This is a genomic window from Thermohalobaculum xanthum, from assembly GCF_016623495.1.
In the GTDB taxonomy this organism is placed as follows: Bacteria; Pseudomonadota; Alphaproteobacteria; order Rhodobacterales; family Rhodobacteraceae; genus Thermohalobaculum; species Thermohalobaculum xanthum.
Genome location: NZ_JAEHHL010000001.1, coordinates 111,108 through 167,581, shown reverse-complemented (window position 1 = coordinate 167,581; position 56,474 = coordinate 111,108). Strand labels below are relative to the sequence as shown.

The window sequence follows — 56,474 nt, the reverse complement described above, 5'->3', positions numbered from 1 at the left end:
CTGCCGGTCATCTTCGTCATCGAGAACAACCAGTACGCGATGGGCACCGCGCAGAAGCGCTCGACCTCGACGCCGGCGCTCTACACCCGCGGCGAGGCCTTCGGCATCCCGGGCGAAGAGGTCGACGGCATGGACGTGCTGGCCGTTCGCGAAGCCGGCGCGCGCGCGCTCGCGCATTGCCGCTCGGGCAAGGGGCCGTACATCCTCGAGATGAAGACCTATCGGTATCGGGGCCACTCGATGTCGGACCCGGCAAAGTACCGCACGCGCGAGGAAGTGTCGAAGATGCGCGAGACGCGCGACCCGATCGAGGGCCTTCGCAAGGTCCTGATCGAGCAAGGCGTCGCCGACGAGGACAAGCTCAAGGAAATCGACAAGGACGTGAAGGCCGAGGTGAACGAGTCCGCGAAGTTCGCGCAAGAGAGCCCCGAGCCCGCGCTCGACGAGCTCTGGACCGACATCTACGCCGAAGCCTGAGCGGGAGGGGACAAGAACATGACGATCCAGGTGCTGATGCCCGCGCTCTCGCCGACCATGGAAGAGGGCAAGCTGGCAAAATGGAACGTGAAGGAAGGCGACGCCATCACGTCCGGCGACATCATCGCCGAAATTGAGACCGACAAGGCGACCATGGAGGTCGAGGCGGTCGACGAGGGCGTCGTCGGAAAGCTGGTCATCGCCGAAGGGACCGAAGGCGTGAAGGTCAACGAGGTGATCGCGATCCTCCTCGAGGACGGCGAGGACGCCTCGGCGATCGACGCAGCCGCCGCCCCGAAGGGCAATGGCGGCGCGCCAGCGCAGGCGGAAAAGCCGTCGGACAGCGGATCGGACGTGCGGCACGACGCCCCCGTCCCGGCCCAGCCCGCCGCCACCCTGCCCGACCCCGAGCCCGAGCAGGCCGAGTGGCCCGAGGGCACCACGATGAAGACCCAGACGGTCCGTGAAGCCCTGCGCGACGCGATGGCCGAGGAGATGCGCCGCGACGACGCGGTGTTCGTGATGGGCGAAGAGGTCGCGGAATACCAGGGCGCCTACAAGATCACGCAAGGCCTGCTGGACGAGTTCAGCGACCGCCGGGTCATCGACACGCCGATCACCGAGCATGGTTTTGCCGGCATCGGCGTGGGCGCCGCATTCGGTGGCCTGCGCCCGATCGTCGAGTTCATGACCTTCAACTTCGCGATGCAGGCCATCGACCACATCATCAACTCGGCCGCGAAGACGCTCTACATGTCCGGCGGCCAGATGGGCTGTCCCATCGTGTTCCGCGGCCCCAATGGTGCCGCGGCGCGCGTGGCCGCGCAGCACAGCCAGGACTATGCCGCCTGGTACGCCCAGATCCCGGGGCTCAAGGTCTGCATGCCCTACTCGGCGGCGGACGCGAAGGGGCTGCTGAAGTCCGCGATCCGCGACCCGAACCCGGTGATCTTCCTCGAGAACGAGATCCTCTACGGCAAGTCATTCGACGTGCCGGATCTCGAAGACTTCACCGTGCCGATCGGCAAGGCCAAGGTCTGGCGGCAGGGCACCGATGTCACGCTCGTCAGCTTCGGCATCGGCATGACCTATACGCTCGAGGCCGCCGACCGTCTCGCCGAGGAAGGGATCTCGGCCGAGGTGATCGACCTGCGCTCGCTGCGGCCGCTCGATCGCGGCGCGGTTCTTCGCTCGGTGATGAAGACGAACCGCTGCGTCACCGTCGAGGAAGGCTGGCCGGTGTGCTCGATCGGAAACCACATCTCGTCGATCCTGATGCAGGAGGCCTTCGACTATCTCGACGCGCCGGTCATCAACCTCACCGGCAAGGACGTGCCGATGCCGTATGCCGCGAACCTCGAAAAACTGGCGCTCGTGACCACCGACGAGGTCGTCGAGGCCGCCAAGTCCGTCTGCTATCGCTGAGGGGGCGACCATGACCATCGATATCCTGATGCCCGCCCTCTCGCCGACGATGGAGGAGGGCAAGCTTGCCAAGTGGAACGTCAAGGAGGGTGACACGATCTCCTCGGGCGACGTGATCGCCGAGATCGAGACCGACAAAGCGACCATGGAAGTCGAGGCTGTCGACGAAGGCGTCGTCGGCAAGATCATGGTCGAGGAAGGCACCGAGGGCGTGAAAGTCAACGCGGTGATCGCCGTCCTTCTGGAGGAAGGCGAGGACGCGTCGAGCATCGGCTCGGGCGGCGGATCGGGAGGCGACGCTGCCGCACCCGCACCGAAGCCCGCCGAAGCGGCCTCGAACGGCGCCTCGGCGCCCTCGGGGTCACCCGCGCCCGCGGCACCTGCGCCGGCAGCGCCCAAGACGGCCGATGGCGGGCGGGTCTTTGCCTCGCCGCTCGCGCGTCGGATCGCCGCCGAGAAGGGGCTCGATCTGTCGGCGATCAAGGGATCGGGCCCGCATGGCCGGATCGTGAAGGCCGACGTCGAGAGCGCCAGCGCCGCGCCCAAGGCGGCAAGCGCCGCGGCCGACGCCCCGAAGGCGGCCCCTGCCCCGGCGGCCGCGATGCCGTCGGGTCCGGCGGCCGAGGCGGTCAAGAAGATGTACTCCGATCGCGATTACACCGAAGTCACGCTCGACGGCATGCGCAAGACCATCGCGGCGCGGCTGACCGAGGCCAAGCAGACGATCCCGCATTTCTACCTGCGCCGCGATATCGAGCTCGACGCCCTGCTGAAACTGCGCGGGCAGATGAACGCCAAGGGCGAGAAGCGGGGCATCAAGCTGTCGGTCAACGACTACGTGATCAAGGCCTGCGCGCTGGCGCTCCAGCAGGTGCCGGGCTGCAACGCGGCCTGGGCGGGAGACCGCGTGCTCGAGTTCAAGGCCTCGGACGTCGCGGTTGCCGTCGCCATCGAGGGGGGACTGTTCACGCCCATCATCCGGGACGCCGAGGCAAAGTCGCTCTCGACCATCTCGGCCGAGATGAAGGACCTCGCAGCCCGGGCGCGCGAACGCAAGCTTGCGCCGCAGGAGTACCAGGGAGGCGCTTTCGCGATCTCCAACCTCGGCATGTTCGGGATCGACAACTTCGATGCCGTGATCAACCCGCCGCACGCCTCGATCCTCGCCGTCGGCGCGGGAGTGCAAAAGCCGGTGGTGAAGGATGGCGCGGTCGCAGTTGCGACGGTGATGTCGGTCACCCTGTCGGTCGATCACCGGGTCATCGACGGCGCGCTGGGCGCGCAGTTCCTCGACGCCGTCAAGGGCTACATCGAGGACCCGATGTCGATGCTCATGTGAGATCCGCCATCAACTCGGCTCGGATCGAAGGGCGGCCTGCGGGCCGCCCTTTCCCGTTACGGACGCCCGAGCGCAGCCGCGGCAAAGCGAGCCAGGTAAAATGGCCCCGGAATGGGTCCGGGGCCACACGACACTTGCGACTGAAACGCGCCAGGCGTCAGGGTTTCTGCATTCCACCCTGACCGTCGCCCTTGCCGTGCTTGCCACCGCGGCGACCGACATCATCGAGGTTGAGCACGCCGTCATCATTGCGGTCGCGCATGATGACCATGTACTTGCTGCCCTCGCTGAACTCCGCGACGGTCACCGCGCCGTCGCCATCAGCATCATGGCGCTGGAAGCGGTCAACCATGCGCTCGCGCATTGCGTCGAGCCAGAGCGCCTCGTATTCGGCCAGCGAAAGGGTCCCGTCACCGTCCGCGTCGAACGTCTTGAGCCGGTCCGCACGGAAGGTATCGATCTCGACCTGCGACACCGAGCCGTCGCCGTCTGCGTCATAGGTCTCGATCATCTCGAGCATGCGCACCTTGCCGCCGTGCTTATGGCCATGCCCGCCGCGATCGCCGTGATGCCCACCGGCCATCATGCCGCCATGCCGGTCGCCGTGACCGCCGCGCTTGCCACCTTCGGCCATTGCGACCAACGGGACCGCGGCGACGATTGCAAGCACGCCGCCCACGGCAAGGAGGGTCCGTTTCATGATGATCTCTCCGTTAAAAGTCCTGAATGCCCGTCAAACGAAACGGGCCCCGCGTTCCGTCTCCGCGGGGCCCCAAAAAACCTTCGCAAGGGGAATGTCAGCCCGCGAGAACCCGCTCGGCCGCCTCGAGCGCGGCCTGCGCGCGCGCACCGTCAGGCCCGCCGCCCTGCGCCATGTCGGGCCGGCCGCCGCCACCCTTGCCGCCAACGGCTTCGACCGCCGCCCGAACGAGATCGACGGCCGAGACCCGGCCGGTGAGATCATCGGTCACGCCGGCGGCGACTGCCGCCTTGCCCTCGGTATCCGCGACGAGGACGACGACGCCGGACCCGAGCCGGTTCTTGTGCTCGTCGATCAGTCCGCGGAGATCCTTGGGGCTGATCCCGGAGAGGATCTGGCCGAGAAACTTCATGCCCGCGATCTCGCGCGCCTCGGCGCCCTGAGCGCCGCCACCGCCACCAAGGGCGATCTTCTTCTTGAGGGCCGCAATCTCGGCCTCGAGCGCGCGGCGCTCGTCGAGCAACGCCTTCACGCGATCTGCCAATTCCTCGGGGCGGACACGCAGGGCGAGCGCCGCCTCCGCCAGACGCTCTTCCTGAGAACTCAGGTGATCGAGCGCGGCGGCGCCCGTCAGCGCCTCGACCCGGCGCACGCCGGCAGCCGAGGCGCCCTCGCCCGTGATCACGAATAGGCCGATCTCGCCGGTGCGCCCGACATGGGTTCCGCCGCAGAGCTCGAGCGAGTAGGTGCGCCCGGCGGGCCCGCTCTCGCCCTCGGGGCGCATGCCCATCGAGACGACGCGAACCTCGTCGCCGTACTTCTCGCCAAATAGGGCGCGGGCGCCGTGCTCCACGGCCTCGTCCGGGGTCATGATGCGGGTCGTGACCTCGCCATTCTGGCGGATGTACGCGTTCACCTCGCGCTCGACGCGGCGAAGCTCCTCCGCCTCCATCCCCTTGGGGTGCGCGAAGTCGAACCGCAGACGATCGGGGGCGACGAGACTGCCACGCTGCGCCACGTGGTCACCAAGCGCCCCGCGAAGCGCCTCGTGCAGCAGGTGCGTGGCGGAATGGTTCGCCCGGATCGCCGCGCGGCGTGCGCTGTCGACGGCCAGCTCGGCCGCCTCGCCCTGCACGACCTCGCCTTCCTCGACGATGCCGGAATGAACGAACATGTCGCCAGCGCGCTTCTTCACGTCACGCACGAGGACGCGGCCGGTCACGGTCCGGATCTCGCCGCAGTCGCCGACCTGGCCTCCGGCCTCGGCATAGAACGGCGTCTGGTTGAGAATGATCTCGACCTCCTCGCCTGCCTTGGCCGACCCCTGCCGGACCCCCGAAGTCAGGATCGCGCGGACCACGCCCTCGGCCGTCTCGGTGTCGTAGCCCAGGAACTCCGTCGCGCCGAGCTCCTCGCGCAGGTCGAACCACAGACCGTGCTCCGCCGCCTCGCCCGAGCCCGACCAGGCCGCGCGCGCTTTCGCCTTCTGCTCGGCCATCGCGCTGTCGAAGCCGGCCGTGTCAACCGCGCGACCCTTCTCGCGCAACGCGTCCTGGGTAAGATCGAGCGGAAAGCCGTAGGTGTCGTAGAGCTTGAAGGCGGTCTCGCCCGGGAGCGGCGCACCCTCGGGCAGCCGCGCGAGCTCCTCCTCGAGCAGCCCCAGGCCGCGGTCGAGCGTGCGGCGGAACCGGTTCTCCTCGAGCTCGAGCGTCTCGGTGATCAGGGACTGGGCGCGGCCAAGCTCGGGGAAGGCCTGCCCCATCTGGCGCACGAGTTCGGGCACCAGCCGATACATGACCGGCCGGTCCGCGCCCAGCAGATGCGCGTGCCGCATGGCGCGGCGCATGATCCGGCGCAGCACGTAACCGCGCCCCTCGTTCGAAGGCAGAACACCATCGGCGATCAGGAACGAGGTCGAGCGCAGATGGTCAGCGATCACGCGGTGGTGCACGCGCGCGTCGGGACGGTCGGGATCGACGCCTGTTGCGTGCGCGGATGCCTCGATCAGCGCGCGCATGAGATCCGTGTCGTAGTTGTCATGCTTGCCCTGAAGCACGGCGCCGATGCGCTCGAGCCCCATGCCGGTGTCGATCGAGGGACGCGGCAGGCTCTCGCGCTGGCCGTCCTCGAACTGCTCGAACTGCATGAAGACGAGGTTCCAGATCTCGATGAAACGATCGCCGTCCTCGTCAGGGCTGCCCGGAGGGCCACCGGGGATGTCGGGACCGTGATCGTAAAATATCTCGGAGCACGGCCCGCAGGGGCCGGTCGCGCCCATCGACCAGAAGTTGTCCGACGTCGCGATGCGGATGATGCGGTCGTCGGAAAGGCCCGCATACTTCTTCCAGATATTCGCCGCCTCGTCGTCGTCATGGTAGATTGTGACGAGAAGCCGGTCCTTCGGCAGGCCGAACTCCTTCGTGATCAGGTCCCAAGCGAACGGGATGGCAAGCTCCTTGAAGTAGTCGCCGAAGGAGAAGTTCCCCAGCATCTCGAAGAAGGTGTGGTGCCGCGCGGTGTAGCCGACATTGTCGAGATCGTTGTGCTTGCCGCCGGCACGAACGCATTTCTGCGAGGTGACCGCGCGCACATAGTCGCGATGCTCGACGCCGGTGAAGACGTTCTTGAACTGGACCATCCCCGCATTGGTGAACATCAGCGTCGGGTCATTGCGCGGGACGAGCGGCGAAGAGGCGACGATCGCGTGCCCGTGCTTCGCGAAATAGTCGAGGAAGGTCGAGCGGATCTCGTTGAGCGACGCCATGGTTTCACCAGTCTGAGAGGGGTCTTGTCAGAGGCGTTTACTTATCCTGCGCCCGGTCAGGTGTCCATGCCACGAAGGGAATTGCACCGAACTCCGCCAGCCCCTCCGCTACGGTGTCAAATGCCCGGGCGATGTGCCGCCAAAGCGAGAGGGCGCCGCGCTCGGATCGAGCGCGGCGCCCTGACTTCACGCATTGCCCAAGCCCCGCGCCCCGATGGGCGCCGGCGGCTCAAGCCTCCATCACGTCGTCTTCGATGCTGTCTGCGGCGGACATGTCGAAATCGAGCCCATGTGCCGCGCGGATCTTGTCCTCGATCTCGTGCGCGATGTCGGGGTTGTCCTTGAGGAACTGGCGGACGTTCTCGCGCCCCTGTCCGATGCGCTGATCGCCGTAGGAGAACCACGAACCCGACTTCTCGACCACGCCCGCCTTGACGCCGAGATCGATCAGCTCGCCGGTCTTCGAGATCCCCTCGCCATACATGATGTCGAACTCGACCTGCCGGAACGGCGGGGCGACCTTGTTCTTGACCACCTTGACCCGGGTCTGGTTGCCGACGGTTTCGTCGCGATCCTTGATCGCGCCGATCCGGCGGATGTCGAGACGGACGCTGGCGTAGAACTTGAGCGCGTTGCCGCCCGTCGTGGTCTCCGGGCTGCCGAACATCACGCCGATCTTCATGCGGATCTGGTTGATGAAGATGACCATGCATTTCGAGCGGCTGATCGAGGCGGTGAGCTTGCGCATCGCCTGGCTCATGAGGCGCGCCTGGGCACCGACCTGTGCATCGCCCATGTCGCCTTCGAGTTCGGCCTTCGGCGTGAGCGCGGCCACCGAGTCGACCACGACGATCGAGACCGCACCCGAGCGAACCAGCGTATCCGTGATCTCGAGCGCCTGCTCGCCCGCATCCGGCTGCGAGATCAGCAGTTCGTCCACATTCACACCCAGCTTCCGCGCGTAGACGGGATCGAGCGCGTGCTCGGCATCGACGAAGGCGCAGATCCCCCCCTTCTTCTGCTCCTCGGCCACGGTGTGCAGCGCAAGGGTCGTCTTGCCCGAACTCTCGGGACCATAGATCTCGATGATCCGGCCCTTGGGCAGACCGCCGATCCCGAGGGCGATGTCGAGCCCGATCGACCCTGTCGACACGGCCTCGATATCCATCGCCGCGCCCTGCTGGCCGAGCTTCATGATCGAGCCCTTGCCAAAACTCCGCTCGATCTGCGCCAAGGCGGATTCGAGAGCTTTCTGCTTGTCCATGCCACGCCTTTCGTCCAGCTTGAGGATCGACTGGTCCATTCTGGTGCACCCCTTATTCCACATCGCTCCCGGGCGCGCAATTTGCCCGATGTTCTGTGGATGTTCACACAAAAACCGGGACAAAGAAAGAACAAAACTTTGCCCTGCCGGTCTCAGTTGAGGGGGCGAGTGGTTGACGAACTGTTAAGAGAGCCTTGTGAAACCGTCGTCACGCTGCTGCCGTCACCGGCCCCGGACAGGACCTCCTTCACCTTCGCGGTCAGCTCGGCGATGCTGAACGGCTTGGCAAGGAATGCATAATCTGGGTCGTCGAGCGATTTGCGGAAAGCTTCCTCGGCATAGCCCGAGATGAAAAGCACCTTCAGATCGGATCGAAGTTCGCGCGCCTTCGCGGCGAAGCTCGGGCCATCCATCCCCGGCATCATCACGTCAGAAACCACGAGGTCGATCTGGTGATCCGCCTGCTCGACAAGTGCGAGCGCGTCCCGCGCCGAATCGACTGCTGTCACCCGGTAGCCGCGCAGCGTCAGCGCGCGCGCGGCGACCGAGCGGACCGAGGCCTCGTCCTCGACCAACAGGATCGCGCCCTGCCCCGTGAGATCTGGCCGCGTCTCGGTCTCCGGCGGCGGCGGTGCCGTGACCACCGCGTCGGCCTTGGGAAGCAGTATCCGGAAGCAGGCACCACCCTCGGCACGGTTCTCGGCAAAGATGAAACCGCCCGACTGCTTGACGATGCCATAGACGGTTGAAAGCCCAAGCCCGGTCCCCTCGCCCTGCGGCTTCGTGGTGAAGAAGGGGTCAAAGACCTTGCCGATCGCGCTCTCCTCGATGCCGGAGCCTTCATCGGCGACGGCAAGCTCGACATACTCGCCGCGCGGGATCAGGGCTCCCTGCCGCGCCTCGTCCATCGTGAAGACGCGCGATCGCGTGGAGATGGTGACCGAGCCCCCCGATGGCATGGCGTCTCGCGCATTGACCACGAGGTTCATCAAGGCTTGCTCGATCTGCTGGCGATCGGCCCGGACATTGCCGGGGTCCCCGTCGCGCGCGTGATCGAGTGCTAGGTGGACGCGGTCGCCGATGAGCCGCACCAGGAGATAGAGCGTGTCGGAGACGACCTCCTTGAGCGAGATCAGCGCGGGATTGAGCGTCTGCTTCCGCGAGAACGCCAGCAACTGGCGCACCAGTGCCGCCGCGCGGTTGGAATTCTGCTTGATCTGCATGAGGTCGGCATAGTCGGGCTGGCTGGCATCGCGGCCCAGCAGGAGCAGGTCACAATGGCCATTGATCGCGGTAAGCAGGTTGTTGAAGTCATGCGCGACACCGCCCGCCAGCTTTCCGACCGCCTCCATCTTCTGGCTTTGGGCGAACTTGTCCTCGAGTTTCCGCAGCTCGCTGGCATCGGTGAGCACCGCAAGCAACATCTCGGCGCCATCGATATCGGCGCGGATCAGAGAGATCTGGGCGAAGGTCTCCGTCTCGGCTCCGCGCAGTGTCACGGTCTCGACGGTGCTGGGGCGCTCGCCAAGCATTGCCTCGTCGATCAGGCTCGAGAGCGGCCTGCCCCGAAGGGAAATCAGTGCGACGAGGTCCGCACCCGGCTCGACGTCGTTGCCGAGCATCCTGCGCGCGGCATCGTTCAGCCAGACGATACGCCCCTCGGGCGTGAGCTGCAGGACTGCCACAGGGATCCGCTCGAGACCGACACCGGGGCGGCGGTGCAGCGCCTCGTCTTCCCCAAGATCGAAGAGAAACAAGTCGGCGGGGGCATCGCCCGCATCGCCAGCCGCCGGAGCATCCGGCGCGACGACGAAAGAGCGCATCAAGGCGTAGCTTCCGTCCACTTTCGGCAACAGGATGCGCCCGGCGCGCGGCTCACCGTCGGGCACGAGCGCCGCGATCGCGCGCCGAGGATGGGGGCCGAAATAGGCACGGAATCTGAGGTTGGTCGAGATCAGTTCACCCCGCAGGATCACGGCGTGACAGAAGGGAGCGGCCTCGTAGCGGCCGGAGATCGATGCCGGCATCAGGTTCGCAAGGCGCTCGGGGGCGACGAGCGTCCACGAGATCGCATCGGGCCCCGCACGGCTCGCCACGAGGTAGCAAAGCGCGTCGCCGCGCCGGATGCGCACCTCCTCGAAGGCAAAACCGATGGACCCGGCGCCACGCGCCAAGCGATAGATCATCCGCGCGTCCGTCTCGACCGCCGCGCCCAGCAACGCCTCGACACGCCGCGCGCCGGACGACGAGATCCTGGCCATCGCGCGGTTCACCCCGATGACCTGCCCGCCGACCCGAGCCAGAGCTGCGGGCTCCTCGGTGTCGGGCAATCCATCGGGGAGCCCGGACGGGCGTGCTGCAAGGCCTGCGATCGCGAGGCCTGCGAGCGCGGTGATCAGTCCGATCCCTCCGGTCATGATCGCGAGACGCAAAATCGGCGGCTCGCCATGCGCGCTGTACATCCATCCGACGACCCAGAGCACCGCAATCAGCGCGACACCGAGCCCCGCGACACCGAGCTCGGGCTGGACACGAAGAATGCGAAACGGCTGCGGCATCACTCCCTCGCACACGGAAGCTCCGGCGCCTCCGAGACTTGTTCCCCGACGAGGGTTAATCAACCGTAAAGCTCGCCCGCCGAGCGACGCGATCAGAACGAGAAGAGCTTGACGTTGTTGCCCGAGATTTCGAGGTCGGACAGACGCCCGTTGCCATCCTCGTCATTGATCTTGAACTGCTCGCCACGGCGCATCTGCAATTCTTCCTGGCTGACATGACCGTCTTGATTGTAGTCGAAGATCTGGTGCAGCGATCCTGCCGCCCACTCGGATCTCGTGATCTGCGCGTCGCGGTCCTTGTCGAGCTCGTCGACATACATCTCCTTGCTTGTCAGCACGCCGTCGCCGTCGTGATCGAGCGCGTCAAAGGAAGTGCCAATCTCGACTTCGGTTACCACGCCGTCTGAATTGGTATCGAGCTTGGCGTGGGTAGCGTCCCCGCTTGCCTTCCATTCGGCACTGTCGATCGTGCCATCGCCGTTCGTGTCCGGGGTCCACACCGGGCCTTCGTTGGGCGGCGGCGGCGGCGGGATGTAAGCGGGCTCGGGCGCCGAGTTGCACGCAGATACGGCCAGGAGGCCGGCCACGCACAGGGCGGCCCGCGGTTTCAAGAAGAGCTTCATCGGAAATTCCCGTTCAGTGGCACTGATGGAACGTTATTCTACAAGAGGCCAAGCCCCAAGCCTTCCGTTGAAGCGCGGGATGCGAATTCCGCGCTTGAATGAGGCCGCTCTCGCTGTCCGGGTTCGATCCGCGCGGCCTTCAGGCGTATCCACCGCACATGCGATGTCCTCGCGGGCCACAAGGGCAAGTCGCTCAGTCTCGTATCGCACGCGACATGACGGCCGCGAAGAAGCCGTCGCCCGCATCCGGTCCGGGCATCAGAGAGATGGGATCGCCTTCCAGCCGGAACGCAGGGTTGCGATCGAGGAACGCCCGGACTCGATCGCCGTTCTCGTCGCTCAGGATCGAGCATGTCGCATAGACCAGCCGCGCTCCGGGGCGCACCGCTTGCGACGCGGCATCGAGCACCGTGTCCTGGGTTGCCACGAGTTCCCCGAGACGCTGCGGCGTTAGGCGCCATTTCGCATCCGGGTTTCGCCGCCAGGCGCCGCTGCCCGAACAGGGCGCGTCGACAAAAACAAGGTCGCAGACGCCCGCAAGACTCGCGGTCTCGCAGGGGCCGAGGCACTCGACCGTCAGCCCTGCCCGCTCGGCGCGCGGAGCGAGATCCCGCAGACGAAGGGCCGAGATGTCGTGGGCGATCAGCCGGCCGCGCCCCTGCATCGCGGCCCCGAGCGCGAGCGTCTTGCCCCCGCCACCGGCGCAGAAATCGAGCACCGTCTCGCCGGGCTGCGGCGGCGAGGCGAGAGCGGCGGCCTGGCTCGCGGCATCCTGGATCTCGACCAGACCCTCGGCATACGCCCGGCTGCGCGCAACCTTGCGGGCGCCGGCCGTGACGCGTAGGCAGCTGGGCGCAAGCGGTCCCGGCACGGTCTCGATGCCCTCCTCCGCAAGCAACTGCCGTGCCCGGGCGACATCCGACCGAAGGGCGTTGACCCTGAGGTCCAGCGGAGCGCGAACCCTTAGCGCGCTCAACGCCTCGCGCGACGCGTTCGCGAGATGCTCCATCAACCAGTCGGGCAGATCGAGCCGGATCGCCTCGGTCGCGTCGCTCAATTCGCGCGGGCCTTCGCTTGGATCGGGCGGAGCCGGAGCATGCCCTTCGCCCGTGAAGAAAGCCGATGGATCCTCACCGTCGAGCCGCAGCGATCCGATCAGTGCGGCGCGCGCGCCGGGCGCATCGGCACCCGCCACCCAGCATGCCGAGCGCAGTCGACGCACGGCATCATAGACCAGATCCGCAATCGCATGACGGTCGCCGGAACCCGCGAAGCGGTTCGCCCTGCCCCACGCAGTCAGAACGCGGTCGAGCCCATCGCTCCCCGACAGCCAGAGATCAATGACCGTGATCGCGGCCGCGACCCGCGCACCCGGCGTCATCGGATGCGTACCTCAGGAGTTGCGATAGTTCGGGCTCTCGCGCGTGATCATCACGTCGTGGACATGGCTCTCACGCAGGCCCGCGTTGGTGATCTTGACGAAGCGGCACTTGCCACGCATCGCGTCGATCGTCCGATGCCCGGTATAACCCATGGCTGCCCGCAGCCCGCCCACGAGCTGATGCAGGACGGAACCCACGGCCCCCTTGTAAGGCACTTGGCCCTCGACGCCCTCGGGCACGAGCTTTTCGTTCGCCACTTCCTTCTGAAAGTAACGATCCGCCGAGCCGCGCGCCATCGCGCCCACAGATCCCATGCCGCGGTACGATTTGAAGCTGCGGCCCTGGTAGAGGAAAATCTCGCCCGGCGCCTCGTCGGTGCCGGCCAGGATCGAGCCCACCATCGCGCAGTGCGCACCGGCCGCGATTGCCTTGGCGAGATCCCCCGAGAACTTGATGCCGCCGTCCGCGATCACGGGCTGGCCCGTGCGTGCGGCTTCGTTGGCGCAATCCATCACCGCCGTCATCTGCGGCACGCCCACACCGGCGACGATGCGCGTGGTGCAGATCGAGCCCGGACCGATGCCGACCTTGATCGCGTCGGCGCCAGCGTCGATCAGTGCACGCGTGGCCTCGGCGGTGGCGACGTTTCCGGCAACCACCTGAACCGAATTCGACCGGGCCTTGATCCGTTCGACTGCACGGCCGACCGACCCGGAATGGCCATGAGCCGTATCGATCACGATGAGATCGACACCCGCATCGATCAGCGCCATCGATCGCTCGAAACCGGCATCGCCAACGGTCGACGCGGCCGCGACGCGCAAGCGCCCCATCGCATCCTTGCACGCGATCGGGTTCAGAACCGCTTTCTGGATATCCTTCACCGTAAGAAGACCGGTGCATTCGCCGCGATCGTTGACGACCAGCAGCTTCTCGATGCGCCGAGCCTGAAGCATGCGCTTCGCTTCGTCGAGATCGACGGGCTCGCGCACGACCGCGAGGTTTTCGGCGGTCATCAAGGCCGAGACCGGCGTTTTCACGTCCTCGGAAAAGCGCATGTCGCGGTTGGTAAGGATCCCGGCGAGGCGCCCTTCGCCGTCAACCACGGGGAAGCCCGTGATCGAGTACTGCTTTTGCAGCGCCTGGGCATCGGCCAGCGTCTGGTCCGGCCGAAGCGTGATCGGGTTGTAGACGATCCCGGACTCGAAGCGCTTGACCTGCCGAACTGCCGATGCCTGCGCCTCGATATCCAGGTTGCGGTGAATGACACCCATCCCTCCGGCCTGAGCCATCGCGATTGCCATCGGGGCCTCGGTCACCGTGTCCATGGCGGACGACAGCAAGGGGATGTTCAACTCGATCGCTGCGGTGATGCGGGTGCGAGTATCAGCTTCGGCGGGCATGACCTCGGACGCGCCGGGGACCAGAAGCACATCGTCGAAGGTCAGCGCCTCACGAATCTCCATCCGGATTCTCCTCGGGGATGTCGGTGTTGGCGGGTCCCTATCTCACGTTGGCACCGGATTGGGAAGACGTTTCCGCTCACATCTGACATCTAGATGCGCGGCGTGCGACAACCCGTGGTGTGGCAGCGCCAACTCGTCCACGCTATGAGCGGCAAGGCAGAGCTTGGGGCGATCCGAAATGACGCGCGTGGCCATCGGTGTTCCGGTCTTCAACGGCGGCGACGCGCTCGTCGACGCGCTCGAGTCGCTGCGGACGCAAAGCTTCAGCGACTTCAGCGTCGTCATCTCGGACAATGGCTCGACCGACCAAACGCCCGACATCGCGGCGGATTTTGCCGCGCGTGACCCGCGTTTCGTGCATCTGCGCCACCCGGAAACGATCCCGGTGATGCAGAATTTCCGATTGCTGGTCGAGCGGGCAGAGTCACCGCTTTTCATGTGGCGTGCGCATGATGACACGTCGGCGCCGGACTACCTCGAGGCACTTGTTCGGATCTTCGAAAGCGATCCCGCGACGCGGCTTGCCGTCTCGAGGGTGGAAAGTCGAACGGCGGCGGGCGGACAGCGAAAGGTCTGGCGCTATCGCCGCCGGTCGTCGGGGATCGCCGGCACCTTGCGGGAGCTCTTCACCTGCCATCCGAGCTGGGTTTACGGGCTTTGGGACAGGAAATGCCTGCTCGAGCGGCTCGATGCGGTGGAACGCGGGTATCGCCATGTCTGGGCCTGGGACCACGCCGCCCTGTTCCCTCTGATCCTCGACAACGTCGTTCGTGGCGACGACGCGACGGTGTTTCATCAGACGATCCGGCCGCGTGCGGTCAGCCGCGCCGCACGCAAGCGGGTCTCCAACGCCGAGGAGTTGACGCAGATCCGGCATGATTTCGCGGCAAGCTGCAAGGCCGAGATCGACGCCCGCGACTGGACCCTGGTCGAGCGCAGCCTGCTCGGCCTGGCCCTTCCCTTCTACGTGGGGAAACGGGCCTATCCATTGCGCAAGCTCTGGCGGCGCCGGCTGGCGGAGAGGCGCGCGCGCGTTTAAGACTGCTCTGCACACCTCGCGTGGCGCGGACCCTGCGGGCCGCATTGAAACAACCTGCCCCGGCGGAGAGAGGTAGAGCGACATGCCCCGCGCGAAATCGCGAGTGCGACGCCTGTTCAACACGCGATTCATCCGGTGGTGGGCGCTCCGTCAGATCATCGCGATCGCGCCGGGCATCGGCGACCGACTGGGGATGTTTCCGGATTCGATCGGAATGCTCGAGGGGGCGGACCAAGTCCTTGTCAACGAGGTCTCGAAGGTTCCCGAGGCCGAGATCGTCGCCGATCTCGACTTCCTGTCGCGGTGCCTCGCCAGTGACGCCACCGACGCCCAGATCACGCTCCCGGGAGGAGTGCGCGCCGGCGCGCGGATCGCAGTCTACGACCAGCCGTGGATCGACATGGTTACCGGCACGGTCCTGCTGCCACGCCTGCGGCGCACCGTGCTGCTGCGTGGCGCATTTGCGAACTGGAACGCGACGAGCGCGCGGCTGGGGCGGCCACGGATTCCAATCGAGGGCCGGGTGACGTCCATGATCAACACGGACAACTACTTCCACCAGCTGATCGAGAACGGCATCCGGCTGCTCGACATGCTTTCGCGTCCCGAAATCGGTGATGCCCCGATCACATTGGTCCACCGCCCTCCGGTCAGAAAGGTCGAGCGCGCCGTGCTCGCCGTCATCGCCCGCGCGGACACGCGCATCATCCTGCGCGAAGTGCCTGCTGATAGCCTGGTGCTCCCGGAACAGGCGATCATCTCGTTCCCCGGCAACAACCACTGGGAGTGGCCGGAACTGCCAAAGCCAGCGGTCCAGCGAATGGACGAGCTTTTTGCTGCATATTACGGCCCGCCGGACACGCAGGGCGGCGAGAAGCTATTCTTGTCACGGCGAGGCGCAAAGCTGCGCGGCCTGCGGAACGAGGCTGAGCTGGAAGCAATGCTCACGCGCCGCGGGTTCGAGAGCTTCGTCGCCACGGACGACAATCACGCCGAGCAGATCGCCCGCTTCCGCGCCGCGCGCGAGATCGTTTCGGTGCATGGTGCCGGACTGACCAACCTCCTGTTCAGTGCGCCGGGCGCACGACTGGTCGAAATATTCCCCTCGACCAAGGTAAAGAGCCCATACTGGTGGGTCTGCCGCCGCATGGGCCATCACTACGCCCCGGTGATCGGCGGCCCCGGCGATCGAAATGAAGGCTTCGAACTCGATCGCGCGTACGTAGAAAAGGCGCTCGCATCCTGACTGTCGCGTCGCGCATCGCTCTTGCGTGCCGCCCTCGTCCCCCTGAAGGTGAGGCCGGTTCCGAGCGATGGCGGGAGGCGCGGGATGAGCAGACACGGATACGAGGCAGGCAGGCTGAACCTTCCCTTCGTGGGCATTCCGACCTTTGGCAAGCGGCCTTACGTGGCCGACTGGGACGCGATCGACGCGGACGTCACGGTCTTGGGAGCGCCTTTCGACTTTGGCACGCAGTTTCGTGCCGGGGCCCGCTTCGGCCCACGCGCGGTGCGCGAGGCATCGACGCTGTTCAGCTTCGGCCACGCTGGCGCATACGATCACGAGGACGACGCCGTCTATCTTGGCCCCGAGGTTCGGATCGTTGACCTCGGCGACGCGGATATCGTTCACACCGACACCGAGAGGAGCCACGCCAATATCGAGCTCGGTGTTCGCAAGGCGCTCGACGCAGGCGCTTTGCCGGTGGTGATCGGAGGCGATCACTCGGTGAACATTCCCTGCATCCGCGCGTTCGAGGGCCGTGGTCCGATCCACATTCTGCAGATCGATGCGCATCTCGATTTTGTCGATGTCCGCCACGGTGTTCGGCACGGCCACGGCAACCCGATGCGCCGTGCGGCCGAACGCGACTACGTGACGGGTCTTACCCAGCTTGGCATCCGGAATGTGAGTTCGACCGCAAGGGAAGGCTACGAGGATGCGCGCGCCATGGGTGCCGACATCCTTTCCGTCCGCCAGGTCCGACGCCTTGGCACCGAAGGCGTGTTGGCGCGCATCCCCAAGGGCGCGCGCCTATATGTCACCATCGATATCGACGGCTTCTGTCCGTCGATCGCACCGGGCACGGGCACGCCGAGCCATGGCGGATTTCTTTACTACGAAGTGCTCGAGGTCCTGCAGGCTGCTGCCAGGTCGCACGACATCGTCGGGATCGACCTTGTCGAGGTTGCGCCCGATTATGATCCGTCGGGCTCGACGCAGATCCTTGCCGCGCAGGTGCTCCTGAACTTTCTCGGCTTCATCTTCCACGCGCGCGCGGGCGGCTGAGCGCCATAGGCGGGAGCGGCGCGAACTGCGCCGACCGGGATGGCCGCTCGAAGAGCCCGACGAAGCCTTCGACCCATCGGGACCCGTCCCGTCGCATCGCCAGCGGCCGCAGTGCGCGCCGGGCCAATCCGACTGTGCTCGCCACGGCGTCAAGGTATTCGGGCGAATGCGCATACCGCAGGCTAGGTCGCAGACGCCACCCCGGCGACGGGGCGGCATCCGGGCCGGATTCGACACTCAGAAGGAACAATCCGCCCTCGCAGAGCCGCTTGGCAGCCGCGTCAAAGAGTGCGTCCAGAGGCCCAAGGTAAGGCGCCATGTCGCCAGCGACGATGAGATCATATGGCTCGGCCTCGTTCTGCAGGAAACGCACGGCCTCGCTTTCCGTCAGCGTGTCGAAGACCCCTTTTGCCCGCGCCTGAGACAGCATTCCGGGAGCAAGGTCGACGCCCTCGAGCCATCCGGCGCGATGCCTTAGCGCCTCGCCCGTGAGACCGGTGCCGCAGCCAAGATCGAGAACGCGCGGCAATGGACGCGTCGGCGCGACTTCGTCGAGAAGTGCGAGAACCGCCGCGGGGATCGCATAGCCCAGACGCTCGATCAGGGCGCGATCGAAGGTCGGCGCATAGTCGTCAAAGAGCGCCCGCACCCAACCCTCGGGCGGAAGCTGGGGTGCCGGCGCGAGGCCCGAGCGCGCAAGCCTGAGTTCGACGCCCAGCCGGTCTTCAGCATCCACCGCAAGGGCACGGCGCCAGGCAGAGAGCGCGGCATCAACGTCGCCCCTTTCGGCTTCCATGTCGCCCAGCGCCGCCCAGGCCGGCGCCCAGGTCGGCACGAGTTCCGCACATTGCCGAAAGAGATCCGCCGCCGCCGCGACATCACCATTGGCGCGCAGCATTTCAGCATAGGCGTAGCGGCGATCGGCAACGGGATCGCCCGAGGACTTGAGGTCGAGATGATCGTTCATGATGGGCCCGAACGGGAAACCGCGAGCGCGGCGGCCGCGACCTGATGGCGCGCGGATGAAGCGTCGTCAAGAGCGATCAGGAGGCCGCGCGCAGTGCCACATCCGGCTTAGACCGGGCTCCAGCCCTCGCCGTCCGGAGGGCTATGTCCATCGCCGTTATCGCCCGAGCGCTCGTCGTCTCCGACGCCACGGCCAGGGCGGAAGCCAGTCGCCACGACGAACATCTCGGACGAGTCCTTGCGGCTCGACGGCGGCTTGAAATGCTGCACCTTATCGAAGCGCTGTTTCAGCACCGCAAGCAGCTGGTTCTCGGTGCCGCCCTGCAGAACCTTGGCGACGAACGCGCCACCCGGCGCCAGCACCTCGAATGCAAACTCCGCCGCTGCCTCGGCCAGCGCCATGATCTTCAGGTGATCGGTCCGCTTGTGTCCCGAGGCCGCCGCCGCCATGTCCGACAGAACGGCGTCCGCCGGACCGTCCAGGCGCCCGCGCACAGCGTCATCCGCGCCGTCCGAAAGAAAGTCGAGCTGCATCAACTCGGCGCCCGCTATGGGCTCGACCTCCTGGAGGTCGATCCCGAGGACAAATCCCTTCGGCTTTCCGGCGCGCGAGCCGTCCGCGTTGACCCTCGCGACGGCAACCTGGCACCAACCTCCGGGTGCGCAACCCAGATCGACGATCCGTCCTCCCGGGCGGAGGATCTGGAACCGGTCGTCGATCTCGATCAGCTTGTAGGCGGCGCGGCCGCGATAGCCTTCCTTCCGCGCGCGCTGAACATACGGGTCATTCAACTGGCGCTGGAGCCACAACGTGGAACTCAGGCGACGCCCTTTCGCGGTCTTGACGCGCGTCTTCAGCGTGCGCTCGCCGCCCTTCTTGTTCCCCTTGTCATCGCTCATTGCGCCGTCCAGTGCCCGTTCTTTCGCAGAAGGCCGTAGAGCATCCCCTCTCGCAGCCCGCGGTCCGCAACCCTGAAGCGCGCTCCGGGCCAAAGGTCAAGCACCGTCATGAGAATTGCGGCCCCCGAGATGACGAGCTCAGCGCGGCTCAGCCCGATCCCCGGATGGCGCGCGCGGCCCTGTGGCCCGAGCGCAATCAGACGCTGCGTCAGCGCCGCAGCTCGCTCGCCGGGCAGCCACATGCCGTCGACCCGCGCACGATCGTAGCTCCTCAGCCCCAGGTGCAGGGCCCCGTAGGTTGTCGCGGTGCCGGACACCCCGACGATCTGGAGCCGTCCGCGGGTGTCATCTCCACGGGCCATCGAGATCGGACGAAACGGCGCGAGCCTCTCACGAAAGAACGCTGACATTGCGGAAAACCGCTCCGCGTCATCCACGATGTGACGGAACCGATCCTGCAGCGTCGACACCCCAGTCGGAACCGAGATCCAGTCGGTGATGTGTGCCGCGGCAGCCCGCGCGGTGTCGCATTCCGAGCCGGGATCGAGCGGTGCAAGCGCACGAATGAGCGCCTGTCGGCGTGACGGAGGCGTGTGAGACATGTCGACCCAGATCAACTCGGTCGAGCCGCCGCCAATGTCGAACACCAGCAACTGCTCGGCCTCGGGATCGATGAGCGGCGCGCAGCCGGCGACGGCGAGGCGCGCCTCTTCCTCGGCCGAGATGATCGACATGGGCAAGCCCGTCTCGCGCATCACCCGGCGAACAAACGCCTTTCCGTTCGACGCGCGCCGGCATGCCTCGGTTGCGACGGCCCTCGATGCGACGACACGATGGTGACGGATCTTTGCCGCACAGATCCGAAGCGCCTTGATCGCCCGATCCTGGGCCGCGGACGAGAGAGCGTTAGATTCCTCGACGCCTTCGCCCAGCCTGACCGGGCGACTGAATGCGTCGATCACCTCGAAGCCGCCATCCCGCGGCGTCGCGATCAGCAGACGGCAGTTGTTCGTGCCGAGGTCGAGTGCTGCGATCGGGCGATTGCGATCTGAACTCCAGCGGGACCGGCGCGCCGCAACGTCGTCCCGCCCCGCGGGAGGGCCAGATTCCGGCTCTGCGCTTGTCTCGCCCCTGTCCACTTCCTGCCTTTCGCCGCCACGTGAGGCCCTCCCTAAACCTCTATTGTCAGAGGCCGCTCGCAGCAAGCGAAAGCGTTGGGATTCCCTGCATCAACCGCAGCTTGCGGCCATTCGCAGGGGGTGCGGCTCGATGCCCAGGGCCCTGCAGACCTGCCAGGGAAGTTCAGGCTTATTCAGGGTGTAAAGGTGCAGATGCTCCACGCCGTTCGCGAGGAGATCATCGCACTGCTCCACCGCGATCGCGACGGAAAGCAGGTCATGCTCGTCCTCGGTCTCGGCATTGCGATACGCGCGATGCATCCAGTCCGGCACATCGGTCCCACAGCGTGCGGCGAAGCCCGCCGTCTTCTCGAAATCATCGATCGGCAGGACACCGGGAAGGATCGGAGCGTTGATCCCGGACGCGGCGCAAGCGTCGCGGAACCGGTAGAACGTCTCGTTCTCGAAGAAGAATTGGGTGATCGCGCCGGTAGCGCCGGCATCGATCTTGCGCTTGAGATGGTCGATATCGGCGCGCATATCCGCTGCCTCAGGGTGCTTCTCGGGATATGCGCCTACCCAGATCTCGAACTGCGCCATGTCGGCCAGCGCCTCGACCAATTCGACCGAGCCAGAAAACCCCTTCGGATGCGGCTCGAACTTGCCGGCACCTGCCGGAGGATCGCCGCGAAGCGCCACGATCCGACGGCAGCCCAGCTTGGCGTAGCCGCGCGCCACTTTCAGCACATCCTCCTTCGTCGCACCGACGCAGGTTATATGGCCCGCCACCTCAAGCCGCGCCCGCTCGCGGATCGCGAGGATGGCTGCGAGCGTGCGGTCCCGGGTAGTTCCTCCTGCACCGTAGGTCACCGACACGAACTTGGGGGAAAGCGGAGCGAGGCGCTCGACCGACTCCCAAAGCTGCACCGCGGCCCGCGGCGTCTTGGGCGGGAAGAACTCGAAGCTGACTCGAGCCTTCGGGCGGTTGATGTTCATCGCTCTGCACGCCTGCTGCTCTGTCGGGTCCGGCCAGGGCCGATGCAAGGCTGCAACAGCGCGAGGGCTTTTCCCGGGATGCGGAAAATCCCTCGCAAAGTATTGCGCAGGATGCGACACCTCAAGATGTAATTCCGACACGCCGTGCTCTTGCACGGCTTGACGTCGCAGAAACGACGTATCGCGTCGAAATCTACCCTTCCTGATGCGCGCGTCGCGCGTATCAGGTGCTGAAGAGCGCCGCTACGGGCCGGGAACAATAATGCCGCAACTCACCATCGTCTATTGGCGCGACATCCCTGCTCAGGTGATCGTCGGCCAGGGCAGGAAGGCTGCAAAGCGGCCTTTGCCGGAGCGTTTCGAGCAGGCAATCGATCGATGCGCGATGAAGGTGGGAGCGCGCGACACGGATGCATACCTAGCCGAATGGAGACGTGGCGATCCTGTCGAAGTTGAAGGTGACCCGGACGAGATTGCCACGACCGAGGCGACGCGTATCGAGCGGGACTATGACACTGCCCGCCTCAAGGAACTGATCGCGCAGGACGGCTGGTCCGCACCGCGCTGAGGAAATGGAGAACGGCCCAGTGGCGAAGATCCTGAATTTCTTCGGGCGCAAGAAGCCCGCTGACGTCTCGGCGCGTGGCGGCCTGCGCGACATGCTCGAGGGCTTTTCGATCGAGGTGATGCCGCGAACGGCCGAGAAGATCGAGGACTTCCGCGCGATCCTTCCCAAGGGCACGCGCGTCTACATCGCGCATATCGATGGCACGCCGATCGAGGACATGGTTGCGACCGCGAAGCGCATTGCGGGTGAAGGCTTCCCTGTCATGCCACACTTCCCCGCGCGCATCATCGCTGACAAAGCGACCCTTGGTGACTGGATCGCGCGCTATCAGGGCGAGGCCGGGGTTGAGCAGGCGCTCCTGCTGGCCGGCGGCGTCGACACCCCGAAAGGCGACTTCCACAGCTCGATGCAGCTGATGGAGACCGGACTGTTCGACAAGGCGGGCTTCAAGCGCCTTCACGTGGCGGGCCACCCCGAGGGCAACAAGGACATCGACCCGGACGGATCTGATCGCATGGTGACCGAGGCCCTCCGCTGGAAGCAGGCTTTCTCGGAGCGCACGAATGCCGACATGGCGATCGCTACGCAGTTCTGCTTCGAGGCCGCGCCAGTGATCGACTGGGCCAATCGCCTGCGGACCGAGGGCATCGGCCTTCCCGTCCACATTGGCGTCGCGGGCCCGGCGAAATTGCAGACCATGATCAAGTTCGCAATGGCCTGCGGGGTCGGGCCATCAGTCCGGGTGCTGCAGCGCCGTGCCGCTGATCTGAGCAAGCTGGTTCTGCCCTTCACTCCGGAGGAGTTCCTGACCGAACTCGCGCTCCATCGCGCCAATCATCCGGACTTCGCGATCACGAACGTCCACTTCTTCCCGCTTGGCGGGATCAAGGCGACCACCGACTGGACCGCCGAATTCGGTGCCAGCCCTGCCGCGCGCGCGGTTACTGCCTGAGCTTGGGAGACACTTCAAAAATGACACGCACCGTCCTAGAATCGAAGACGAAAACCGTCGTTATCGGTTTCGAGGAGCCGTTCTGCGTGATCGGAGAGCGGATCAATCCGACGGGACGCAAGAAGCTCGCGGCGGAACTTGAGGCCGGAGATTTCTCGACCGTCGAGAAGGATGCGCTCGAGCAGGTCGCCTGTGGCGCGGCGGTGCTCGATGTCAATGCGGGCGTGGTCTACAACTCGAATCCCAACCCCAACGAGACCGAGCCGCCGTTGATGCGGAAGATGATCGAGCTCGTCCAGGGTCTCGTCGATGTCCCTCTTTGCATCGACAGCTCGGTTCCCGGCGCGCTCATGGCCGGGCTCGAGGCATGCCAGGGACGCCCCCTGCTCAATTCGGTGACTGGCGAGGAGGAGAGGCTCGAACTCGTTCTGCCGCTCGTGAAGAAATACAACGTGCCAGTCGTGGCAATCTCGAATGATGACACGGGCATCTCGGAAGATCCTGATGTTCGCTTCGAGGTCGCACGAAAGATCGTGCACAGGGCCGCGGATTTCGGCATCCCGGCTCACGACATCGTGGTCGACCCGCTGGTGATGCCAATTGGTGCAATGGCGACCGCGGGCCTTCAGGTGTTCGCCCTCGTCCGGCGCCTGCGTGACGAACTTGGCGTCAACACGACCTGCGGCGCATCGAATATCTCCTTCGGGCTCCCCAACCGCCACGGCATCAACAATGCCTTCCTTCCGATGGCGATTACCGCGGGCATGACATCCGCGATCATGAATCCGGTGCAGGCGGCGGTCACGCAGAAGAAGCTCGACGAGAAGATTGCTGAACTCGCGGCCCTTGGCATCGTCGTGCCGGAAGGCATCGACCCAGCGGCGCTCTCACAGGCCGTGGGCCTCGGCGCGGCGAAGGCCGTTTCGTCGAAGGAGATGGAGGCGATCCGCGCCGCCAATTTCCTGATGAATACCGATCCCAACGGCGCAGAATGGATCCGCACGAACCGCGCTCCCTCCGCAGCCGGAGAGGCCGGCGGACGCGAGGGCCGCAGGCGCCGTCGCGCCTGACGAAATCCCCAGACCAAGATGACACGGCCCCGGGGCAACACCCTCGGGGCCGTGCTACATTGAAGCCGATGCGCATTGTCGAGGACACACCAGACCGCCTCGTCATCGAGCACTTTCCCTGGGTGCTCGCGGCTTTCGTCTGGATCCTCGGCATCGCCACCCTTGGGGCGGGTCTATTCGGAGTTCAGACCGAGAGCGTCCTCGATCGAGTGCTGCTCATTGGAATTGGCGTGGGAACGGTCGCGTTTGCAGTGTGCTTCTTCCCGTTTGTGCGCATCACCTTCGACGGTCAATCCAGACAAGTCGAGCGCCGGCGCGCATATCTCGACCGGGCGCGAATTCTCACTGCACCACTCGACCGCTTGCAGCGCATCCGCCAGCAAGCGGAATGGAGCGATGACGCGCGACTGGTTCGCCTTGTGCTCGAACTCGACGATGGGAGCGTCATTCCCTTGGAGACGGGATTCTCATCCAGTAGCCGCGACAAGCTCGCAGGACGCGCTAACGCCTGGCTCAGCGCGACACGAAACAGCAACCCCGCCTGACGCCTGACTGAGATCGATCTCAGCAGTCAGGAACGATATCGTCGGGGTCCTCGCTCACGATCTGATTCATCAGGTGAGAAGGACGATCGCAACCTGCCTCACCCACGATCTTCGCAGGGACGCCGGCAACCGTCTTGCATGGTGGCACGTCCCGAAGGACCACCGAGCCAGCGGCGATCCTCGAGCAGCTCCCGACGCTAATATTGCCAAGAACCTTCGCACCTGCGCCAATCAGGACGCCGTCGCCGATCTTTGGATGACGGTCGCCTCCTTCCTTGCCTGTTCCGCCGAGCGTGACGCTGTGCAACATCGAGACATCGTCGCCGACCTTTGCTGTCTCACCGATAACGATGGAATGGGCATGATCGATCATGATGCCCTGCCCGATCGTCGCATTCGGGTGGATATCGACGCCGAAAATCTCGGAAGTTCTCATCTGGATGTAGAGTGCGAGATCCTTGCGTTCCCTCGTCCATAGGAAGTGCCCCAGCCGATAGGCCTGAACAGCGAGGAACCCTTTGAAATACAGGAGGGGCTGCAGCATCCTGTGGCAGGCGGGATCGCGCTCGAAGACTGCAACAATGTCCGCGCGTGCCGCGCGCCCGATATCCGGCTCGTCCGAGTATGCCCGCTCCGCCAGCTCGCGAAGGATCAGCGCAGGCATCTCTGGCGCAGCCAGTTTCTCGGCCACACGGTAGCTGAGGGCCGATTCGAAGCTGGGATGATGCAGCACCGCGGAATGCGCGACGCCACCCATCAGAGGCTCCTGCTCAGCGAGTTGAGCAGCTTCTTCCCGGATCCTCTCCCACACGGGATCGCACGAGCCAAGGGCGGGCTTGGTCCATACGCCTGCAGTCATCTTGACCTCCTCAGCCATGCGGTCGGTGCGGAGCCTACATGATCGGGCCCCGCGATGCACCCTGCACATTTGCGCACATAGGTTCTCGCGGGGACGCAGGCAACGCCTGAGCGCATCAGCCGGGCGGCGCCAGTTCGATGAAGTGAACCGAAAGCCGCACCCGGCCTCCGGCGAAGCTTCCTCCCTCGGCGGTGAGCACGAGCGACGTGGCGCCAAAATATGTGACGGGCGTACCGCTGACACCATGCGCGAAGGAGCCCGCGGCCGCTCCGATCCCGTTTCCATACCGATCGATTCCGTCAGCAGTACCCAGCGCCCAACTTGAGACGCCATTCAGCGCCTGAACGACGCGCCCCGTGACCCCGAGCACGAGCGCCTTGTCGGGAAGCACCGGCGAAGTGACCGAGGTCGCGCCTGCCGTGACATCATGCTCGATCTCGACGATACGGAAGAACGTTGCTGCCCCAGATACTGACAGCGCCGACACCTCCCGCCGCCAGCTGCTGCCATCGTATGTGAGCCACGCGCGGGTCGATACGTCAAAAACCCGCATTCCGGTCCAGGGCTCGGCGAACTCCCATCCCCCGTTGACGCGAAATGCAATGCGCCCGTCCTGGCCTGCCCACTCCTCGGCCGCCCCGTTTGGTACGAGAAATCGATCCCCGTCCACCATCGCGGCAGAGGGAATTGCGACGTCAGCCGACAACACCTGCCGGGCAGCCAACGCATCGATACGAGCCAGCGCCTCATTGACCGTCACATGCTTCTGTGCCTGCGCAGCTTCCAGAAGTCCCAATCCCATCATTTGCGTGTCAGCCATCGATCTCGATCACCCTCTCTGGCCCAGGCCCAAACACTGCGGACACCTGGGCAACTGCGACTTCGATTGATCCGGATCGGCCGTCTTCGGCCTGCATCTCGTTCGTGTAGGTGAAACTTGGCGACGTGACGCTCGCTTCGCGCAGCAGCACACCCCCTTGGTGAATTCTGACTCGATACTGCTCCGACGCTTCGCCCAACGGCACCTCGACAAGATCCCAGCTGTCCCCACCAAGGCGCGTCCGCCGGTGCCAGCGGATATCGAGGCCGCCCGCGCCGCGTCGAATGCGCAGGCCTGCAGGGGCAAAGGGCCTCAACCCCACTCCCGTGGCACGACCCGAAAGAACCGAGAAGCTCGGGTTGGCGAACCCGAAGCGAGCGGGGCCGACCCGATACTCACGTGTCAGGCCGACCTCATCGATGCTCAGTGGTATCTCGAACAGGGCATCGTCCACGACCACCACGCGGCGGCCGGCTGGAATCTCGGTCGCCGACAGCCATTCGGTGCCACGCAAGCCGCGCAAGAGCATGCCCATGCGGTATACGCCCGGCCCCTCAAGAACAGCATCGCGGATCTGGATCAGTTCCCAAGTGTCCGGAAAGGCTTCTACGGCAAGCAGGTTCGCTCCATTCAGAACTCGTGCTGCCGGCTCGGACGAGATCGCGCCGTCCGTCAGCGCTACGGCGAAGCTCGTTCGATGCCACTGCCCCGGATCGCCGGGAGGCAATGGCTCGAGAGTCATCCCAAGCCTTGCGCGCCGCGAAATCCGGCCAACGAGTTCCTGGCTCTCACCATCGCGCGACTGGTAGAGAGCCATGTCGCCCGCCCAGGGCTCCGCGCTTACTGCAACAAATGGCCGATGGTCACGCGACGTCCCGTCAGCGATCGGCAAATTCAGGAATACCGCCTCGACCGGCCCCGGCGGCTGTGACAACGGTGGCTCGGCTGGTTCGCCCGCCGCGCTTCCCGGCATGTACAAGCCGCGCTCGACACGAACGGCTTCAATCTCCAGACCACTGTTCTGGACGAGGCGTTCGACCCGCCACGACCGCGTGCCTGCGCTCTCGGCGATGGACAAGACATCGCCAGGCTCAACTGCCAGTGCCGAGGGTGGCAGCCGAAAGTTCGCTCGAACACGCCCGCCGTCGCTCTCCGCAAGCCACCTGTCCGCCACACCTTGCGCAATGGCACGCGGCAGGCTCAGTGACAGCGACGTTTCCGAGACGCTCGCCTGGCCAGTTCCCGCCCGCCTGCTTTCCACAGCCGAATGCCGATAGTCGCTCTCGGCCTCGACATGGAAAAGCCGAACGAGATCCGGCTCTGCACCCCGGCTGTCGCGCACGATCTCGAGCGCTCGTCCAGCCTCGGCCCCGTCGGCCATGCCATCCGGGCGAATTTCGGCATCGCTTGCCGAGCCTCTCATTCGAAACCGCAACACGCCGCCGCTCTCGAACGCATCGAAAGCGTAGACCGTCATCAGTGGCTGCAGCGCCTCACGCACGGTCGATGCACGTTCGATCAGGTAGCCATGAACCACACCGAAGAGAGCCGAGACATCGATCGTCGTGACCCCGCTTGCCGCGCAGATTTCGGCGACGACATCCGCGAGGCTCCCGGACAAGACGCGCCCGGTGATCCAGTGCCCCACGCGGTGCGCGGGGCCGTCGGCCCAGATGCTCTCGCGCACCGGGAAGTCGGGCCACGGCCGTGCGTCCCAGGTCCAGACGAATACGCGCTCCGCCGGGATCATCGCCCCGTCATAGAGCTCGGACACCGGGTTGAGCTCTGCATCAGCCCAGTAACCCAGCTTTGCCTGCAGAAAACGGCGCTGCATCTCCTCGTCGCGCACGCCGCGGGATCCGAAGGGCAAAGCACTTTCCGAGCTTCGCCCGTCGAGGAACAGGTTCGGAGCATTTGCACCCAGATCGACTGCGGGGCAACCTGTCTCGTCGGACCAGGCGCAATCGAACTGCGGCCCGCGCAGCGCCTCGGGGTTCGCGGCCGAGGCGATCATCGCCTCCGCACCGTTCGGCCAGAGCAGCTTGCCCTGGCTCAGATTGACCGTCGGGCGCCGATCCGGCGGGGTCACCGCCAGGATCCCGGACTCGCCCTCGACCATCACCGCCCGGGCCTGATCGATCGTCTCGCCCAGCAGGCACACGCGGCGGCAGCGCCCGGGTGCCTGCGGCGTCGGCCCCTCGACCTGGGCCCGGACCCACTCGGCCCCGGCGCGCGTCTTTCCCGCGCCGCGGCCGCCCATGATCACCCAAATCCGCCAGCCCCCTTCTGGAGCGAGCTGATAGTCTGGATGTGCCCAAATCTCCCAAAGCCATGGCATCGCGGCGAGCGCGTTCTCCGAGATTCCCTCGAAGAACGCTCGCCGCGCCGCCTCAGGCAGCGAGGCGATCGAGCCGGCGCGCGATTTCCGCACGTGCAGCCTCCAGGTCGATGACATTGCGGCCGGGGACGGCAATGTCCTCGGCCTTGATCAGCTTCACTTCGATCTCGTTCACCGTCTGGAACGCCTTATGTGTGCGCTGTGCCAGGTCGAGCACGAGCTTCAGCCGTGCCTCGTCCCCTTCGTCGCGCGCCACGCCCCAGAGCCGATCCGTCTCGGCCTCCAGTTCCCGCGCCAGGTCGGCAAAGATCCTGCGTGCATGCCTCAGTGTCGACCGCACCTCAGTCGACTCGTCAGCGCGCGCGGACCTGCCGACCGGTCATCCCGATCGTGTCCACGTTCGTCGCCTTTCCGTGTTGTTGTCAGTTGTGTTGGGTGCTCCGGCCGGGGCCTTTCCGCCCGCTGTCCCGGATCGTCAGTCGCGGCCCGGGCATCGCCCGTTCCGCAGGTCTCCGGCACCGGCGTTCTGCCGCGGCTGGTCTCCGCCACGCTTCCGCGCGGGAATTCTGTCGGGCCACGGCATCGCTTGGCACCGCCAAACCGAGAGCTTCAAGAACGCTCTCCGGTCCCCGGCGTCGCGCACACCACGGCGCCGGGAAGGCTTGCCACCCTCCGCCGAGCTGTCGCTTGATCCCGCTGTCAGAGTTGCCGCTGCCCGGAAAACGAAAACGGGCCCCGACGAGGCCCGTTTTCGACACTGTTCCCAGCTTGCCTGTATCTCTATCTCAGACCGCGCGCAGGGTCAAGAGAAAACCTCACATATTATACTAATTTTTCGCCGCATCATTTTGATTTTGCTGGCGTTCACGCTCAATCTGCCGCCAACGCTGAACGTTGCGGTTATGATCCGAGAGCGTCTCCGCAAAGGCGTGTCCGCCGCTGCCGTCCGCCACGAAATAGAGGAAGTTGGTTTCATCCGGGTTAACGGCCGCCATGATCGCCTCGCGCCCCGGATTGGCGATCGGTGTCGGCGGCAGGCCGTCGATCACATAAGTGTTGTAGGGAGTGCCTTTCTCGAGCTCCGACTTGCGGATCCCGCGGCCAAGCGGCCCCTTCCCCTCGGTCAGTCCATAGATGATCGTGGGGTCGGACTGCAGCTTCATGCCCTTCTTCAGACGGTTGACGAAGACCGAGGCGACACGGCCGCGCTCCTCGGGCACCCCCGTCTCCTTCTCGACGATCGACGCGAGGATCAGAACCTCCTCGGCGCTCGACAACGGCAGACCCGGCGCGCGCGCGGCCCAGGCCTCGTCGAGAATCGCCTTCTGATCCTCTTGCATCCGCGCCAGCACCTCGGCGCGGGTGTCGCCGCGATGGACGAAGTAGGTGTTCGGGGCGAGCGACCCCTCGGGCGGCACGTCATCGAGCTCACCCTCGAGCACATCGACCTCGCGCAACAGCTCGACGATCTGCCAGCTGGTGAGCCCCTCGGCCACCGTGACTTTGTGCGTGATCGTGCGCCCCGAGGTGATCAGCGCCAGCACCTCGGACATCGAGGCCCCCGCCGGCACCATGTACTCGCCGAATCGCAGCGCCTCGGCCTGCCCGGAATAGCGCGCACCCAGCCGGAAGAGCCGGTCGTCCGTGATGATCCCCTCGGCCTCCAGCTGCTCCGAGGCGCGGCGCAAGCTCATGCCGCGCTCGACGACGAAGATCTGGTCGGCCTCCAGCGGCCCCGGCGCGCGGTACGCATGCTGGGCGTAGAACACCGCGCCCACCAGCACGATGCCCAGAACGATCAGGATGCTCAGGACATTCGCCGCCAGATGCCGCATGCCTCGGCGCTCCCTCCGGGTCGCTGGATCGCCGCGCTCAGGCGGCCTTGCCGAAGATCAGCGTCGCGTTCGTGCCGCCGAAGCCGAAGCTGTTCGACAGCGCCACGTTGATCTCGCGCTCGCGTTTTGCCATCGGCGCGAGGTCGATCGGCGTGTCGACCGAAGGGTCCTCGAGATTGAGCGTAGGCGGCGCCACCTGGTCGCGGATCGAGAGGATCGCGAAGATCGCCTCGATCGCACCGGCAGCGCCCAGCAGGTGGCCGGTGGCCGACTTGGTCGACGACATGGTGACCCGGCTCGCGTGGTTGCCCAGCAGCCGCGCCACCGCGCCCAGCTCGATCTCGTCACCCAGCGGCGTCGAGGTGCCATGCGCGTTCACGTAATCGACGGCCGATGGCTCCAGCATCGCGTTGCGCAGCGCCGCCTTCATCGCGCGGAAGCCGCCATCGCCGTCGGGCGCCGGCGCGGTGATGTGATAGGCGTCGCCCGAAAGGCCGTAGCCGATCACCTCGGCATAGATCTTGGCGCCGCGCGCCCGCGCGTGCTCCAGTTCCTCGAGCACGACAATTCCCGCACCCTCACCCATGACGAAGCCGTCGCGCCCGCGGTCATAGGGCCGCGACGCCTTCTCCGGCGTTTCGTTGTAGCCGGTCGAGAGCGCCTTGCACGCCGAGAAGCCGGCGACGGCAATCTCGCAGATCGGGCTCTCGGCGCCGCCCGCGATCATCACGTCGGCATCGCCCAGCATGATCATGCGCGACGCGTCGCCGACGGCATGCGCGCCGGTCGAGCAGGCAGTCACCACCGCGTGGTTCGGCCCCTTGAAGCCATACTTGATCGACACCTGACCCGAGCACAGGTTGATCAGCGCGCCGGGAATGAAGAACGGCGATATCCGCCTCGGCCCCTTCTCCTTCAGCGTCACTGCCGCCTCGGCGATCGACTCGAGGCCGCCGATGCCCGAGCCGATCATCACACCGGTGCGCTCGCGCTCGTGCTCGTCCTCGGGCTTCCACCCGGCATCGGTCACCGCCTGCTCGGCCGCCGTCAGGGCGTAGGTGATGAAGCGGTCGACCTTGCGCTGCTCCTTGGGCGCCAGCCAGTGATCCGGATTGAACGTGCCGTCGCTGCCGTCGCCCAGCGGGATCTCGCAGGCAATCTGACACGGCAGATGGCTCGCGTCGAAATGCTGGATGCGGTTCGCACCCGACTGGCCCGCCAGAATCCGCGACCAGGTCTCCTCGACCCCGCAGGCAAGCGGCGTGACCATGCCCAGCCCGGTGACCACAACCCGACGCATCCCTATTCTCCCCGAGATGATCCTCTGACGCCGCGCGCTCCTGCCTATTGGACAGCGCGCAGCACTCTATCCAAGCCCCCGACGGGACTTCAACACAAAGCGGCACCCGGTCGCCCGAATGCCGCCCCAAGCCGCATCGCAGCCGTTGTCGGTCAGGCCGACTTCTCGGTGATGAACTTCACGGCGTCGCCAAAGGTCTGGATGCTCTCGGCGGCGTCGTCGGGGATCTCGATCCCGAACTCCTCCTCGAACGCCATCACGAGCTCGACCGTGTCGAGGCTGTCCGCGCCCAGGTCATCAATGAAGCTCGCCGCTTCGACGACCTTGTCCTCCTCGACGCCCAGATGCTCGACGACGATCTTCTTCACGCGATCCGCGATGTCGCTCATGTTCGCTCCTTGCATTCCCTCGGGCCGGTTGGCCCCTTCTCTTGCTCGTATCATTCCCCCAAGGCACACCGGCATCGCGGTCCCCGGGTCTGGCCCACGCGCTCCTTAGCACAAAGGTCGCGCATGGCAAATTCAGATTTCAACGCGCCGCCACGCGGCCCGGGCGCCTCAGATCATCGCCATCCCGCCATTCACATGCAGTGTCTGGCCGGTAACATACGCCGCCTCGTCCGAGGCGAGATAGACCACCGAGGCCGCGATCTCTTCCGCCGTGCCCATGCGGCCGGCGGGAATCGCGACCAGCAGCTTCTCCTTCTGCTGATCGTTCAGCTTGTCGGTCATGGCGGTCTCGATGAAGCCCGGCGCCACGCAGTTCACCGTGACCCCGCGCGACGCGACCTCGGCCGCCAGGCTCTTCGACATGCCGATCATGCCGGCCTTGGCGGCGGCATAGTTGCCCTGCCCCGGGTTCCCGGTTACGCCGACGATCGAGGTGATGCCGATGATCCGGCCCCAGCGCTTCTTCATCATCCCGCGCAGCACCGCCCGGCTCAGCCGGAAGGCCGAGGTCAGGTTGACCTCCAGCACCTGCGCCCATTCCTCGTCCGACATGCGCATGAACAGGTTGTCCCGGGTGATGCCAGCATTGTTCACCAGGATGTCGAGGCCGCCCATGGCCTCGCTCGCCTGCTTGGGCAGCGCCTCGACGGCGGCGGCGTCATCCAGCTTGCAGGGCAGCACATGGGCGCGCTCGCCCAGTTCCGCTGCCAACTCCTCCAGCGCGCCCGCGCGCGTCCCGGAGAGGCCCACGGTCGCCCCCTGCGCGTGCAGCGCCCGCGCGATCGCGCCGCCGATCCCGCCCGTCGCGCCGGTGACCAGCGCCGACTTTCCACTCAGATCGAACATCCCCGCCTCCTGACTTGCCTCGCCATCGCGTCGCGTGACGCGCGCCTCCCCAGCGGAGGTCTCAGCCCTTCGCGCCCGCCGCGAAGGCCTTCACCTCGTCGGGCGTGCCGACCGCCGCGGTGCCCAGTTCCTTGTCGATGCGCCGGGCCATCCCGCTCAACGCCTTGCCCGCGCCGATCTCGACCAGCTCGCCGACGCCCTGCGCGGCCATCCAGCTCACCGACTCGCGCCAGCGGACCGAGCCGGTGATCTGCTCGACCAGCAGCGCCCGGATCGTCTCGGGATCGCTCACGCCCTCGGCGCGAACATTGGCAACGACCGGAACCGCCGGCTTGGCAATGCTGACACCCGCCAGCGCCTCGGCCATGCGATCGCCAGCGGGCTGCATCAGCGCACAATGGAAGGGTGCGGACACCGGCAGCATCACCGCGCGCCGCGCGCCTCTCGACTTGGCGATTTCGACCGCACGCTCGACCGCCGCCTTGTGGCCCGAGACGACGACCTGCGCCGGGTCGTTGTCATTCGCCGCCTGGCAGACCTCGCCCTGCGCCGCTTCCTCGGCCACAGCGCGCGCGGTCGCGAAATCCAGGCCCAGCAGCGCGGCCATCGCGCCCACCCCGACGGGAACCGCCTTCTGCATCGCCTCGCCGCGGATGCGCAGCAGACGCGCGGTGTCCGCAAGGCCAAGCGCGCCTGCTGCGCACAGCGCCGAGTACTCGCCCAGCGAATGGCCGGCAACGAAGCTCGCCGCGCCGATGCCGACGCCCTCGGCCTCCAGCGCGCGCATCGCCGCGATCGAGGTCGCCATCAACGCCGGCTGCGCATTGGCCGTCAGAGTCAGGGTCTCGGCCGGGCCCTCCCAGATCACCGCGCTCAGCTTCTCGCCCAGCGCCTCGTCGACCTCGTCGAACACCGCGCGGGCCGCAGGATAGGCCTCGGCAAGGTCGCGACCCATGCCAACAGCCTGTGCTCCCTGCCCGGGAAAGGTGAAAGCGCGCATGTCTCCCCCGATTCATCATTCTGTCGCGTAAGCCGGCTTCCTGCGCGGGCGCCGGGCGGATGTCAAGGAATGCGGGGCGGCGGCACCCCGGTTCGACGCAGCAAACGGGGCCAAAGGCCGTCATCGACCCCGAAAGCCGCCGGTCCTTGGCATTCGGGCCGGATGCGAGGGCCGGCCCCGAGCGCCGCATCCGCCAGACCCGCCGCCCGTCCCACGGGACGAGACGCATTGCCCGCACGCGCCACAACCGGCCGCCATCCTTCGCCCCCAAGCCGATCTGTGGTAAGTTCTGGCAGGCGGCGCACCATGCCGCCACCGAGGCCCCGATCCGAGCAGCATCTGCCAATCAGAGGGGCGATCGAATGACCAACTCATCAGTATTGCCGCCGCAACCGGACTTTGCGGCTGGCGGAGGGCTTCTCAGCCGTCGAATGCTGCTGCGCGGTGCCGCGGCCGGCAGCGCTGCGGGGTTCGCGAACCTCGCGATGCCGGAACGCGCGCGGGCCGAGGCCGAAATTCCCGAATGGGTGCGGGTCGCCGGCGCGCGGGCGCGCGGATACGGCATGCCAGCCGAGCAGGAGGCGGACGTCCAGCGCGCGATCATCGAGCCGTTCGGCGAGCTCGCGCAGGCTTTCAGCTTCTCCGGGACGCCGCATCACCGCCTTCGGGGCACGATCACGCCGAGCGGCCTGCACTTCGAGGTGCATCACGGCGGTAGACCCGATCTCGATCCCGCTCGCCACCGCTTGATGATCCACGGGATGGTCGACCGGCCGATCCGGCTCGACCTCGATGCGCTCGAGCGCTACCCGATGGTCTCCGCCGTCCATTTCCTGGAGTGCTCCGGCAACAGCTTCTTCAACGCGGTAATGCCCGAGCCGATGCAGGCCGGCTGCGACATGCTGCATGGGCTCTTGTCGAACAGCGAATGGACGGGCGTCCCTGTGCGCATCCTGCTCGAGGAGGCCGGCATCCGGCCCGAGGGCCGCTGGGTTCTGGCCGTCGGCAACGACGCCCCCAGCCTCGCGCGGTCGATCCCGGTCGAGAAGCTGATGGATGACGCATTCATCGCCCTTTATCAGAACGGCGAGCGCATCCGGCCCGAACAGGGCTATCCCATGCGGCTCCTGCTGCCCGGGTTCGAGGGCAACATGAACGTCAAGTGGATCACCAGCCTCTGGGTAACGGATGCCCCGGCGCACACTAAGGACGAGTCGGGCGAGTATACCGAGATCCTCGCCGACGGCTCGTCGGTCAAGTTCACCTTCGCCATGGGGGTCAAGTCCCTCGTCACCCACCCGTCGGCGACGATGACGATGAGCGGCCCCGGCTTCTACGAGATCTCGGGGATCGCGTGGTCTGGCGCCGGGCCGATCCGCAAGGTCGAGATTTCGGCCGATGGCGGAGCAAGCTGGGCCGAGGCCGAGCTTTCCGGACCCGTGCACCCGAGGGCGCTGACGCGCTTTCGCCTGCCCTGGCAATGGGAGGGGGCGCCCGCGCTCCTGATGAGCCGCGCCGAAGACGCGACGGGTGCCGTCCAGCCGACACGGTCGACCTGGAAGGCGAAATACGACCCGTCGAACTTCCTCCACTACAACGCGATCCAGCCTTGGCAGGTGACGCCCGAAGGGATGGTGCAAAATGTCTATGCGTAGCCTCATCGCGACCGCTCTCGTGGTCTCGCTCGCGGATCTGGCCGCGGCCGAGGGGCCGGGCTTGGGCGCGCCGCTCGCCGCCGACGAGATCCCGTTCTACGCGACCTACGTGATGCCGGACGGCCGCGGCCTCCCGGCGGGAAGCGGAACTGCCGCCGAGGGCGCCGGGATCTACGCCGCGAAATGCGCGCTCTGCCACGGCGCGACCGGTGTCGAGGGGCCGGTGATGCCACCCGTGGGGCCGAATGACGTCTGGGCAAAGCCCGCGGGCCGCTACTGGCCCTATGCGACGACGATCTTCGACTACGTCCGGCGCGCCATGCCGCTCGACGAGCCGAAGTCGCTCTCGGATGCCGAGGCTTATGCGCTGACTGCCTTCATCCTCAGCCGCAACGGCGTGATCGGCGAAGGCGATGCCATGAGCGCCCAGACCCTTCCGGATGTCGTGATGCCGAACCGGGAGAATTTCGTGGACGTCTGGGCGACGCAGGGGGTTACCCCCTGGTAGCCAAGCGCCCGCCGGACGTTCCCGGCTTACCCCGCGCGGCACGCGCCCTTCGCCCGGGGCGCCACCCCCGGCCTTGCGCAAGACGGGCAACGGCGCTATACGCGCGACTTCTCCCGGTGAAGAAAGCGATCGCGTCGCCTCTCGTATGCGGGTTCGGGAGAGGACGCCCCGCATTTTGAAGCGCGCCCGACATGGAAGGATAGGGACGGATGCCTCTCTACGAGCACGTCTTCATCGCGCGTCAGGATCTCTCCAACGCGCAGGCCGAAGGGCTCATCGAGCAGTTCGGCCAGGTTCTCGCCGATAATGGCGGCAAGGTCGTCGGCACCGAGTACTGGGGCCTGCGCACGCTCGCCTACAAGATCAACAAGAACCGCAAGGGGCACTACGCCTTCATGCGCCTCGACGCCCCCTCGGCGGCGGTGCTCGAGATGGAGCGCCTGATGGGCATCCACGAGGATGTCATGCGCACCCTCACCATCAAGATCGACGAGCACGAGGATGGCCCCTCGGCCGTCGTGCAGTCCAAGTCCGGTCGCGACGACCGGCGCGGCGACCGGGGTGACCGGGGCGACCGCGGTGACCGTGGCCCGCGCGGCCCGCGGCGCGACTGATCGAGAGGAGGGAGAGAGACATGGCTCGCAAACCGTTTTTCCGCCGCCGCAAGACCTGCCCCTTCTCGGGCGAGAATGCGCCGAAGATCGACTACAAGGACGTGAAACTGCTGCAGCGCTACATCTCCGAGCGTGGCAAGATCGTGCCGTCCCGCATCACCGCGGTCTCGGCCAAGAAGCAGCGTGAGCTGGCCCGCGCGATCAAGCGCGCGCGTTTCCTCGCGCTCCTGCCCTACGCCGTGAAGTGAGGAGGAGCTGATCATGCAAGTTGTTCTGCTCGAACGCGTCGAGAAGCTCGGCCAGATCGGCGAGGTGGTGAACGTCAAGGACGGCTTCGCCCGCAACTTCCTGCTGCCGCAGAAGAAGGCGCTGCGCGCGACCAAGACCAACCTCGCCCGTTTCGAGGCTGAGCGCGCCCAGATCGAGGCCCGCAACCTCGAGCTCAAGGCCGAGGCTGCAAAGGTCGCCGAGAAGCTCGACGGCCAGAGCTTCGTGGTGATCCGTTCGGCCTCCGAGGCCGGCGCCCTCTACGGCTCGGTCACCGCCCGTGACGTCGCCGACGCCGCCACCGCGGCCGGCTTCAGCGTCGATCGCGGCCAGGTCCGCCTCGACCGCCCGGTCAAGGAACTGGGCCTGCACCAGATCCGCGTGGTGCTGCACCCCGAGGTCGACGCCACCATCTCGGTGAACGTCGCCCGTTCGGTCGAGGAAGCCGAGCTCCAGGCGTCGGGCCGCTCGATCCAGGATCTTCGCGCCGAGGCCGAGGCCGAGGCCGAGTTCGAGATCTCCGAGCTGTTCGACGAGATCGGCACCGCTGCCGGCGACGAGGGCGAGGAGCCCCGCTGAGGCATCGCCTCGCACGGAACCCGCAAAGGGCCGCGCCTTCCCGGCGCGGCCCTTTCGCATTCTGCTCGCGCGATCGTCGGACCCAGCCCTGCTGAAGGCGAACGTCGCGCCGGCAATCGTCAGAGAACGATTCGCTCGCCGGCGGCGACGGGCGCCTCAAGCCGCGCGACCAGTCTTTCCGCCACCGCGTCGATCGACGCCAGCTTCGCTCGGTTCTCGCCGGGATAGAACCGCCCCCGAACTGCCGTCGGCATCGGCGGTGGGACAACCTCGGCGACCGTGATCCACTTGGCCGCCTCGGCCGCCCAGGCCCGCGTGATGGCCGACTGCGCGGCCTTGGTCGCGGCATAGGCGCCATGGAACTTCGTGCCCGTTCGGTCGTCCGCCGCGATCAGCGCCATGCCCCGCGGCGCAAGGCGCAGCAGCGGGTCGATCACGCGCAGCAGCCGCTGGAAGGCACGCACATTCACCGCCAGCGACTTGTCGAAGTCCTTTTCGGGAATGTGCTCGGCTGGCGACAGCGGCGGCGCGAAAACCGCCGTGTGCAGCCAAGTATCGACCCTCCCCCAGCGCCCGTGGATCGCCGCGCCCATCCGTGCGAGGCCCGCGTCGTCGGTGATGTCGAGCGGCACCAGCGTCGCCTCGCCGCCCGCCGCGCGGACGGCGTCGTCGAGCTCTTCCAGCCCGCCAACGGTGCGCGCCAGCGCGACGACATGCGTATCGGCGCCGGCCAGCGCGCGCGCCGCAGCAAAGCCCAGCCCGCGCGAGGCACCGGTGACAAGGACAATCTTCTGGGAATGCTCGGTCATGTTCTAAGGCCGTGGGCTGCGGTGATCAGGCCGCATGGTCTATGACCTCGGGCGTCCCGCTGTCCAGAGCCGAGGCACCTTCGGCGGCGCGGGCCGCCCGACGGGCTACCGCCAACGACGTGCCGCGGCGACCGGACTGCGGCGCACACGCCCCACTGGCCGCCCTTTCGCGCTATACTGCGTTCGGGAGCGGCCTGTGTTCGATGGCGAGGAAACAGCACCATGCGATTAAGCGCACCGACCGGCCGTCTTCTCGCCGCCGCCCGTCACGCCTGTCTCGGCGCGCTTGTGCTCGCGCCACTGGCGGCGCCCGCTGCGCTCGCATGCGGGCTCGACAGCGACTGCCCGCTCGGTAACCGCAGCTACCGTATCGTCGCCCCGCCCGGGGCCGACGCCGCCAATCCGGTGGGCGCGATCATCTTCGCGCATGGCTATCGAGGCGACGCCGCGGGGGTCATGAGCAATCCGGGGGTGACCACGCTGGCCGCCCAGCTTGGCGTCGCACTCGTCGCGGCGCAGGCCGCCGGGCCGGAGTGGAACATTCCCAACATCCCCAGCGACGATGCCCTAGATGACGTCGACGAGCTTGCGTATTTCGACGCGCTTGCCGCTGATATCGTTGCGCGGTTTCCGATCGATCCCTCGCGCATCATGGTGGCGGGATTCTCGTCCGGGGCGATGATGGCCTGGCACCTCGCCTGCCATCGCGGCACCGCGTTCGCCGGCTTCGCGCCGCTGTCGGGCACCTTCTGGTCCCCCCTTCCCGGCACATGCCCGGCGCCAGCCGGCAAGCTCATCCATTTCCACGGCCGCGACGACCAGATGGTGCCGCTGCATGGCCGCCCCATCAAGGACGCCCGGCAGGGCGATGTCATAGCGGCGCTCGCGCTGATCGCGGGCCCCGACGGCATCCATCCGGGCCCTGCCGTCCGCGAGGGCGACCTCGCCTGCGCCCGCCTGAACGAAGCCGTGGGCCGCCTGCTCGAGCTCTGTCTCTTCGATGGCGGTCACGCGTTCAGGCCGGCCGATCTCGCCCGCGCGGCCCGGCTGATCGGCATTGCCCGCCCGGCGAACTAAGCGCGCGGCACCCCGGCCGCGATCGCTCGGCAGCGGAGCGCCAGCAAGCTTTCGACTGGCGCCTCTCGATGCAATGTTCTTTTATTAACAGAGGCTTATAAGGGATTTCACGCGTGAAAACCCCTCGCTTTCACGCGTCCTCGGGCAGCTTCATGCAGCCACGCGCCCGCGCATCCGTCGGCTCGATCGGGTATTCACCCGAGAAGCAGGCATCGCAGAACTGGGGCTCGGCCACGTTCCGGCCAGCCGGGTTCCCGCAGGCGCGGTAGAGCCCGTCGAGCGAGATGAACCGGAGGCTGTCGACCTGCAGATAGGTCCGGATCTCGTCCTCGCTCATCCGCGCCGCCAGCAGTTTCTCGCGCTCGGGCGTGTCCACGCCATAGAAGCACGGCCACTTGGTGGGCGGCGAGGCAATGCGGAAATGCACCTCCTTGGCGCCCGCATCCAGCATCATGTCCTTGATCTTGCGGCTGGTGGTGCCGCGCACCACCGAGTCGTCGACCAGCACCACCCGTTTGCCCGCGACGACCGCGCGGTTGATGTTGAGCTTGAGCCGGACGCCCATGTCGCGGATCTGCTCGGTCGGCTCGATGAAGGTGCGCCCGACATACTGGTTCTTGATGATGCCCATGGCGTAGGGAATACCGCTCGCCTGGCTGAAACCGATCGCGGCCGGCGTTCCGCTGTCAGGCACCGGACAGACGAGATCGGCCTCGACCGGCGCCTCGCGTGCAAGCTCCACCCCGATCCGCCGCCGCGCCTCGTAGACCGAGAGCCCCCCGATCACACTGTCAGGGCGCGAGAAGTAGACGTACTCGAAGACGCAGAAGCGCGGGTCGCGGTCCTCGAAGGGCCGCAGGCTCTCGAGCCCCGAGGAAGTGATGATCACCATCTCGCCCGGCTCGATCTCGCGCACGAACTCGGCGCCGATGATATCGAGCGCACAGGTCTCGGAGGACAGGATCCAGCCCTCGCCCCGCCGGCCCAGGACCAGCGGCCGAACGCCCATCGGATCGCGCACGCCGATCAGCTTCGAGCGGGTCATCGCGATCACCGAGAACGCCCCTTCGACGATCCTCAGCGCGTCCTTCATCCGGTCGGGGATGTTCTTCTGGATCGAGCGCGCCATCAGGTGGACGATGCACTCGGTATCCGAGGCCGACTGGAAGATCGAGCCGCGGTCGATCAACTGGCTCCGCAGGGCATCGGCATTGGTGATGTTGCCGTTGTGCGCGATCGCGCATCCGCCCATCGCGAAGTCGGCATAGAGCGGCTGCACGTCACGCAGCGCCGTCTGCCCCTTCGAGCCCGCGGTCGAGTACCGCGTGTGGCCGATCGCCATGCGTCCCGGCAGGATGTCCATCACCGACTGCTTGGTGAAGTGATCGCGCACATACCCGAGCCGCCGCACGGTATTGAACCCCGTATCGGGGGTATAGGAGACGATCCCCGCCGCCTCCTGCCCGCGGTGCTGAAGGGCGTGCAGCCCCAGCGCCACGAAATTCGCAGCCTCGTCCATCCCGAAGACGCCATAGACGCCGCACTCCTCGCGCAGCTTGTCGTCGTCGAATGGATCCGAAAGAAAATTGGCTGCCGGAGTGTCCGTCATTCGCCCGCTCCCGCGTGACCGCCATGCGCGCCCTCATATAGAGTGCCCGCGCCTGTCTGTCATCCCGCCTTCACACGCCGCCACAGCGCGACTGCGATGAAACAGCGCTTCATATGCCACTCGACGCCGTCGCGCGCGCGGCACCGCGGGAAGAACAGCAACGTTCCGATTCGCGCCCCATGTCCGGACGCGGGCTTCAGCCGCCCGTGGTCGGTGCGGTGCCGGTGCCGCCCTCGGTCGCCCCGCCGGACGGTGCAACCTCGCCCGACGGTGCAACCTCGCCCGACGGTACAACCTCGCCCGACGGCGCGACGGCTCCGTTCGGCGTGAGACTGCCGATCGGCGACGACTCGCTGCCGCAAGGCGCCATCAGCGCGTCGATGCGGGCGCCAAACCACTCGGGCACCTGAGCGGGCACATGCTCGGTCAGGAGCCGTGCGCCCTCGACCACGATCGGGCGCGAGGCCGCGGTCTCGAGCGGCTCCCACGGCTGGCCGCCGCCGAGGGTCTGGAACAGCAGATAGGCGATCGCGATCAGCAAAAGCCCGCGCGCAATCCCGAAGATGAAGCCCATAACGCGGTCGATCGGCGCAAGTGCCGAGCCCAGAACGAGGCTCGAGGCAAGCGGCGTGAAGACCGAGAGGATCAGCAGCACGACCGCGACGATCAGCGTGAAGGCCGCGATCATCGAGAAGACGCACGAACTCTCGAGGATCGGCCCGACGACGGGTGCCTCGCGCATCAGCGGCTCGAGGATCGGTGCGAGGTAGAACGCCGACAGCGCGGCGATGATCCATCCGCCGATTGCGAAGATCTCGCGCGTGACGCCCCGTGAATAGGCCAGGAGGCCGGAAATAAGCGTCACGGCCGCGACGCCGCCATCGACTAGTGTAAACTCCATTCCTCGCTCCCCCGACCCCGCTCGCTCACTGCTTCGGATCGAACACGGTTGTGACCAGATCCGGCAAATCGGCAATGCGCCGTAGCTTTATGCCAGACTCCTCCACCGGTTTCATCTGCTTTGGCACGTACGCGGTGTTAAAGCCCAGCTTCTCGGCCTCTTTAAGGCGCAGTTCCGGCTGTGCAACCGGGCGAATCGCGCCCGAGAGGCTGATTTCGCCAAAAAGCACCGACCGTGGCGGTAATGCCTCGCCCGTCATGGCCGACACCAGCGCCGCCGCCGCAGCCATGTCGGCCGCCGGTTCCGACACCCGCAGCCCGCCCGCGACATTGAGATAGACGTCCTGTCCCGCGAAGCTGACGCCTGCGCGCGCCTCGAGGACCGCGAGGATCATCGCGAGGCGCGAGCTGTCCCAACCGACCACTGCGCGCCGAGGCGTGCCCAGCGTCGAGGGCGCAACAAGCGCCTGGAACTCGACCAGAACGGGGCGTGTGCCCTCGAGCCCGGCGAAGACCGCCGAGCCCGACGCCCCCTCGTCGCGATCGCCCAGGAACAGCGCCGAGGGATTCGTGACCTCGGCAAGACCTGCGCCCGTCATCTCGAAGACGCCGATCTCGTCGGCCGGCCCGAAGCGGTTCTTGACCGCGCGCAGGATGCGGAACTGGTGGCCCCGCTCGCCTTCGAAGTAGAGCACCGTATCGACCATGTGCTCGACGACCCGGGGCCCGGCGATCTGCCCCTCCTTCGTGACGTGGCCCACCATGATCACCGCCGAGCCGCGACGCTTGGCGAAGGAGGTCAGCTCGTGCGCGGTGGCGCGAACCTGCGCGACCGAGCCCGGCGCGCTCTCGACATTGTCGGCCCACATTGTCTGGATCGAGTCGATCACCACCAGGTCCGGGCGCAATTCGTCCAGCGTGGTGAGGATGTCGCGCAGGTTGGTCTCGGCGGCCAGCTGAACGTCGGCGTCCGACAGCCCCAGACGCATGGCACGCATACGCACCTGCGCCATCGCCTCCTCGCCCGAGACATAGACCGTGCGCGCGCCAGCGGTCGCGAAGGCGGCAGTCGCCTGCAGCAGCAGCGTCGATTTCCCGATCCCCGGATCACCGCCGACCAGCACCGCCGATCCGGGAACCAATCCCCCGCCAAGAACGCGGTCAAGCTCTCCGATGCGGCTGGCGGCGCGCGGTGGCGGCCGGTCCTCGCCCGCCAGCGGTGCAAGCTGGATGCTGCGGCCGCGCGTGGCGCCCAGGGATTTCGCGGCAGGCCCTGCAACCGAGAGCGCGGCCTCCTCGGCCAGGGTGTTCCATTCGCCGCAGCCATCGCACTGGCCCTGCCACTTTCGATAGACGGCGCCGCAGGAATTGCAGACGAACTGTGGGGCGGGTTTTGCCATGGATGTCAGACCATCACGACCATGCGGCAGGTCGCAAGACCAATCGACCGCCCGCTCATGACCGGCTCGCCGCCATCAACCGCGCGGTGGCATGGGCGACCCACATCTGCCCCAGCACGCAAGCCGTGAACAGCCAGAGCCCCCAAGCAGGCGTCACGTGACCCAAGCCTACCCCCTTCACGACCACGATATAGACCGCGACCAGAAACACCTCGACCATCGAAAGCTTCCCCAGTGCCTCGACCGCCGGCATCGCCTTTCGCCCGAGCCAGCCGAACTGCACGGCGACAAGTGTCAGCGTCTTGCAGTATGGGATCACGACCGCGAACAGCGCGACGAGCACCGCGAGGCCTGCATCGACCTGCCACAGATCGCCGAGGCCGCCGAGAATGCTGACCTGACTGCCCTCGAACCACGGCAGCAGCCCCGCCGTCGCGAGCGGCGAGACCCAAGCCACGGGATAGAGCGCAAGAAGCGCGAGATTCGCGAGCCGCAGAACCAGCATCAGCCATGCTCGAGCCAGATCAGTGCCGCCCCGAGTGCTGCGGGAAGGGCGAGCACCGCGAGGTCCATCCAGCGCCGACCGGTCGCCCGCAGCGCCGTCATCGCCCAGGCGACTGCGCCAGCGGCAAGGCCAGCAGCCCTCCCCGCCCCGCCCAGGACCTCGGTGTCGGAATAATGCCCGAGCGCGGCGTCCGCCACCGCCAGACCCAACGACACCAGCCCGGCGAACGCGATGCGGCGCGCCCACGGGCTGGCCCCGACAGCCCGCACCACCAGCGCCACGGCCATCAGGAGCGGTGCGAGCCCAAGATACGCGATCAGCAGGAGCTCGAACGCCGAGAAGCGCAGCGAGATATCCGACATCAGCGGATCGCTTCGATCGGGCCCTCGGCCAGCCCGTTGACGAACTGGTGGACGTAAGGGTTCTCGGTCGCGTCGATGTCGTCCACGGGGCCTTCCCACTGGATCACGCCGTCATGCAGCATCGCCACGCGATCCGCGATCTTCCGCACGCTGGACATGTCATGGGTAATGGTCATGGCCGTTGCGCCCATCTCGACCACGATCTCGCGGATCAGCTCGTTGATGACGTCGGCCATGATCGGATCGAGCCCGGTCGTGGGCTCGTCGAAGAAGATGATCTCGGGCTCCGCCGCAATGGCGCGCGCGAGGCCGACACGCTTTTGCATGCCCCCCGACAGTTCGGCCGGATAGAGGTCGGCCGTTTCCGGCGTCAGGCCGACACGCCGAAGCTTCTCGATGGCCAGATCGCGGGCGTCGTGCCGGGGCAGTTTGCGCCGGCCCTGCAGCATGCGAAACGCCACGTTCTCCCAGACAAGCAGCGAGTCGAACAGCGCGCCGCCCTGGAACAGCATGCCGAACTTGTCGAGCATGGTCTCGCGCGCCCGCCCGCGCAGGCGGCTGACGTCCTGGCCGTCCACCGTGATGCTGCCGGCATCGGGCGAGATCAGGCCGAGGACGCATTTCAGCGTTACCGACTTGCCGGTGCCCGAGCCTCCGATGATGACGGTCGATTGCCCCTGCTGTACGCACAGGTCGACGCCGCGCAGCACGTGCTTCGAGCCAAAGCTCTTCGCCACCCCTTCGAGAACGATCTTGGCGGTCTCGGTCATGCGGCGAACAGGATCTCGGTGAGAACGTAGTTCGACGCAAAGATCAGGACCGAAGCCGACACCACCGCGTTCGTGGTTGCGCGGCCGACGCCCTGCGCGCCGCGGCCGGAATTGTAACCGTGGTAGCACCCCATCATCGCGATGATGAAGCCGAAGACCGCCGCCTTGATCAGGCCCGACGTCACATCCCCGAACTCGAGGAAGTCCCAGGTGATCTGAATATATGTCGCCTCGTTGAAGCCCAGACGACCCACCCCAACCAGGAACGCCCCCATGATGCCGATGATATCGCCGAGGAAGGCAAGCATGGGCAGCGCGATCGTGGCCGCGACGAGGCGCGGGACAACGAGGTATTTCAACGGGTTGGTGGACAGCGTCGTAAGCGCGTCGATCTGCTCGGTCACGCGCATCGTGCCGATTTCCGCAGCAATCGACGCGGAGACGCGCCCCGCCACCATCAGGGCACCAAGCACGGGCCCCAGTTCGCGCGTCATGCCGATGGCCACGATCGAGGGCACCACCGATTCCGCGTTGAAGCGGCTGCCGCCGATATAGATCTGCAGCGCGAGCGCCGCACCGGTGAAGAGCGCCGTCAGCCCCACCACCGGAAGCGAGAAATAGCCGATCCGCAGGAACTGGCGCCACAGCTCGACCGGATAGATCGGAGGCCGGACAATGTGGCTGGTCGAGGCGCCTGCGAAAAGCGTCAGGTGCCCCGCAGCCTGGCATAAGCCCAGCACGGCAGCACCGATGGAGGCGAGAAACCCCTGGATAAGCGAAAGGATGGCCATCGGCTCCGTTCGTGTAGCAAGCGGCAGTCAGCCCCCCGTATAGCGCCGGGCGTACCTGCTTCCAAGACTTGTCAGGACCTCGTAGCCAATCGTCCCCGCCGCGGCTGCGACGTCATCGACGCCTTGCGAGGTGCCCAGCAGCTCGATCATCGCCCCGGGACCGATCCCTTCGCACCGCGAGACATCGAGCGTGATCAAATCCATCGAGACGCGCCCGACAAGCGGCAGCCGGCGACCCTGCCAGAACGCAGAAAGCCCGCCCTGCCCTGCGGCGCGCAGAATGCCGTCGGCGTATCCCGCGGCGATGGTCGCGATCCAGGCCGGCTGCGACGCCCTCCATGCAGCGCCATAGCCCACGCTCTCGCCCGGGGCGACGTCGCGGACCTGGATGATGGGAGCCTCGAGCGTCACGACTGCGCGCGCGTCGGTGAAGGGCGCGCCACCATAGATGCCGACACCCGGGCGCGTGAAGTCGAAGCGGAAGGCCTCTCCCAGCAGGATGCCGCCGGTCGCCGCCAGCGAACGCGGCAGGCCAAGCCCATCGGTCATTGCGCGAAATGCAGCCAGCTGCGTCGCGTTCTGCGGATGCTCGGGCTCGTCGGCGCAGGCGAGATGACTCGTCACGAAGCCGACGGCATCGGGCAGCGGCAGGATCGACGCGAGTTCCTCGGCCTCCATCCCCAGCCGGTTCATCCCGCTGTCGACCTGAAGCCCGGCAGCGGCGCCGGGCATCGCGTCGAACCATGCGCGCGCCTGCGCGGCCGAGTTCAGGACCGGCACAAGCCCGTGGTCGCGAAAGAGGCTGATGTCAGCCGGGGCGAAACCGCCCAGGATGCAGATTTCCGGGCCGGGTCCCAGGGCACCCCGCAGCGCCGCTCCTTCGTCGGGCAATGCGACGAAGAAGCGGCGCGCCCCCGCCCTGGCAAGCGTTGGTCCTACCTTCTTGGCCCCCAGGCCATAGGCATCTGCCTTGACGACCGCCGAGGCGGTACCACCGGATAGCGCGTCGAGCGCCCTCCAGTTCGCGGCCAGCGCATCGAGATCCACGGTGAGCCGGGCCGACAGCGTCGCCTCGGGGCTCACTGGAACCCCGGGTCGTCATATCCACCGCCCTCGCGGGCGTCGAAATCTCGGTCTCGCGCAAGGTCGGAAAACCGTGTGAAGCTGTCCTCGAAATGCAGCTCGGCGGTGCCGATCGGCCCGTGCCGCTGCTTTCCGATGATCACCTCGGCCCTGCCGTGCAGGCGCTCCGCCTTCTGCTGCCATTCCGGGAAGCGCGGATCGTCCTCGGGCGGCTTGGCGCGGTCGTGATAATAGGCCTCGCGGAAGACGAACATCACAACGTCGGCATCCTGCTCGATCGACCCGGACTCGCGAAGGTCGGCAAGCTGCGGCCGCTTGTCATCGCGCTCCTCGACCTTGCGGCTCAGCTGGGAGAGCGCGAGCACCGGGATCTCGAGCTCCTTGGCGATCGCCTTCAGGCCCTGCGTGATCTCGGACACCTCCTGCACGCGGCCATCCGCGCGCCCCGAGGCGGGCCGGACGAGCTGCAGGTAGTCGATGACGAGGCAGTCGAGGCCCACCTGCCGCTTGAGCCGGCGCGCACGCGCCGCCAGCGTCGAGATCGGGAGCGCCGGCGTGTCGTCGATATAGAGCGGGATCTGCTCGAGTTCGCGCGCTACTTCGAGGAAGCGGCGGAACTGCCCCTCGTCCAGCTCGCCCGAGAGCAGCAGATGTGACTTGATCTGCGCCTCGGAGGCGAGAATGCGGTTCGCCAGCTGCTCGGACGACATTTCGAGCGAGAAGAAGCCAACCACCGCGCCGTCATGCTGATCGGCGTCGGGCCGGGCTAGGCGGCTCTTGAGGCGCGCGCGCGCCATGTTGAAGGCGATATTGGTGGCCAGCGCGGTCTTGCCCATCGAGGGGCGCCCCGCAAGGATCAGAAGGTCCGAGTTCCGGAGCCCCCCGAGCCGGTAGTCGAGGGTCGCGATACCGGACGAGGTTCCGGCGAGCCCCCCGCCCCGCTGGAAGGCGAGGTTGACGACATTTGCCGCAGCCGCGGCCGCCGAGGCGAAATCGGTGAAGCCGCCCTCGTACTTGCCGGTTTCGGCGAGGGTATAGAGCGCCTGCTCGGCCTCGGTGATCTGGCTCACCGGGTCGCTTTCGACATCGAAGGCGGTGGCACGCGACGTAATCTCGTCAGCAATCCGGATCAGGTCGCGCCGCAGCGCCAGGTCCCGGATCGTCTGCGCGTAATCGCGCGCGGCGAGGACCGAGATGGTCGAGGCCGCAAGCCGCGCGAGGTATTCGGGCCCGCCAAGTTCCGTCAGCCCCTCGTCATCCGCCATGAAGCTCTTGAGCGTCACTGGCGAGGCCAGCGCGTTCCTGGCGATCAGGCGTGCGGCGGTCTTGAAGATTCGGCCATGCACCGGGTCATAGAAATGATGCGGCTGGACGATCGCCTCGATGTGGTTGAACACGTCGTTGTTGAGAAGGAGCGCGCCCAGGAGTGCCTGTTCGGCCTCGATATTATGGGGCTGCGCGACGCTCCCCCCAACGTCCTGCTCTCCCGGTCTCGCGCCGTCTGCCATAACTCTCTGCCTCGTTCACCTGCGCGCCGGTGCCCCCGGTCTGTGCAGGGAAGATACCCCACCCCCACGGTCAGAGGGAGAACTGATTGGGTCGACCCCGCGGTTTGCCCACAGCTTTCCGGTGTGTGGATAACTTCGGGGACAGAAGCGACCTTTCAGATCAGCTCGAAGCGATCGACGTCGAACATCCCCCGATCGGTGATTTTCAGCGAAGGAATCACGGGCAGCGGCAGGAAGGCGAGCTGGATAAACGGGTCGTCGAGCGGACACGCCATTTCGCGCAGTGCCGCGCGCAGGTGCCGCAGCCCGGCCTCGACCTCGTGCGCGGGCTTGTCGGACATCAGCCCCATGAGCGGAAGGGCAAGCTCGGCCACCACGTCGCCGTTACGGACCGCGACGAAACCGCCTCCGAGGGCGATCAGCCGGTTCACCGCCGCCGCCATATCGGCATCGCTCATGCCCGCGACGCAGATGTTATGGCTGTCATGCCCCACCGACGACGCGAGCGCCCCTTCCGCGAGGCCAAAGCCGCGAACGAAGCCCAGGCCGATGTTTCCGTTCTTGCCGTGGCGTTCGAGGACCGCGATCTTGGCGATGTCCTGCTCCGGGTCTGCCTGCGCCAACCCATCGCGGACTGGCAGCACTGCGTCCAGCCGGCCCGTGATGATTTTCCCCGGAATGATCTGGATCACGGGCCTGCTCCCGCTCGAGGCGGGCAGTTCGAAGTCGGCCGTTGTCACGACATCGCGCTTCACGGAGCCGCGACCGATCGACGGCACGGTTGCGCGCCCCTCGAACGTCGCAGGGTCGACGGGGCGGCCCGCAAGGATCACCTTCTCGACTCGGCAGGCGACGAGATCGGAAACGAGCACGATATCCGCGCGCTGCCCCGGGGCGATCAGGCCTCGATCCGTCAATCCGAAATGCCGCGCCGCCGACCACGTGGCCGCGCGGTAGGCCGCCAGCACATCCGCGCCACGCGCGATCGCGTGCCGGATGGCATGGTCGATATGACCATGCTCGGCAACCTCCAGCGGGCTTCGATCATCCGTACAGAACGACAGGTAAGGCGATGCGCCCAAGGTCATGAGCGGCGCGAGCGCGGCCACGTCACGTGCGACCGACCCCTCACGCAGAAGGAGATGCATGCCCTTGGCGAGCTTCTCTCTGCCCTCCTCGATGTTGCTGGTTTCATGGTCGTTGCGCACGCCCGCCGCGAGGTAGGCATTGAGGGGCCGCCCCGACAGCAATGGCGCGTGACCATCGATGTGATGCTGGAAAGCGGCGGCCTTGGCCAGGACATCCGGGTCGCGTGCGATGACGCCGGGAAAATTCATGAGCTCGGCCAGCCCGACAACCTTCGGGTGGGCGGCGAACGGAAGAAGGTCATCGATCGAGAGCGACGCGCCTGCCGTTTCCATCGCCGTGGCGGGGACGCAGGACGAAAGCTGCACGCGCAGATCCATCGCCATCGCCTCGGCACAGGCGAGAAAATAGCGGATCGCATCGACGCCCATGACGTTGGCGGCTTCATGCGGGTCGCATATCGCGGTAGTGGTGCCACGGGGCACGACGACGCGCTCGAACTCGAAGGGCGTGACCAGCGAGCTTTCGACATGGACATGCCCGTCGATGAAGCCCGGAACGGCGATCAGTCCGTCCGCGTCGATCACCTCGGCCCCGTCATAGCTCTCGAGCGTGCCGACGATCCGGTCGCCGCAGATGGCGATGTCGCCCTCCCGCAAGTCCCCGGTCACCAGATCGAGCACGCGCGCGCCGCGCAGCACGCGCTCGGCAGGCACCTCGCCAAGCGCCTGCGAGATGCGTCGAGACAGTTCTGCAATGTCGGACAAGCAGCACCTCCATCGCGTTTTGCCACCGGTTGCACCCGGCGACAGCCACCCATGCGGGGATTCTAGCGCAAGCAGGAACGCCGTGCGAATGACGATCAGGTAACAACCGAAGGGCGGATCCCCCGCGAGCCTCAGCCCGGCTCGATCACGTGCGCAAAGCTGCCGCTTATCCTGCCATCGACCAGACCCATGGGTTCAAGCGGCGTTCCCGCGGCGTCGCAAGCGTCAAAGAGCGGCTTGCCCTCGGCGTGCAACGTCGTGGCGTAGTGAAATTCATGCGCCACCATTGGGCCTTGCCACGGACCTCCGCGGGGCGTGAGCCGCCGGTAGCCCAGATGCATCCGGCGCGCGGCAAAGCTGGTCTCAAGCTCGAGAAAGCCGAGCATCCGGTGCGAAACCCCGTCAGCATCGACCAACGCCTTGCCGAGAACCATGTAGCCGCCGCACTCGCCGTAGATCCTCGCGCCGCGCGCACGCGCGTCGATCATGCCCTCCCGGAACCTCGATGCCGCTGCAAGTTGTGCGGCATGAAGCTCGGGATACCCGCCCGGCAGAAAGACCGCATCGGCCTCGGCATCCGGCGCTTCGTCAGCGAGCGGCGAGAATGGACGGATCTCGGCCCCCTGCGCGCGCCAGTCCGCCAGCATGTGCGGATAGGCGAAGGCAAAAGCCAGATCGCGCGCCACCGCCACCCGCTGCCCCGGTGGCGGCAGCCGACGCACCTCCGCCCCGTCGTGAGGGGCAACCGCGGTATCGACCAGGGCGCCGAGGTCAACACCGTCCGATACCCGCTTTGCCGCTGTCGCGATGAAGTCGGCAAGATCGGCACGCTCGCCCGCCTGCACGAGGCCAAGATGGCGCGACGGGGTGACGAGATCCTCGTATCGCCCCAGCGTCCCCAGCACGGGCGCCACGACACCCACCGAACAGCGCAACATCTGCTCATGCCGAGCGGAGGCGACCCGGTTGAGCAACACACCGGCGACGCGCACGTCATCGCGATAGCCGGCCAGTCCGCGGACGATCGCAGCCGCGCCCTGCCCCATGCGGGCGACGTCGAGGACCACGACGACCGACAGACCAAGTGCGGCTGCGACATCAGCGGTCGATCCGCATCCCGCCGGCGTGCCGTCATCGGCGCCGTCGAAGAGGCCCATCGCGCCCTCGACCACGAGAAGCGACCCCGGCCCCGAGGCGGCAAGCGCGGCAGATGCTCGGGCACGAAGCTGTGCGGGGTCCGCCGCGAAGGCATCGAGCGTCACGCAATCGCGTCTCGCGGCGGCGGCAAGAAAAGCCGGGTCGATATAGTCAGGTCCGGATTTCGCGGGAACGACATTATGGCCACGCGCGACCAGCGCCGCCACGAGGCCGAGCGTCACCGTGGTCTTGCCCGCGCCCGACGCAGGGGCGGCGATCACGAACCCGCGCGGCCCCGCTCCACGACTCATCCGGTCTGGCGTGGACTTGGCACGCCTGCGAGCGGGTCCGTGTCGCGCGGCGCGCGCCCGGCCATCTGACCGATCCAGTCGAGCGCGCGGTGCATGAGTGCGACGCGCCCGATGCAGACGATGGCCGGAGGCTCCATTCCTGCCGATGCCGCGTCCTCGGCCGCGCTGGCAAGCGTCGTCTCGAGAACCCGTTGCGCCGGCAATGTCGCGTCCGTGACGATGGCGACGGGCTCGCTTGCCGGCCGTCCGGCTGCAATCAGGCGAGACGAGATTTCGGGAAGCGTCTTCATCGCCATGTAGCACACGATCACCGGCGACGATCGGGCCAGCGCTTCCCAGTCGATGCCCCCTGGCGCATCGCCCGATGCGTCGTGCCCTGTCACAAACGTCACCGCCTGATTGACGTCGCGATGCGTTACCGGAATCCCGGCATAGGCAAGACCGCCGATCCCCGCCGAGATGCCCGGCACGATCCGCAGCGGAATGCCCGCCTGGACCAGGGCCTGTGCCTCCTCGCCACCGCGGCCAAAGACGAACGGGTCCCCACCCTTGAGGCGAAGCACCCGTTTGCCGGCCTGCGCCAACTCGATCAGTCTGAGCGAGATATCGCGCTGCTTGGGCGAAGGCTTGCCGCCTCGCTTGCCAGCGTATTCGATCTCCGCTCCCTGTGCCGCCCAGGTCAGGATTCTCGAGTCCACGAGCGCGTCGTAGACGATGACATCGGCCTGGCGCAGTCCATTCAGCGCATGGAGCGTGAGCAGCCCGGGATCGCCGGGGCCCGCCCCGACGAGCCACACCCATCCGGGGCAAAGCTCGGGCCACTCGGGATCCGTCGGCGGAAGATGGAAATCACCTGTCATGCGGCGCTTATAAGATGCGCGCTTTGGATGCGTAAGCACCCATTGCGACTGATTTCGCTGCTTTCGCGCCGATTGCCGCACTCGTATAGTCGCGCCCATGCAAGCCCCATCCGATCAGGCTTCCGATGCCAGCCATGTATCCGGTTCCGGCCCCACGGCCGGAGGGGCGACGCCGGGAGGCCTGCGCACCGGCTGGACGACAGGGGCCTGTGCGACCGCCGCAGCAAAAGCGGCCGCCATCCGCCTGATCGAGGGCGCCTTCCCGCCCGAGGTCACGATCACCCTGCCCAAGGGCGGCCGGGCGACCTTCCATCTGGCGCATGCTACCGCCGGAAAGGGCTGGGCCGAGGCCGCGGTCGAGAAGGACGCGGGGGACGATCCTGACGTGACGCATGGTGCGCTGATCGTGGCGCGGGTGACACCCATGCCTGACGGCAGTGGGATCACGTTCTGCGCCGGCGAGGGGGTCGGGACCGTGACCAAGCCCGGGCTTCCCATTCCGCCGGGCGAACCCGCCATCAACCCGGTGCCACGGGCAATGATCTCGCGCGCCCTGGCCGAGGTTATGGGCGCCGACCCCGATGCGGAGGTCACGATTTCGGTGCCACACGGAGCGGAACTGGCGGCGCGCACCTGGAACCCGAGGCTTGGCATCGTCGGGGGCCTCTCGATTCTCGGGACGACGGGGATCGTGAGGCCGTTTTCCTGCGCCGCGTGGATTGCCTCGATCCATCGTGGGATCGACGTGGCTGTCGCCACCGGCGCGACCCATGTCGTCGGGACTACCGGGTCGAGCTCGGAACGGGCCGTTCGGGATATCTACCCCGAGTTCCCCGAGACGGCCTTTCTCGACATGGGGGACTTCGTCGGCGGGCTGCTGAAATACCTCCGTCGGCATCCTGTGCCTCGCGTCACGATTGCAGGCGGCATCGGCAAGATGACCAAGCTGGCCCAAGGCGCAGTCGATCTTCACTCCAAGCGCAGCCAGGTCGATTTCGCGCAACTCGCGTCGCTGGCGAACGATGATCCGCGGGTCGTGGGCGCGAACAGCGCGCTCGAAGCTCTCGAGCTCGTTGGCGCACCGCTCGCGCAGGCCGTCGCCGAGGCGGCGGCGGCACGCGTCGAGGCACTGCTCGCCCCGTCCGAAGTGTCGGTGGAGACGATCGTCACCGACCGGTCTGGCAAGATTCACGGCCGCCGAGGCTTTGCGCGATGACGGCGCGCGTGCTCCTGCTGGCTGGAACGAACGAGGCGCGGGTTCTCGCCGGCAGGCTTTGGGACATGCCGGGCCTCAAGGTGATCGCCTCGCTCGCCGGCCTCACCGACGCACCGCGCCTTCCAGTTGCGGAGACCCGGATCGGCGGTTTTGGCGGGGCGGATGGATTGGCCGTCTACATCGCCAATCACGGTATCGACGCGGTTATTGACGCCACGCATCCGTTTGCGCGCCGCATGCCATGGAACGCGATGGCCGCGTGCGATGCGACCGGCGTCCCGCGCCTGCGATTGCTGCGCCCCGCGTGGGAGAAACGTCCGGGATGGCGCAACGTCGCGGACCTTGCCGAGGCGGTAGCCGCCCTGCCCAGTGGCGCCAGGGTCCTGCTGACGACCGGGCGCGGCGGCATCGCGCCATTCCTCTGCCGCCCCGACCTGCGCATCGTCGCGCGCTCGATCGAACCTGCCGGCCCGCTGCCCCCCAATGCAGTGTCGATCGAGGAGCGGCCGCCATTCTCCCTCGCGTCGGAAGTGGCCCTTATGTCGAGCCACCGCATCACCGATCTCGTGAGCAAGAATTCCGGAGGCAGCGGCACGGCGAAGCTCGATGCCGCTGAAAAGCTGGGAATCACCACCGTGATGATTGCCCGCCCTGCCCAGCCAGCCGGCGACTGCGCCGAGACGGTCGAGGATGCTGTCGCGTGGCTGCGTGAAATCGTCGGATTCGCACGCTGAGCCCGAACGACTCGGCGCAATCCCGGGGCAGCGCTTGACAGTTGATGCCGTCTGGCGGAAGTCTGGTCATGCAAGGTTCCGCACCGCCCGCTAAGCGGGTGCGGATGAAAAGGGAATGCGGTGGTGCCAGACCCAGACAGGGGGGCCGAAGCCGCAGCCGCCCCCGCGACTGTAAGCGGCGAGCGGACCCCGACAAGCCACTGGCCTCGAACGAGGTCCGGGAAGGCCGGGGGACGCGCAGATCCGAAGGATCGGAAGCCGCGAGCCAGGAGACCTGCCCTGCGTCGGAAAATGCCTGTCAGCCCGTCGGTGGGACGGGAGAGGGAGTAGAGATGAACGCGACCAACACCACGAAGACCATCATCCGCGCAGAAACCGGCCTGGGCGCCATTGCCGTTGCTCTGCTGATGGGCGTTGCACTGGTTTACACCGCTGGCTTTGCGAATTCGGCCGTCCTCCACAGCGCCGCCCACGATTCGCGTCACGCGATTTCATTCCCTTGCCACTGATCTCTCACGGGTCATGACATGCTGAAATCGTTGACGGCCAGCGCCTTGGGCGCCGGCCTTGCCGCTGGCCTCGTGGCAGCGGCCCTGCAGCTATTGCTGCTCGTGCCACTGATCGGCGAGGCGGAACTTTACGAGAGCGGCGCCCTCACCCATTTCTCGGCCGGCGAAGCTGCGCCGCATGACCATGCCGGCGAGTCGGACGGGCACGATCACGCGGCCTCCGACGGCCACGATCATGACCACGCCGGCCATTCGCATGACGGCGCGAGCGGGTTCGATCGCACGCTGCTGACGATCCTCTCGACCGTCGCGACCTACACCGGCTTCGCACTGATCATGGTGGCAGGCTTCGCGGTCGCGGAGGGCGCCGGACTCTCGCGGATCACGCCGCGTCAGGGGATGCTTTGGGGGCTCGCGGGCTTTGCCGCGACACAGTTCCTGCCGGCGCTCGGCCTCGCCCCGGAGCTTCCGGGATCGGGTGCCGCAGCACTGGAGGCGCGTCAGACGTGGTGGCTGATGACGGCGGCGCTGACGTTGGCGGGGATCGGCTTGATGGCGGCGGTGAAGTCACCCCTTCGCTACGCGGGGATACTGTTGATCGCGCTGCCTCATGTCTTCGGCGCCCCTCACCCCGAGGGGTATGCCGGGGTCACGCCGCCCGAGCTCGCCGCACTCTTCGCTGCGCGGGTACTGGTCGTGGGTGGTGTGGCTTGGCTCGCGCTGGGCTGGCTCGCGGGACTTCTTTGGTCGCGCGAGACTGCGTCCTGAGAGACCGGCGGTGGAGTTCTCACACGATTTTCGCGAGGAGTTCCGCCGCCTTTGCCAGTGGCGACGCGATGTTCGGCGCTTCCGGACCGCGCCACTGCCCGAAGGCGCTCTCGAGCGACTGATAAGCGGGATCGGCACGGCTCCGTCCGTCGGTCTTTCCGAGCCCTGGCGCTTCGCCATCGTCGAGAGCACGGACGCCCGGTCGGCGCTTATCGAGAACTTCGAGACCGCGAACGCCCGGGCGCTGGCCGGCTACGACGGCGAGAGACAGAGCCGCTACGCCAGCCTCAAGCTCGCGGGCCTGCGCGAGGCACCGGGCATCGTTGCCACGTTTTGTGACGAGAGCGACGCGAAGGGCCAGCGCCTCGGAACCGAGACGATGCCCGAGATGCGGCGCTACTCGGTCGTCTGTGCCGTCATGCAGATGTGGCTCGCGGCACGGGCCGAGGGGATCGGGATGGGCTGGGTCTCGATCATCGACCCCGAACGCGCCTGCCGCGATCTCGACGTGCCCACAGGCTGGCACCTTGTCGCGCTGCTCTGCCTCGGATACCCCGAGGAAGAGCACGACGACCCCGAACTCGAACGTGCCGGGTGGGAGCCCCGAGAGGGCACCTCGGCGCGTGTGATCACCATCTGAGGAATGGAGGGGCGACATGCCCGCGAAGATCCCTGCGACCGTCATCACCGGCTTCCTGGGCGCCGGCAAGACCACGCTGATTCGCAACATGCTGACCCGCAACGACGGTCGCCGCATCGC

General features: G+C 66.8%; 55 protein-coding genes and 1 riboswitch (2 of these 56 cut by a window edge). Of the genes, 22 read left to right on the top strand and 33 right to left on the bottom strand.

The genetic code is table 11. The features are described 5' to 3' along the window. The 3 genes in view from pdhA to H0I76_RS00800 are tightly spaced (at most 18 nt apart) and all read left to right on the top strand, a layout consistent with a single transcriptional unit that may run on beyond the window. Positions 1–477, top strand: partial view of a pyruvate dehydrogenase (acetyl-transferring) E1 component subunit alpha gene (gene pdhA, locus H0I76_RS00810; protein WP_200605763.1) — the 3' end only. 522 nt of this gene lie to the left of the window's left edge; only the last 477 of its 999 coding nucleotides appear in the window; the start codon falls outside the window, past its left edge; it ends in the stop codon at positions 475–477. An 18-nt stretch (positions 478–495) separates the two neighbouring features. Further along, complete coding sequence (locus H0I76_RS00805; RefSeq protein WP_200605761.1) at positions 496–1,902, top strand: pyruvate dehydrogenase complex E1 component subunit beta; 1,407 nt, start codon at positions 496–498, stop codon at positions 1,900–1,902. Between the two features lie 10 nt (positions 1,903–1,912). Then, a complete protein-coding gene (locus tag H0I76_RS00800; protein ID WP_200605759.1) occupies positions 1,913–3,241 on the top strand; it encodes a pyruvate dehydrogenase complex dihydrolipoamide acetyltransferase in 1,329 nt (442 codons plus the stop codon). A gap of 157 nt (positions 3,242–3,398) precedes the next feature. On the opposite strand, the gene H0I76_RS00795 is transcribed toward H0I76_RS00800, so the two are convergent. The 7 genes from H0I76_RS00795 to guaB form a co-directional block, all read right to left on the bottom strand. After that, on the bottom strand, positions 3,399–3,941 hold the full coding sequence (locus tag H0I76_RS00795; RefSeq protein ID WP_200605755.1) for an EF-hand domain-containing protein: 543 nt from the start codon (positions 3,939–3,941) through the stop codon (positions 3,399–3,401). Between the two features lie 97 nt (positions 3,942–4,038). Beyond that, positions 4,039–6,705, bottom strand: coding sequence for an alanine--tRNA ligase (gene alaS, locus H0I76_RS00790; RefSeq protein WP_200605754.1), 2,667 nt, complete (start codon positions 6,703–6,705; stop codon positions 4,039–4,041). 229 nt (positions 6,706–6,934) lie between these two features. Further along, the gene (gene recA / locus H0I76_RS00785) at positions 6,935–8,008 is read right to left on the bottom strand and encodes a recombinase RecA (protein ID WP_200605747.1); all 1,074 of its coding nucleotides are present in this window, start codon (positions 8,006–8,008) and stop codon (positions 6,935–6,937) included. A gap of 113 nt (positions 8,009–8,121) precedes the next feature. Beyond that, on the bottom strand, positions 8,122–10,527 hold the full coding sequence (locus H0I76_RS00780; RefSeq protein WP_200605741.1) for a hybrid sensor histidine kinase/response regulator: 2,406 nt from the start codon (positions 10,525–10,527) through the stop codon (positions 8,122–8,124). Positions 10,528–10,619: 92 nt separating this feature from the next. Then, on the bottom strand, positions 10,620–11,150 hold the full coding sequence (locus tag H0I76_RS00775; protein WP_200605738.1) for an EF-hand domain-containing protein: 531 nt from the start codon (positions 11,148–11,150) through the stop codon (positions 10,620–10,622). Between the two features lie 193 nt (positions 11,151–11,343). Next, positions 11,344–12,531 carry an RsmB/NOP family class I SAM-dependent RNA methyltransferase gene (locus H0I76_RS00770; RefSeq protein ID WP_200605737.1) on the bottom strand — a complete coding sequence of 396 codons (1,188 nt, stop codon included), beginning with the start codon at positions 12,529–12,531 and terminating at the stop codon, positions 11,344–11,346. A 12-nt stretch (positions 12,532–12,543) separates the two neighbouring features. After that, complete coding sequence (guaB, locus tag H0I76_RS00765) at positions 12,544–13,998, bottom strand: IMP dehydrogenase (RefSeq protein WP_200605736.1); 1,455 nt, start codon at positions 13,996–13,998, stop codon at positions 12,544–12,546. Positions 13,999–14,176: 178 nt separating this feature from the next. Here guaB and H0I76_RS00760 point away from each other — a divergent pair, with 178 nt between their 5' ends. The 3 genes from H0I76_RS00760 to speB all read left to right on the top strand — a co-directional run bounded on the left by H0I76_RS00760 (position 14,177) and on the right by speB (position 17,327). Then, on the top strand, positions 14,177–15,037 hold the full coding sequence (locus H0I76_RS00760) for a glycosyltransferase family 2 protein (protein WP_200605734.1): 861 nt from the start codon (positions 14,177–14,179) through the stop codon (positions 15,035–15,037). Between the two features lie 103 nt (positions 15,038–15,140). Beyond that, the gene (locus tag H0I76_RS00755; RefSeq protein ID WP_200605733.1) at positions 15,141–16,283 is read left to right on the top strand and encodes a glycosyltransferase family 61 protein; all 1,143 of its coding nucleotides are present in this window, start codon (positions 15,141–15,143) and stop codon (positions 16,281–16,283) included. 84 nt (positions 16,284–16,367) lie between these two features. Next, positions 16,368–17,327 carry an agmatinase gene (gene speB / locus H0I76_RS00750; RefSeq protein WP_200605732.1) on the top strand — a complete coding sequence of 320 codons (960 nt, stop codon included), beginning with the start codon at positions 16,368–16,370 and terminating at the stop codon, positions 17,325–17,327. Here the strand turns inward: speB and H0I76_RS00745 are convergent. From H0I76_RS00745 to metF, 4 genes are all read right to left on the bottom strand, one after another. Beyond that, entirely contained in the window at positions 17,299–18,294 is a 996-nt protein-coding gene (locus H0I76_RS00745; protein WP_200605727.1) for a methyltransferase, read from the bottom strand. The genes speB and H0I76_RS00745 overlap by 29 nt on opposite strands. Before the next feature lie 107 nt (positions 18,295–18,401). Beyond that, the gene (locus H0I76_RS00740) at positions 18,402–19,193 is read right to left on the bottom strand and encodes an RlmE family RNA methyltransferase (RefSeq protein WP_200605724.1); all 792 of its coding nucleotides are present in this window, start codon (positions 19,191–19,193) and stop codon (positions 18,402–18,404) included. After that, positions 19,190–20,155 (bottom strand): Ppx/GppA phosphatase family protein, encoded by a 966-nt coding sequence (locus H0I76_RS00735; protein WP_407704236.1) that lies wholly within the window; start codon positions 20,153–20,155, stop codon positions 19,190–19,192. The genes H0I76_RS00740 and H0I76_RS00735 overlap by 4 nt, the downstream gene beginning before the upstream one ends. Before the next feature lie 267 nt (positions 20,156–20,422). Continuing rightward, positions 20,423–21,307: a methylenetetrahydrofolate reductase [NAD(P)H] gene (metF, locus tag H0I76_RS00730; RefSeq protein ID WP_200607746.1), complete on the bottom strand. Its 885-nt coding sequence runs from the start codon at positions 21,305–21,307 to the stop codon at positions 20,423–20,425. A 262-nt stretch (positions 21,308–21,569) separates the two neighbouring features. Between metF and H0I76_RS00725 the strand changes: the two genes are divergently transcribed. Genes H0I76_RS00725 through H0I76_RS00710 form a run of 4 tightly spaced genes read left to right on the top strand, consistent with a single transcriptional unit; the run spans position 21,570 to position 24,442 of the window. Then, positions 21,570–21,875 carry a virulence factor gene (locus H0I76_RS00725; RefSeq protein WP_200605720.1) on the top strand — a complete coding sequence of 102 codons (306 nt, stop codon included), beginning with the start codon at positions 21,570–21,572 and terminating at the stop codon, positions 21,873–21,875. Positions 21,876–21,879: 4 nt separating this feature from the next. After that, the gene (locus H0I76_RS00720) at positions 21,880–22,827 is read left to right on the top strand and encodes a methylenetetrahydrofolate reductase (protein WP_407704235.1); all 948 of its coding nucleotides are present in this window, start codon (positions 21,880–21,882) and stop codon (positions 22,825–22,827) included. Between the two features lie 20 nt (positions 22,828–22,847). After that, entirely contained in the window at positions 22,848–23,897 is a 1,050-nt protein-coding gene (locus H0I76_RS00715) for a methyltetrahydrofolate cobalamin methyltransferase (RefSeq protein WP_200605718.1), read from the top strand. Between the two features lie 59 nt (positions 23,898–23,956). After that, the gene (locus tag H0I76_RS00710; RefSeq protein WP_200605716.1) at positions 23,957–24,442 is read left to right on the top strand and encodes a hypothetical protein; all 486 of its coding nucleotides are present in this window, start codon (positions 23,957–23,959) and stop codon (positions 24,440–24,442) included. Positions 24,443–24,461: 19 nt separating this feature from the next. Here H0I76_RS00710 and cysE read toward each other — a convergent pair whose 3' ends face one another. From cysE to fabD, 9 genes are all read right to left on the bottom strand, one after another. Further along, positions 24,462–25,301 carry a serine O-acetyltransferase gene (gene cysE / locus H0I76_RS00705; RefSeq protein WP_200605714.1) on the bottom strand — a complete coding sequence of 280 codons (840 nt, stop codon included), beginning with the start codon at positions 25,299–25,301 and terminating at the stop codon, positions 24,462–24,464. Positions 25,302–25,416: 115 nt separating this feature from the next. Beyond that, entirely contained in the window at positions 25,417–26,121 is a 705-nt protein-coding gene (locus tag H0I76_RS00700; RefSeq protein ID WP_200605712.1) for a DUF2793 domain-containing protein, read from the bottom strand. Next, positions 26,114–28,552: a phage tail protein gene (locus H0I76_RS00695; protein ID WP_200605710.1), complete on the bottom strand. Its 2,439-nt coding sequence runs from the start codon at positions 28,550–28,552 to the stop codon at positions 26,114–26,116. Before H0I76_RS00695 ends, H0I76_RS00700 begins: the two co-directional genes overlap by 8 nt. Beyond that, on the bottom strand, positions 28,512–28,799 hold the full coding sequence (locus tag H0I76_RS00690; RefSeq protein WP_200605707.1) for a hypothetical protein: 288 nt from the start codon (positions 28,797–28,799) through the stop codon (positions 28,512–28,514). Before H0I76_RS00690 ends, H0I76_RS00695 begins: the two co-directional genes overlap by 41 nt. A gap of 487 nt (positions 28,800–29,286) precedes the next feature. Then, positions 29,287–30,294, bottom strand: a complete 1,008-nt coding sequence (gene mltG, locus H0I76_RS00685; RefSeq protein ID WP_200605706.1) for an endolytic transglycosylase MltG — start codon at positions 30,292–30,294, stop codon at positions 29,287–29,289. A gap of 37 nt (positions 30,295–30,331) precedes the next feature. After that, complete coding sequence (fabF, locus tag H0I76_RS00680) at positions 30,332–31,594, bottom strand: beta-ketoacyl-ACP synthase II (protein WP_200605704.1); 1,263 nt, start codon at positions 31,592–31,594, stop codon at positions 30,332–30,334. A 152-nt stretch (positions 31,595–31,746) separates the two neighbouring features. Continuing rightward, positions 31,747–31,983, bottom strand: a complete 237-nt coding sequence (locus tag H0I76_RS00675; protein WP_200605702.1) for an acyl carrier protein — start codon at positions 31,981–31,983, stop codon at positions 31,747–31,749. Between the two features lie 168 nt (positions 31,984–32,151). After that, positions 32,152–32,889: a 3-oxoacyl-[acyl-carrier-protein] reductase gene (fabG, locus tag H0I76_RS00670; RefSeq protein WP_200605700.1), complete on the bottom strand. Its 738-nt coding sequence runs from the start codon at positions 32,887–32,889 to the stop codon at positions 32,152–32,154. A 61-nt stretch (positions 32,890–32,950) separates the two neighbouring features. Next, a complete protein-coding gene (gene fabD / locus H0I76_RS00665; RefSeq protein WP_200605698.1) occupies positions 32,951–33,889 on the bottom strand; it encodes an ACP S-malonyltransferase in 939 nt (312 codons plus the stop codon). A 362-nt stretch (positions 33,890–34,251) separates the two neighbouring features. Between fabD and soxC the strand changes: the two genes are divergently transcribed. The 5 genes from soxC to rplI all read left to right on the top strand — a co-directional run bounded on the left by soxC (position 34,252) and on the right by rplI (position 37,512). Further along, positions 34,252–35,544: a sulfite dehydrogenase gene (gene soxC / locus H0I76_RS00660; protein ID WP_200605697.1), complete on the top strand. Its 1,293-nt coding sequence runs from the start codon at positions 34,252–34,254 to the stop codon at positions 35,542–35,544. Further along, positions 35,531–36,052 (top strand): c-type cytochrome, encoded by a 522-nt coding sequence (locus H0I76_RS00655; RefSeq protein ID WP_200605696.1) that lies wholly within the window; start codon positions 35,531–35,533, stop codon positions 36,050–36,052. The genes soxC and H0I76_RS00655 overlap by 14 nt, the downstream gene beginning before the upstream one ends. Before the next feature lie 209 nt (positions 36,053–36,261). Then, a complete protein-coding gene (gene rpsF / locus H0I76_RS00650; RefSeq protein WP_200605695.1) occupies positions 36,262–36,666 on the top strand; it encodes a 30S ribosomal protein S6 in 405 nt (134 codons plus the stop codon). Positions 36,667–36,686: 20 nt separating this feature from the next. Next, positions 36,687–36,914 (top strand): 30S ribosomal protein S18, encoded by a 228-nt coding sequence (rpsR, locus tag H0I76_RS00645; protein WP_200605694.1) that lies wholly within the window; start codon positions 36,687–36,689, stop codon positions 36,912–36,914. 13 nt (positions 36,915–36,927) lie between these two features. Beyond that, positions 36,928–37,512, top strand: a complete 585-nt coding sequence (rplI, locus tag H0I76_RS00640) for a 50S ribosomal protein L9 (protein WP_200605693.1) — start codon at positions 36,928–36,930, stop codon at positions 37,510–37,512. Between the two features lie 119 nt (positions 37,513–37,631). Here rplI and H0I76_RS00635 read toward each other — a convergent pair whose 3' ends face one another. Next, positions 37,632–38,321 (bottom strand): SDR family NAD(P)-dependent oxidoreductase, encoded by a 690-nt coding sequence (locus tag H0I76_RS00635; protein ID WP_200605692.1) that lies wholly within the window; start codon positions 38,319–38,321, stop codon positions 37,632–37,634. A 222-nt stretch (positions 38,322–38,543) separates the two neighbouring features. On the opposite strand from H0I76_RS00635, the gene H0I76_RS00630 reads away from it, so the two are divergent. Further along, a complete protein-coding gene (locus tag H0I76_RS00630; RefSeq protein WP_200605691.1) occupies positions 38,544–39,398 on the top strand; it encodes an alpha/beta hydrolase family esterase in 855 nt (284 codons plus the stop codon). A 130-nt stretch (positions 39,399–39,528) separates the two neighbouring features. Here the strand turns inward: H0I76_RS00630 and purF are convergent, their stop codons facing one another. From purF to cobA, 12 genes are all read right to left on the bottom strand, one after another. Beyond that, positions 39,529–41,007, bottom strand: coding sequence for an amidophosphoribosyltransferase (purF, locus tag H0I76_RS00625; protein ID WP_200605690.1), 1,479 nt, complete (start codon positions 41,005–41,007; stop codon positions 39,529–39,531). A 196-nt stretch (positions 41,008–41,203) separates the two neighbouring features. Next, entirely contained in the window at positions 41,204–41,908 is a 705-nt protein-coding gene (locus H0I76_RS00620; protein WP_200605688.1) for a CvpA family protein, read from the bottom strand. Between the two features lie 25 nt (positions 41,909–41,933). Further along, a complete protein-coding gene (radA, locus tag H0I76_RS00615; protein WP_200605686.1) occupies positions 41,934–43,307 on the bottom strand; it encodes a DNA repair protein RadA in 1,374 nt (457 codons plus the stop codon). A 55-nt stretch (positions 43,308–43,362) separates the two neighbouring features. Continuing rightward, positions 43,363–43,812, bottom strand: a complete 450-nt coding sequence (locus H0I76_RS00610) for a paraquat-inducible protein A (protein ID WP_200605684.1) — start codon at positions 43,810–43,812, stop codon at positions 43,363–43,365. Then, positions 43,812–44,174, bottom strand: a complete 363-nt coding sequence (locus H0I76_RS00605) for a hypothetical protein (protein WP_200605682.1) — start codon at positions 44,172–44,174, stop codon at positions 43,812–43,814. Before H0I76_RS00605 ends, H0I76_RS00610 begins: the two co-directional genes overlap by 1 nt. Then, positions 44,174–44,944 (bottom strand): ABC transporter ATP-binding protein, encoded by a 771-nt coding sequence (locus H0I76_RS00600; protein ID WP_200605680.1) that lies wholly within the window; start codon positions 44,942–44,944, stop codon positions 44,174–44,176. The genes H0I76_RS00605 and H0I76_RS00600 overlap by 1 nt, the downstream gene beginning before the upstream one ends. Beyond that, on the bottom strand, positions 44,941–45,735 hold the full coding sequence (locus H0I76_RS00595) for an MlaE family ABC transporter permease (RefSeq protein ID WP_200605670.1): 795 nt from the start codon (positions 45,733–45,735) through the stop codon (positions 44,941–44,943). The genes H0I76_RS00600 and H0I76_RS00595 overlap by 4 nt, the downstream gene beginning before the upstream one ends. Positions 45,736–45,762: 27 nt before the next feature. Next, complete coding sequence (gene alr, locus H0I76_RS00590) at positions 45,763–46,818, bottom strand: alanine racemase (protein ID WP_325166041.1); 1,056 nt, start codon at positions 46,816–46,818, stop codon at positions 45,763–45,765. Beyond that, entirely contained in the window at positions 46,815–48,326 is a 1,512-nt protein-coding gene (locus H0I76_RS00585) for a replicative DNA helicase (protein ID WP_200605669.1), read from the bottom strand. Before H0I76_RS00585 ends, alr begins: the two co-directional genes overlap by 4 nt. Positions 48,327–48,481: 155 nt before the next feature. Next, on the bottom strand, positions 48,482–50,170 hold the full coding sequence (gene ade, locus H0I76_RS00580) for an adenine deaminase (protein ID WP_200607740.1): 1,689 nt from the start codon (positions 50,168–50,170) through the stop codon (positions 48,482–48,484). Between the two features lie 140 nt (positions 50,171–50,310). After that, positions 50,311–51,627 carry a cobyrinate a,c-diamide synthase gene (locus tag H0I76_RS00575; RefSeq protein WP_200605668.1) on the bottom strand — a complete coding sequence of 439 codons (1,317 nt, stop codon included), beginning with the start codon at positions 51,625–51,627 and terminating at the stop codon, positions 50,311–50,313. Beyond that, positions 51,624–52,487: a uroporphyrinogen-III C-methyltransferase gene (gene cobA / locus H0I76_RS00570; protein ID WP_200605667.1), complete on the bottom strand. Its 864-nt coding sequence runs from the start codon at positions 52,485–52,487 to the stop codon at positions 51,624–51,626. Before cobA ends, H0I76_RS00575 begins: the two co-directional genes overlap by 4 nt. A 97-nt stretch (positions 52,488–52,584) precedes the next feature. Here cobA and H0I76_RS00565 point away from each other — a divergent pair, with 97 nt between their 5' ends. From H0I76_RS00565 to cobW, 6 genes are all read left to right on the top strand, one after another. Then, complete coding sequence (locus H0I76_RS00565; RefSeq protein ID WP_200605666.1) at positions 52,585–53,703, top strand: cobalt-precorrin-5B (C(1))-methyltransferase; 1,119 nt, start codon at positions 52,585–52,587, stop codon at positions 53,701–53,703. Then, entirely contained in the window at positions 53,700–54,437 is a 738-nt protein-coding gene (locus H0I76_RS00560; protein ID WP_200605665.1) for a cobalt-precorrin-6A reductase, read from the top strand. Before H0I76_RS00565 ends, H0I76_RS00560 begins: the two co-directional genes overlap by 4 nt. A gap of 56 nt (positions 54,438–54,493) precedes the next feature. After that, a riboswitch (cobalamin riboswitch) is annotated at positions 54,494–54,733 on the top strand. 36 nt (positions 54,734–54,769) lie between these two features. Then, positions 54,770–54,946, top strand: coding sequence for a CbtB domain-containing protein (locus H0I76_RS00555; protein WP_200605664.1), 177 nt, complete (start codon positions 54,770–54,772; stop codon positions 54,944–54,946). A gap of 18 nt (positions 54,947–54,964) precedes the next feature. Continuing rightward, positions 54,965–55,714 (top strand): CbtA family protein, encoded by a 750-nt coding sequence (locus H0I76_RS00550; protein ID WP_200605663.1) that lies wholly within the window; start codon positions 54,965–54,967, stop codon positions 55,712–55,714. A 10-nt stretch (positions 55,715–55,724) separates the two neighbouring features. Further along, positions 55,725–56,354, top strand: a complete 630-nt coding sequence (bluB, locus tag H0I76_RS00545; protein ID WP_200605662.1) for a 5,6-dimethylbenzimidazole synthase — start codon at positions 55,725–55,727, stop codon at positions 56,352–56,354. A gap of 16 nt (positions 56,355–56,370) precedes the next feature. Then, positions 56,371–56,474, top strand: the 5' end (the start) of a protein-coding gene (cobW, locus tag H0I76_RS00540; protein ID WP_200605658.1) for a cobalamin biosynthesis protein CobW. The gene runs 967 nt beyond the window's last position; only the first 104 of its 1,071 coding nucleotides appear in the window; the start codon lies at positions 56,371–56,373; its stop codon lies off the right edge, out of view.

Bases quoted from the DNA above. Each gene is read 5' to 3' on its own strand.
- H0I76_RS00575 (WP_200605668.1), bottom strand. From the start codon at position 51,627: ATGAGTCGTGGAGCGGGGCCGCGCGGGTTCGTGATCGCCGCCCCTGCG.
- alaS (WP_200605754.1), bottom strand. From the start codon at position 6,705: ATGGCGTCGCTCAACGAGATCCGCTCGACCTTCCTCGACTATTTCGCG.
- metF (WP_200607746.1), bottom strand. From the start codon at position 21,307: ATGAACATCAACCGCCCGAAGGCTCGAGTCAGCTTCGAGTTCTTCCCG.
- H0I76_RS00725 (WP_200605720.1), top strand. From the start codon at position 21,570: ATGCCGCAACTCACCATCGTCTATTGGCGCGACATCCCTGCTCAGGTG.
- rpsR (WP_200605694.1), top strand. From the start codon at position 36,687: ATGGCTCGCAAACCGTTTTTCCGCCGCCGCAAGACCTGCCCCTTCTCG.
- H0I76_RS00565 (WP_200605666.1), top strand. From the start codon at position 52,585: ATGCAAGCCCCATCCGATCAGGCTTCCGATGCCAGCCATGTATCCGGT.
- fabF (WP_200605704.1), bottom strand. From the start codon at position 31,594: ATGCGTCGGGTTGTGGTCACCGGGCTGGGCATGGTCACGCCGCTTGCC.
- H0I76_RS00600 (WP_200605680.1), bottom strand. From the start codon at position 44,944: ATGACCGAGACCGCCAAGATCGTTCTCGAAGGGGTGGCGAAGAGCTTT.
- H0I76_RS00745 (WP_200605727.1), bottom strand. From the start codon at position 18,294: ATGAACGATCATCTCGACCTCAAGTCCTCGGGCGATCCCGTTGCCGAT.
- H0I76_RS00560 (WP_200605665.1), top strand. From the start codon at position 53,700: ATGACGGCGCGCGTGCTCCTGCTGGCTGGAACGAACGAGGCGCGGGTT.
- H0I76_RS00780 (WP_200605741.1), bottom strand. From the start codon at position 10,527: ATGCCGCAGCCGTTTCGCATTCTTCGTGTCCAGCCCGAGCTCGGTGTC.
- H0I76_RS00770 (WP_200605737.1), bottom strand. From the start codon at position 12,531: ATGACGCCGGGTGCGCGGGTCGCGGCCGCGATCACGGTCATTGATCTC.
- H0I76_RS00620 (WP_200605688.1), bottom strand. From the start codon at position 41,908: ATGGAGTTTACACTAGTCGATGGCGGCGTCGCGGCCGTGACGCTTATT.
- H0I76_RS00700 (WP_200605712.1), bottom strand. From the start codon at position 26,121: ATGGCTGACACGCAAATGATGGGATTGGGACTTCTGGAAGCTGCGCAG.
- cysE (WP_200605714.1), bottom strand. From the start codon at position 25,301: ATGACTGCAGGCGTATGGACCAAGCCCGCCCTTGGCTCGTGCGATCCC.
- fabD (WP_200605698.1), bottom strand. From the start codon at position 33,889: ATGCGCGCTTTCACCTTTCCCGGGCAGGGAGCACAGGCTGTTGGCATG.
- H0I76_RS00740 (WP_200605724.1), bottom strand. From the start codon at position 19,193: ATGAGCGATGACAAGGGGAACAAGAAGGGCGGCGAGCGCACGCTGAAG.
- fabG (WP_200605700.1), bottom strand. From the start codon at position 32,889: ATGTTCGATCTGAGTGGAAAGTCGGCGCTGGTCACCGGCGCGACGGGC.
- H0I76_RS00715 (WP_200605718.1), top strand. From the start codon at position 22,848: ATGACACGCACCGTCCTAGAATCGAAGACGAAAACCGTCGTTATCGGT.
- H0I76_RS00655 (WP_200605696.1), top strand. From the start codon at position 35,531: ATGTCTATGCGTAGCCTCATCGCGACCGCTCTCGTGGTCTCGCTCGCG.
- H0I76_RS00610 (WP_200605684.1), bottom strand. From the start codon at position 43,812: ATGCTGGTTCTGCGGCTCGCGAATCTCGCGCTTCTTGCGCTCTATCCC.
- H0I76_RS00550 (WP_200605663.1), top strand. From the start codon at position 54,965: ATGCTGAAATCGTTGACGGCCAGCGCCTTGGGCGCCGGCCTTGCCGCT.
- purF (WP_200605690.1), bottom strand. From the start codon at position 41,007: ATGACGGACACTCCGGCAGCCAATTTTCTTTCGGATCCATTCGACGAC.
- radA (WP_200605686.1), bottom strand. From the start codon at position 43,307: ATGGCAAAACCCGCCCCACAGTTCGTCTGCAATTCCTGCGGCGCCGTC.
- rplI (WP_200605693.1), top strand. From the start codon at position 36,928: ATGCAAGTTGTTCTGCTCGAACGCGTCGAGAAGCTCGGCCAGATCGGC.
- H0I76_RS00555 (WP_200605664.1), top strand. From the start codon at position 54,770: ATGAACGCGACCAACACCACGAAGACCATCATCCGCGCAGAAACCGGC.
- H0I76_RS00800 (WP_200605759.1), top strand. From the start codon at position 1,913: ATGACCATCGATATCCTGATGCCCGCCCTCTCGCCGACGATGGAGGAG.
- recA (WP_200605747.1), bottom strand. From the start codon at position 8,008: ATGGACCAGTCGATCCTCAAGCTGGACGAAAGGCGTGGCATGGACAAG.
- H0I76_RS00605 (WP_200605682.1), bottom strand. From the start codon at position 44,174: ATGTCGGATATCTCGCTGCGCTTCTCGGCGTTCGAGCTCCTGCTGATC.
- H0I76_RS00595 (WP_200605670.1), bottom strand. From the start codon at position 45,735: ATGGCCATCCTTTCGCTTATCCAGGGGTTTCTCGCCTCCATCGGTGCT.
- soxC (WP_200605697.1), top strand. From the start codon at position 34,252: ATGACCAACTCATCAGTATTGCCGCCGCAACCGGACTTTGCGGCTGGC.
- H0I76_RS00585 (WP_200605669.1), bottom strand. From the start codon at position 48,326: ATGGCAGACGGCGCGAGACCGGGAGAGCAGGACGTTGGGGGGAGCGTC.
- H0I76_RS00760 (WP_200605734.1), top strand. From the start codon at position 14,177: ATGACGCGCGTGGCCATCGGTGTTCCGGTCTTCAACGGCGGCGACGCG.
- H0I76_RS00630 (WP_200605691.1), top strand. From the start codon at position 38,544: ATGCGATTAAGCGCACCGACCGGCCGTCTTCTCGCCGCCGCCCGTCAC.
- H0I76_RS00805 (WP_200605761.1), top strand. From the start codon at position 496: ATGACGATCCAGGTGCTGATGCCCGCGCTCTCGCCGACCATGGAAGAG.
- speB (WP_200605732.1), top strand. From the start codon at position 16,368: ATGAGCAGACACGGATACGAGGCAGGCAGGCTGAACCTTCCCTTCGTG.
- H0I76_RS00795 (WP_200605755.1), bottom strand. From the start codon at position 3,941: ATGAAACGGACCCTCCTTGCCGTGGGCGGCGTGCTTGCAATCGTCGCC.
- guaB (WP_200605736.1), bottom strand. From the start codon at position 13,998: ATGGAGATTCGTGAGGCGCTGACCTTCGACGATGTGCTTCTGGTCCCC.
- rpsF (WP_200605695.1), top strand. From the start codon at position 36,262: ATGCCTCTCTACGAGCACGTCTTCATCGCGCGTCAGGATCTCTCCAAC.
- H0I76_RS00635 (WP_200605692.1), bottom strand. From the start codon at position 38,321: ATGACCGAGCATTCCCAGAAGATTGTCCTTGTCACCGGTGCCTCGCGC.
- H0I76_RS00775 (WP_200605738.1), bottom strand. From the start codon at position 11,150: ATGAAGCTCTTCTTGAAACCGCGGGCCGCCCTGTGCGTGGCCGGCCTC.
- mltG (WP_200605706.1), bottom strand. From the start codon at position 30,294: ATGCGGCATCTGGCGGCGAATGTCCTGAGCATCCTGATCGTTCTGGGC.
- H0I76_RS00720 (WP_407704235.1), top strand. From the start codon at position 21,880: ATGGAGAACGGCCCAGTGGCGAAGATCCTGAATTTCTTCGGGCGCAAG.
- cobA (WP_200605667.1), bottom strand. From the start codon at position 52,487: ATGACAGGTGATTTCCATCTTCCGCCGACGGATCCCGAGTGGCCCGAG.
- H0I76_RS00675 (WP_200605702.1), bottom strand. From the start codon at position 31,983: ATGAGCGACATCGCGGATCGCGTGAAGAAGATCGTCGTCGAGCATCTG.